This window comes from Demequina salsinemoris, assembly GCF_000974805.1.
Classification (GTDB): Bacteria; Actinomycetota; Actinomycetes; order Actinomycetales; family Demequinaceae; genus Demequina; species Demequina salsinemoris.
The window spans coordinates 1-44,209 of sequence record NZ_BBQZ01000009.1 but is presented as its reverse complement, the minus strand read 5'-3'; the positions used below and the strand labels follow the sequence as shown (position 1 = coordinate 44,209).

44 protein-coding genes and 1 pseudogene are annotated in these 44,209 nt (G+C 70.5%); 32 read left to right on the top strand and 13 right to left on the bottom strand.

Annotated features, from left to right (window positions below; genetic code table 11):
- Positions 1 to 295, top strand: a pseudogene (locus AOP78_RS15330) (hypothetical protein); the annotation flags it as partial.
- On the opposite strand, the gene AOP78_RS14295 reads toward AOP78_RS15330, so the two are convergent.
- Entirely contained in the window at positions 292 to 531 is a 240-nt protein-coding gene (locus tag AOP78_RS14295; RefSeq protein WP_062206261.1) for a hypothetical protein, read from the bottom strand. The pseudogene AOP78_RS15330 and the gene AOP78_RS14295 overlap by 4 nt on opposite strands.
- 17 nt (positions 532 to 548) lie before the next feature.
- Here AOP78_RS14295 and AOP78_RS14290 point away from each other — a divergent pair, with 17 nt between their 5' ends.
- On the top strand, positions 549 to 1,493 hold the full coding sequence (locus AOP78_RS14290; RefSeq protein ID WP_062206258.1) for a protein kinase family protein: 945 nt from the start codon (positions 549 to 551) through the stop codon (positions 1,491 to 1,493).
- Between the two features lie 25 nt (positions 1,494 to 1,518).
- Here the strand turns inward: AOP78_RS14290 and AOP78_RS14285 are convergent, their stop codons facing one another.
- On the bottom strand, positions 1,519 to 1,743 hold the full coding sequence (locus tag AOP78_RS14285; protein WP_062206254.1) for a hypothetical protein: 225 nt from the start codon (positions 1,741 to 1,743) through the stop codon (positions 1,519 to 1,521).
- A gap of 226 nt (positions 1,744 to 1,969) precedes the next feature.
- Here AOP78_RS14285 and AOP78_RS14280 point away from each other — a divergent pair, with 226 nt between their 5' ends.
- The 3 genes from AOP78_RS14280 to AOP78_RS14275 are packed head-to-tail and all read left to right on the top strand — an operon-like array spanning position 1,970 to position 4,348.
- Positions 1,970 to 3,643 carry a sodium-dependent transporter gene (locus tag AOP78_RS14280; RefSeq protein ID WP_083980285.1) on the top strand — a complete coding sequence of 558 codons (1,674 nt, stop codon included), beginning with the start codon at positions 1,970 to 1,972 and terminating at the stop codon, positions 3,641 to 3,643.
- A complete protein-coding gene (locus AOP78_RS14890) occupies positions 3,640 to 3,786 on the top strand; it encodes a methionine/alanine import family NSS transporter small subunit (RefSeq protein ID WP_083980284.1) in 147 nt (48 codons plus the stop codon). The genes AOP78_RS14280 and AOP78_RS14890 overlap by 4 nt, the downstream gene beginning before the upstream one ends.
- A gap of 34 nt (positions 3,787 to 3,820) precedes the next feature.
- Complete coding sequence (locus AOP78_RS14275) at positions 3,821 to 4,348, top strand: O-acetyl-ADP-ribose deacetylase (RefSeq protein WP_062206251.1); 528 nt, start codon at positions 3,821 to 3,823, stop codon at positions 4,346 to 4,348.
- A gap of 103 nt (positions 4,349 to 4,451) precedes the next feature.
- On the opposite strand, the gene AOP78_RS14270 is transcribed toward AOP78_RS14275, so the two are convergent.
- On the bottom strand, positions 4,452 to 5,321 hold the full coding sequence (locus AOP78_RS14270) for an ArgP/LysG family DNA-binding transcriptional regulator (RefSeq protein WP_062206249.1): 870 nt from the start codon (positions 5,319 to 5,321) through the stop codon (positions 4,452 to 4,454).
- A gap of 70 nt (positions 5,322 to 5,391) precedes the next feature.
- On the opposite strand from AOP78_RS14270, the gene AOP78_RS14265 reads away from it, so the two are divergent.
- From AOP78_RS14265 to AOP78_RS14225, 9 genes are all read left to right on the top strand, one after another.
- Positions 5,392 to 6,234, top strand: coding sequence for a LysE/ArgO family amino acid transporter (locus tag AOP78_RS14265; protein WP_083980293.1), 843 nt, complete (start codon positions 5,392 to 5,394; stop codon positions 6,232 to 6,234).
- Positions 6,235 to 6,318: 84 nt separating this feature from the next.
- Positions 6,319 to 6,870, top strand: a complete 552-nt coding sequence (locus tag AOP78_RS14260; RefSeq protein WP_152659584.1) for a GNAT family N-acetyltransferase — start codon at positions 6,319 to 6,321, stop codon at positions 6,868 to 6,870.
- A gap of 195 nt (positions 6,871 to 7,065) precedes the next feature.
- Positions 7,066 to 7,458: a GvpU-like protein gene (locus AOP78_RS15325; protein ID WP_062206239.1), complete on the top strand. Its 393-nt coding sequence runs from the start codon at positions 7,066 to 7,068 to the stop codon at positions 7,456 to 7,458.
- Positions 7,459 to 7,713: 255 nt separating this feature from the next.
- Positions 7,714 to 8,427 (top strand): hypothetical protein, encoded by a 714-nt coding sequence (locus tag AOP78_RS14250; protein WP_152659582.1) that lies wholly within the window; start codon positions 7,714 to 7,716, stop codon positions 8,425 to 8,427.
- Positions 8,428 to 8,465: 38 nt separating this feature from the next.
- On the top strand, positions 8,466 to 8,804 hold the full coding sequence (locus AOP78_RS14245; protein ID WP_062206234.1) for a DUF4288 domain-containing protein: 339 nt from the start codon (positions 8,466 to 8,468) through the stop codon (positions 8,802 to 8,804).
- 51 nt (positions 8,805 to 8,855) lie between these two features.
- Entirely contained in the window at positions 8,856 to 10,103 is a 1,248-nt protein-coding gene (locus AOP78_RS14240; protein ID WP_083980283.1) for an Rv2578c family radical SAM protein, read from the top strand.
- Between the two features lie 95 nt (positions 10,104 to 10,198).
- Positions 10,199 to 10,585, top strand: coding sequence for an ACT domain-containing protein (locus AOP78_RS14235; protein ID WP_062206231.1), 387 nt, complete (start codon positions 10,199 to 10,201; stop codon positions 10,583 to 10,585).
- Between the two features lie 2 nt (positions 10,586 to 10,587).
- Complete coding sequence (locus AOP78_RS14230) at positions 10,588 to 12,228, top strand: cation:proton antiporter (RefSeq protein ID WP_062206229.1); 1,641 nt, start codon at positions 10,588 to 10,590, stop codon at positions 12,226 to 12,228.
- Between the two features lie 76 nt (positions 12,229 to 12,304).
- Positions 12,305 to 12,631 (top strand): hypothetical protein, encoded by a 327-nt coding sequence (locus tag AOP78_RS14225; protein WP_062206227.1) that lies wholly within the window; start codon positions 12,305 to 12,307, stop codon positions 12,629 to 12,631.
- A gap of 61 nt (positions 12,632 to 12,692) precedes the next feature.
- Here AOP78_RS14225 and AOP78_RS14220 read toward each other — a convergent pair whose 3' ends face one another.
- The 5 genes from AOP78_RS14220 to zwf form a co-directional block, all read right to left on the bottom strand.
- Positions 12,693 to 13,304 carry a sugar O-acetyltransferase gene (locus AOP78_RS14220; protein WP_236685397.1) on the bottom strand — a complete coding sequence of 204 codons (612 nt, stop codon included), beginning with the start codon at positions 13,302 to 13,304 and terminating at the stop codon, positions 12,693 to 12,695.
- A 116-nt stretch (positions 13,305 to 13,420) separates the two neighbouring features.
- Positions 13,421 to 16,186 carry a cation-translocating P-type ATPase gene (locus tag AOP78_RS14215; RefSeq protein ID WP_062206224.1) on the bottom strand — a complete coding sequence of 922 codons (2,766 nt, stop codon included), beginning with the start codon at positions 16,184 to 16,186 and terminating at the stop codon, positions 13,421 to 13,423.
- Positions 16,187 to 16,325: 139 nt separating this feature from the next.
- Positions 16,326 to 18,239 carry a DUF4914 family protein gene (locus tag AOP78_RS14210; protein ID WP_236685396.1) on the bottom strand — a complete coding sequence of 638 codons (1,914 nt, stop codon included), beginning with the start codon at positions 18,237 to 18,239 and terminating at the stop codon, positions 16,326 to 16,328.
- 275 nt (positions 18,240 to 18,514) lie between these two features.
- Positions 18,515 to 19,558 carry a phosphogluconate dehydrogenase (NAD(+)-dependent, decarboxylating) gene (gene gnd, locus AOP78_RS14205; RefSeq protein WP_062206220.1) on the bottom strand — a complete coding sequence of 348 codons (1,044 nt, stop codon included), beginning with the start codon at positions 19,556 to 19,558 and terminating at the stop codon, positions 18,515 to 18,517.
- Positions 19,555 to 21,060, bottom strand: a complete 1,506-nt coding sequence (gene zwf / locus AOP78_RS14200; RefSeq protein ID WP_201774797.1) for a glucose-6-phosphate dehydrogenase — start codon at positions 21,058 to 21,060, stop codon at positions 19,555 to 19,557. Before zwf ends, gnd begins: the two co-directional genes overlap by 4 nt.
- Before the next feature lie 133 nt (positions 21,061 to 21,193).
- Between zwf and AOP78_RS14195 the strand changes: the two genes are divergently transcribed.
- Positions 21,194 to 22,180 (top strand): phosphodiester glycosidase family protein, encoded by a 987-nt coding sequence (locus tag AOP78_RS14195; RefSeq protein ID WP_062206216.1) that lies wholly within the window; start codon positions 21,194 to 21,196, stop codon positions 22,178 to 22,180.
- A gap of 133 nt (positions 22,181 to 22,313) precedes the next feature.
- Positions 22,314 to 22,922, top strand: a complete 609-nt coding sequence (locus AOP78_RS14190; protein ID WP_062206213.1) for a hypothetical protein — start codon at positions 22,314 to 22,316, stop codon at positions 22,920 to 22,922.
- A 70-nt stretch (positions 22,923 to 22,992) separates the two neighbouring features.
- Here AOP78_RS14190 and AOP78_RS14185 read toward each other — a convergent pair whose 3' ends face one another.
- Positions 22,993 to 23,493 (bottom strand): GNAT family N-acetyltransferase, encoded by a 501-nt coding sequence (locus AOP78_RS14185; protein WP_062206210.1) that lies wholly within the window; start codon positions 23,491 to 23,493, stop codon positions 22,993 to 22,995.
- 101 nt (positions 23,494 to 23,594) lie between these two features.
- Here AOP78_RS14185 and AOP78_RS14180 point away from each other — a divergent pair, with 101 nt between their 5' ends.
- Complete coding sequence (locus tag AOP78_RS14180) at positions 23,595 to 25,079, top strand: DHA2 family efflux MFS transporter permease subunit (RefSeq protein WP_062206207.1); 1,485 nt, start codon at positions 23,595 to 23,597, stop codon at positions 25,077 to 25,079.
- A gap of 7 nt (positions 25,080 to 25,086) precedes the next feature.
- Here AOP78_RS14180 and AOP78_RS14175 read toward each other — a convergent pair whose 3' ends face one another.
- Positions 25,087 to 26,067, bottom strand: a complete 981-nt coding sequence (locus tag AOP78_RS14175; RefSeq protein WP_062206204.1) for a quinone oxidoreductase family protein — start codon at positions 26,065 to 26,067, stop codon at positions 25,087 to 25,089.
- An 82-nt stretch (positions 26,068 to 26,149) separates the two neighbouring features.
- A complete protein-coding gene (locus AOP78_RS14170; protein WP_062206201.1) occupies positions 26,150 to 26,803 on the bottom strand; it encodes a hypothetical protein in 654 nt (217 codons plus the stop codon).
- A 159-nt stretch (positions 26,804 to 26,962) separates the two neighbouring features.
- On the opposite strand from AOP78_RS14170, the gene argC reads away from it, so the two are divergent.
- From argC to AOP78_RS14120, 10 genes are all read left to right on the top strand, one after another.
- On the top strand, positions 26,963 to 28,012 hold the full coding sequence (gene argC, locus AOP78_RS14165) for an N-acetyl-gamma-glutamyl-phosphate reductase (RefSeq protein WP_062206198.1): 1,050 nt from the start codon (positions 26,963 to 26,965) through the stop codon (positions 28,010 to 28,012).
- Between the two features lie 22 nt (positions 28,013 to 28,034).
- Complete coding sequence (argJ, locus tag AOP78_RS14160; RefSeq protein WP_062206196.1) at positions 28,035 to 29,210, top strand: bifunctional glutamate N-acetyltransferase/amino-acid acetyltransferase ArgJ; 1,176 nt, start codon at positions 28,035 to 28,037, stop codon at positions 29,208 to 29,210.
- A 10-nt stretch (positions 29,211 to 29,220) separates the two neighbouring features.
- A complete protein-coding gene (gene argB / locus AOP78_RS14155; RefSeq protein ID WP_062206193.1) occupies positions 29,221 to 30,138 on the top strand; it encodes an acetylglutamate kinase in 918 nt (305 codons plus the stop codon).
- Positions 30,135 to 31,460 (top strand): acetylornithine transaminase, encoded by a 1,326-nt coding sequence (locus AOP78_RS14150; RefSeq protein WP_083980277.1) that lies wholly within the window; start codon positions 30,135 to 30,137, stop codon positions 31,458 to 31,460. The genes argB and AOP78_RS14150 overlap by 4 nt, the downstream gene beginning before the upstream one ends.
- Positions 31,457 to 32,386, top strand: coding sequence for an ornithine carbamoyltransferase (gene argF, locus AOP78_RS14145; protein WP_083980275.1), 930 nt, complete (start codon positions 31,457 to 31,459; stop codon positions 32,384 to 32,386). The genes AOP78_RS14150 and argF overlap by 4 nt, the downstream gene beginning before the upstream one ends.
- Positions 32,368 to 32,883: an arginine repressor gene (gene argR, locus AOP78_RS14140; RefSeq protein ID WP_066730261.1), complete on the top strand. Its 516-nt coding sequence runs from the start codon at positions 32,368 to 32,370 to the stop codon at positions 32,881 to 32,883. The genes argF and argR overlap by 19 nt, the downstream gene beginning before the upstream one ends.
- 42 nt (positions 32,884 to 32,925) lie before the next feature.
- The gene (locus AOP78_RS14135) at positions 32,926 to 34,128 is read left to right on the top strand and encodes an argininosuccinate synthase (protein WP_062206187.1); all 1,203 of its coding nucleotides are present in this window, start codon (positions 32,926 to 32,928) and stop codon (positions 34,126 to 34,128) included.
- A 211-nt stretch (positions 34,129 to 34,339) separates the two neighbouring features.
- On the top strand, positions 34,340 to 35,770 hold the full coding sequence (gene argH, locus AOP78_RS14130) for an argininosuccinate lyase (protein WP_062206183.1): 1,431 nt from the start codon (positions 34,340 to 34,342) through the stop codon (positions 35,768 to 35,770).
- Between the two features lie 40 nt (positions 35,771 to 35,810).
- A complete protein-coding gene (locus AOP78_RS14125) occupies positions 35,811 to 36,425 on the top strand; it encodes a hypothetical protein (protein WP_062206180.1) in 615 nt (204 codons plus the stop codon).
- Between the two features lie 109 nt (positions 36,426 to 36,534).
- On the top strand, positions 36,535 to 38,166 hold the full coding sequence (locus tag AOP78_RS14120) for an FG-GAP-like repeat-containing protein (RefSeq protein ID WP_062206177.1): 1,632 nt from the start codon (positions 36,535 to 36,537) through the stop codon (positions 38,164 to 38,166).
- 30 nt (positions 38,167 to 38,196) lie between these two features.
- Here the strand turns inward: AOP78_RS14120 and AOP78_RS14115 are convergent, their stop codons facing one another.
- Complete coding sequence (locus AOP78_RS14115) at positions 38,197 to 38,676, bottom strand: YbaK/EbsC family protein (RefSeq protein ID WP_062206174.1); 480 nt, start codon at positions 38,674 to 38,676, stop codon at positions 38,197 to 38,199.
- 23 nt (positions 38,677 to 38,699) lie between these two features.
- On the opposite strand from AOP78_RS14115, the gene AOP78_RS14110 reads away from it, so the two are divergent.
- The 5 genes from AOP78_RS14110 to tyrS all read left to right on the top strand — a co-directional run bounded on the left by AOP78_RS14110 (position 38,700) and on the right by tyrS (position 43,777).
- Positions 38,700 to 39,260 (top strand): AAA family ATPase, encoded by a 561-nt coding sequence (locus tag AOP78_RS14110; RefSeq protein ID WP_160297658.1) that lies wholly within the window; start codon positions 38,700 to 38,702, stop codon positions 39,258 to 39,260.
- A gap of 113 nt (positions 39,261 to 39,373) precedes the next feature.
- Entirely contained in the window at positions 39,374 to 40,540 is a 1,167-nt protein-coding gene (locus tag AOP78_RS14105) for a M20 family metallopeptidase (RefSeq protein ID WP_236685395.1), read from the top strand.
- Positions 40,537 to 41,364: a hypothetical protein gene (locus tag AOP78_RS14100; RefSeq protein ID WP_062206167.1), complete on the top strand. Its 828-nt coding sequence runs from the start codon at positions 40,537 to 40,539 to the stop codon at positions 41,362 to 41,364. The genes AOP78_RS14105 and AOP78_RS14100 overlap by 4 nt, the downstream gene beginning before the upstream one ends.
- Positions 41,361 to 42,485: an o-succinylbenzoate synthase gene (gene menC / locus AOP78_RS14095; RefSeq protein ID WP_062206165.1), complete on the top strand. Its 1,125-nt coding sequence runs from the start codon at positions 41,361 to 41,363 to the stop codon at positions 42,483 to 42,485. The genes AOP78_RS14100 and menC overlap by 4 nt, the downstream gene beginning before the upstream one ends.
- A gap of 29 nt (positions 42,486 to 42,514) precedes the next feature.
- The gene (gene tyrS / locus AOP78_RS14090) at positions 42,515 to 43,777 is read left to right on the top strand and encodes a tyrosine--tRNA ligase (protein WP_062206162.1); all 1,263 of its coding nucleotides are present in this window, start codon (positions 42,515 to 42,517) and stop codon (positions 43,775 to 43,777) included.
- Positions 43,778 to 43,948: 171 nt separating this feature from the next.
- Here tyrS and AOP78_RS15555 read toward each other — a convergent pair.
- The coding region (locus tag AOP78_RS15555; protein ID WP_236685394.1) for a hypothetical protein at positions 43,949 to 44,209 on the bottom strand (261 nt) is incomplete at its 5' end.

Below are 44,209 nucleotides of genomic sequence, written 5' to 3'. Positions count from 1 at the left end.
TGGACGTTCGGATCTCTCGAACGGGGTCATGCTGTGCACGCGCTGCCACCACGACATCCACGCCCAGGGCTGGGACATCCGCGTCGACGGCCCGCGCGTATGGTTCATCCCGCCACCCTCGATCGACCCCGCCCGCACCCCGATCCTCGGCGGCATCGCAGCACTCGAGACCGAAGCAGAGCAGAGGGCCGCGACCGAGGCCGGTCCTGGAGTGGCGGCGAAGGCCCGGTCCGGGTATCGATCCACGCCTCGTGAGGGGTCCTCGCATGGGCACGTGCCCGAGCGGGCGGCCTAGGCAGGGGCTCCGGTCCACGCCGCCCAGCGCGCCCTGGCCTCAGCAGGCGGGTGCCTGTCGGGCGTATCCATCTGCGCGACGGGCACCACGACTGCCTCCGGCCGGACCCAACGCCCGAACGCCACCCCAGGCTCGTTCGCGATCGACACGTTGGTGAGGTCTTGGGCGAGTGTCGCAAGGACCGCATGGCCCTGGGGCAGGGCCGCCAGATTCGCGTGGCCCCCAGGCAGCGTCATCGCGCTAGCGTGGCCCCATGACCGACGGTCCCGACCTGGACGATTCGCTCGCCGCCTGGGTGCGCGCACGGCTGGGGTCGCCGCCGAGCGAGGTGTTCTTCGGGGCGCGCTCCATGTCCGACGTCGTGGGCGTGACGCTTGCCGATGGGCGACGGGTAGCGCTTAAGCGACGGGGCGGGGGAGCGCACGTGCTTGCCGCAGCCCGTGCACAGCGCGCCGCGACCCTTGCCGGCATCGACTGCCCGGCCCTGCTGGCCGGTCCCGAGGAGGTGCCGACGGCACCGGGCGAGGATCTCGGCATCGTCACCGCGGAGGAGTGGCGAGGCGACGGGGGCCTCGAGCCGACCGGGGACGCGTCGCGACTGTATGCGCGTCTGCTCGCACGACTCATCGGAGCGCTGCGCGAGCTCGACCCCGACGGTCTCGAACCACCGCCCTGGCTGCACTACGACCACACGGACGCCACGCGCGTGTGGCCGCCCGCCGCGTCGGACCGCTGGGACCCGCACCGCATCGAGTCCGAGCTCCCGCTCGCCCTCATCGAGATCGCTCGCCGTGCACGGACGCGGCTGCTCGCCTCGAATCTGCCGAGCGTCGTCGGCCACACCGACCTCAACGGGCTTAACGTGCGCTGGGTCGGGGACCGCCCGATCGTCCATGACTGGGACTCCGTAGCGGCGCGGCCCGAGGCGGTCCTCGTCGGCACGCTCGCCGTCGACCACGTCGCGCTCCCTGACCGCGGACGCATCGCCGGGGTCGCCGCGGGGGAACGCGTCATCGCGGCGTACGAGGATGAGAGCGGCAGGGCCTTCACCGTCGACGAGCGCGAGGTCGCATGGGCCGCCAGCGCGTGGCTTGCCTCCTACAACGCCGCGTTCGAGCACCTCCACGGCGGCCCGGGCGAGGTCACCGCGCAGCTGCTCGTCGACGGCGAGCAACGCCTGGCGCGCGCGGGAGCCTGAGCCGATCCACGCGCACTCCGCCGCTTCAGTCTCGCGAGGTGCGGTTCTTCGAGGTGCTGCGGTCCCGCAGGCACTGCCTGATCTCGAGCGCGGCGATCGCGATCGCGAAGGCCGCGGCGAGGTCGATGAGCAGGGTGCTGCCGATGCCTGCGAGCGACGGCACGAATGTCACCGTGAGCATCAGCACGCCGGTCAACGTTGCGACGGCGGCGACGAAGAATCTGAACGCCTCGTGGCGGTAGTACGGCATCGAAGCGCCTTCCCGATCGTCGAGGGGGACTCGCTTGCCACGCTAGAGGCACGGAGTGTCGCCAAGTAGCCCCCATTTGTGGGGGCGGCGAACGGCATCGGCTGCCGCATCGTCCTGGTTCCCGCGTCGCGAGCGGGCGCGAGAATCGATCCCGCCCGCTACCGTTGAAGGCATCGTTGCTGGTCCGAGCGGTCGCAATGCCGGCCGATGGGCAGGGGAGGGCTGAATGTCCGATGCGGGAGCGCGCGGAGCCGTCGAGCCGCCACAGGCGAAGCGTGAGCACTGGAGCGGCCAGACGGCCTTCATCCTCGCCGCGGTCGGCTCCGCCGTGGGTCTGGGCAACATCTGGCGATTCCCCGCCGTGGCCTACGAGAACGGCGGAGGCGCCTTCGTCGTCCCCTACCTGATCGCCCTGCTGACCGCCGGCATCCCGATCCTGTTCCTCGAGAACGCGATCGGTCACCGCTTCCGGGGCTCGGCTCCACTGTCGATGCATCGCGTGCATCGCCACGCCGAAGGAGTCGGCTGGTTCCAGATCGGGATCAACTTCGTGATCGGCCTGTACTACACGGCCGTCATCGCCTGGGCGCTGAGCTACTTCTACTTCAGCTTCACGCTCGCTTACGCGGACGATCCGCAGGGCTTCTTCCTTGAGGACTACCTGCAGCTCGGAACGCCGGGTGAGGTGAGCGTCAGCTTCGTCCCCGGGGTCGTCATCCCCTTGGTGATCGTCTGGGGGATCGCGATCGGGACGCTCGCGCTCGGCCTGCACAAGGGCGTCGAGCGGCTCAACATCATCGGCATGCCGCTCCTGGTGGCGACCTTCCTCATCCTCGTGATCCGCGCGCTCATGCTCCCGGGGGCGGTGGACGGCGTGGAGGCGCTGTTCACACCCGACTTCTCCGCGCTGTCCGATCCGAACGTATGGATCGCCGCCTACGGGCAGATCTTCTTCTCGCTGTCGCTCGCGTACGGCGTGATGATCACCTACGCGTCCTACCGCAAGCGCCGCTCGAACATCACGGGACCAGGGCTGGTCGTCGCCTTCGGCAACAGCTCGTTCGAGCTGCTCGCGGGCATCGCGGTCTTCGCGGCGCTCGGGTTCTTCGCGCACGACCAGGGGACCACCGTCGCCGAGCTCGAGGGCATCGCCGGCCCGATGCTGTCCTTCGTCACCTTCCCCGCGGTGATCGCGCAGATGCCGGGTGGGTGGATCTTCGGCGCGCTGTTCTTCGCGTCGCTCGTGCTCGCCGGCCTCACGTCGCTCATCTCGCTGCTGCAGACGATGTCGGCAGCGCTTCAGGACAAGTTCGGCTGGAACCCGCGCACGAGCGCCGTGTCGCTCGGTGTGGTGTCCGCGGTCCTGTCGGTCGCGGGCTTCGGCACCACGAGCGGGCTGATCCTGCTCGACACCGTCGACCAGTGGTCCAACCAGCTCGGCATCGTCGCGGCGGCTGTCGGCATGATCGCGGCCGCGCTGTGGTTCGGCAAGCGGGCCACCGAGCTCGAACGGCACCTCGCCGCCGTGTCGCCGATGCGCCCCGGGCGCTACTGGCACCTCCTGGTGAGCGCCGTCGCGGTGCTGCTCGTGTACATGTTCGTCACGAAGGCGATCTCGCTCGTCAAGGACGGCTACGAGGGGTATCCGACCTGGTACCTCGTCGTGTTCGGGTGGGGGACCATCGCCTTCCTCGTCGCGATGGGGCTCGTGATGCCGCGCTTCGCGTGGCGTGACGACCTCGAGCATCCCCATATCTGGCCGAGCCGCGAGCAGCTGCGCCTGCCCGCCGAGGTCGGCGCTCCCGTGACCGAGGAGTTCGACCCCGCCATCTACGAGGTCGACCCGGGCGACGGGCACGACGCTGGCCCCGGGGCCCGCACTGAGGAGGACGGGCGATGAGCGGCGAGTCTCTCCTGCTGATGCTGCTGTCGATGGTCGTCATCTGGGGCGGTCTCGCCGCCGCGATCACGATGCTCGTCCGCCGGCCGCACCATGAGCACATGCCGCCGGGCGGCGAGGACGACCCGCCCGCCGACGACTGATGGTCGAGGCGCCACGGTGACGCGAGCATCGTCCATGGACGATGCGGCGGGCGCGATCCGCGTCGTGCGCGCCGACATCACGACGCTCGCCGTCGACGCGATCGTCAACGCCGCCAACGAGTCGCTCCTCGGCGGAGGGGGAGTCGACGGTGCGATCCATCGCGCCGCCGGGCCCGAGCTGCTCGCCGAGTGTCGGGCCCTCGGCGGGTGCCCGACGGGCGAGGCGCGGATCACGGGCGCCTACCGGCTTCCGGCGAAGCATGTGATCCACACAGTCGGCCCCGTCTGGCGCGGCGGCGATCGGGGTGAGCTTGACCTGCTCGCGTCGTGCTACCGCGAGTCGCTCGCGCTCGCGGCCGCGCATGGCCTCGAGACCGTGGCGTTCCCGGCGATCAGCACCGGCGTCTACGGCTTCCCCGTGACGCTCGCGGCACCGATCGCCGTGCGCGAGGTGCAAGCCTGTCTGTCAGGGGAGACGCCGGTGAGAGAGGTGATCCTCACGGTGTTCTCGGCGTCCGATGAAGGGGTGTTCCGCGACGCGCTCGCTGCCGCGCAGGGTTGAGGGCCGCGGGAGGTTGAACATTACGGGGGCATGGCTGGGAGACTGAGCAGGCGAGACTCTGCGCCGGCGTGCCGCTGAGCTGGTGGGGCTGGGTCCTGCGGGTCTAGAGCTGGCGCGCGGCCTCGGCCGCGATCTCCGCGGCGACCTCGTCGAGCAGCGTCGAGTGCACGCGCCACTGCTGCCAGTACAGGTCGACGGTGACGTCGGGTCCGCCAAGGTCCACGATGCCCGTCGAGGCGTCCCGCTGGACCTGCGGCATGAGCCCCCACGCCATGCCCATCTCGATCGCGCGCCCGAAGTCGGGGGTGGTCGGGATGCGATGGCGCGGCGGGAGCGCCGCGTCCACACCCATGACCTCGAGGTAGCGGGTCTGCAGGCGGTCCTCCCGATCCACGTCCACGAGCGGCGCGACCGCGAGAGCCTCCCGAGTGACCCCGGCGGGGAACCAGCGGCGCGCGAAGCCCTCCGACGCGACCGCGCGGTAGGCGATCGTGCCAAGTCGTGTCGACGTGCAACCGGGTACAGGGTCGCGCTGGGTCGTCACCGCCGCGGCGACGGTGCCGTTCGCGAGCAGATCGGCCGTGCGCCCTTCGTCGTCCCGATGCAGATCGAACACCACCCCGAGCCGATCCGTCAGCCGAGCCAGGGGAGGGAGGAACCACGTGGCGAGCGAGTCGGCGTTGACGCCGATCGACAGCGATGGGGTTCCGGCCGTGGAGAGGCCCAGCAGGTCGGAGGTCTCTGCATCGAGTCGTGCGACCTGCTTCGCGTAGCGCAGCACGATCTCGCCGGCAGGCGTCGCGCGGACGGGGCGCGAGCGCACGAGCAGGACCTGGCCGGTGAGGCGCTCGAGCGTGCGCAGCCGCTGGCTGACGGCCGGTTGGGTGAGGTGCAGTGCGCGCGCCGCGCCCTCGAGCGAACCCTCCTCGACGGCGGTTGCGAGGGTCTGGGCGAGGTCGGCCGGGATCTGCATATAAGTCAGGCTAATGGAAGGCAAGGAATCTTTAGTGGTGCTTCTTTGGTTCGGTGGTTACGGTCGCCTCATGACCTACCTCGCTGGCCTCGGCTTCTCCCTTTCGCTGATCATCGCGATCGGCGCGCAGAACGTGTTCGTCCTGCGCCAGGGGCTGCGGCGCGAGCACGTGCTCATGGTCGTCGCCGTCTGCGCCGTGTCCGACGCGCTCCTCATCGCGGTCGGCGTCTCGGGCGTCGGCGCAGCGGTCGTGGGTGTTCCGTGGCTCGTCGCCGTCGCGCGGTGGGGCGGCGCGACCTTCCTGCTGGGCTACGCCCTCGTCGCCGCGCGACGCGCCTGGCGGCCCGGCGCGGGTCTCGACGTCGGGTCGGGCGGCGCTGAGTCTCAGGAGTTCGAGCAGGACGGTGCGGACGGCGCGAGCGGGCCCGGTGGGCTGGGCCTCGGCGAGATGGGCCTCGGTGGGCGGGGCCAGGACGATGCGATGGCCGCCTCGATCGCGGCGGCGCCGGTGGTCACGGCGCCTGTGGCGTCAGCTCCAGTGGTTCCGGGGTTTCCAGTGGTTCCGGGGTCTCCGATCGCACCGGGTGCGACGCCGAGGGTCGCCGAGGTTCGTCGGAGCGGCACGACGGCCAGGGCCACGCTTCTCGCGGTCCTCGCCGTGACGTGGCTCAACCCGCACGTGTACCTCGACACCGTGCTGTTCATGGGCACGGTCGCCTCGACGTATGGCGACCTCCGCTGGATCTTCGCGGCGGGTGCGGCCACGGGCTCCGTGGTGTGGTTCCTGACGCTCGGATACGGGGCTCGGCTGCTCTCGGGTCCGCTGTCCCGTCCGGGCGCGTGGCGCGTGCTCGACGGCATCATCGCAGCCGTGATGGCCTGCCTTGCGGTGATGCTCGCCGCCGGAGCCTGACATTTCGGCCCGAAGGGGTTCTCTGCCAGCGGTTTTCCTCCGGTGGCGCAAAGTCCTAAGCGCCCGGGGTTATCGTGGCACCTCGTGAGTGCAAGCAAGAACGGCGGCGCCGTGATCGACACCCCTCAGATCGACACCCTTCAGATCGACGCCCCTCAGATCGAAGTCGAGCTCAGTATCGCGCCCGAGAGCGCAGTCGAGGCGATCGACGTCATGCATCGTGCCTTCCATGAGTACGCCGCCAAGGGTCAGACCTCGGGAGCGATGCTCGAGAACGCTCGCACGCTCACCAAGGAGATCAGCTCCGGAGTCCAGGTGGCCGTGGCGAGGATCGACGGCGCCGCGGTCGCGAGCGTCAAGCACCACGATGCGGGCGACGGCACGCGCTACTTCGGGCGCTTGGGCGTGGTGCCCGAGGCCCGTGGACGGGGCGTCGCATCGTTCCTGGTCGGGGCGCTGCGCGAGACGGCGCGCGCGGGGGGCCTCGATGGCCTGTCCTGCACCGTGCGCGCGGAGGAGGAGCGGAACATCGCACTCTACGAGCGCCTTGGCATGGACGTGGTCGCGCGCGGCGAGCGCGTCAGCCGCACGGGTGCGGTGCTCAAGGTCGTCGAGATGCGGGACATCAAGGTCTGACGCGTTCGGTCGACAAGGTCCGACGCGTTCGGTCGACAAGGTCTGGCGCGCCCGGCCGACAAGGGTCGACACGTGCGGCCGATCCATCGGCAGTGAAGCACGCGATGTGAGCGTCTGTCGGGTGTTCCACGCGACCGTGCCACGGCATCGTCCCTGGTGTTAGCCTCCGAGCAACTGCTCTCAGGAGGTACCGCCATGCCCACCGAACTCTCGCCCCTCTCGCTCGAGGGACTCGCGAAGGCGACCAACGTCTCCACGGTGTCCGGCGTCGGACTGACGCTCAGCACCGGCGGCCTCGTCATCACCGGTGAGCTCGTGTCCGCTCGTGACTACTGGGGCCGCTACAACGACGGCGGCCACGCCGGGGACGTCGGCGTCGAGACGCTCGCCGCGCTCGCGGGAGACCTCGCGCATGACCCCACCGAGGGCATGATCGAGTTCGAAGAGCGCGCCGACACGGTGCCTACCTCGCTGTACCTGCGCGACGTCCAGATCGCCGCAGGCGACCACAGCTTCGCGATCGACTGGTATCGCGTCTTCATCGCCCACGTCACTGGCTTCGCGCTCGGGCGTGTCATCCTCGCCTGACGCCTGACGCCTGACGCCTGACGCCTGACGCCTGACGCCTGATGCCTGATGCCTGATGCCTGACGCCTGACGCCTGACGCCTGATGCCTGACGCCTGATGCCTGACGCCTCACGGCGTGAAATCCGGCGGCGTGCATTGAGCGCCACCTGCCTAGGGGTCACCAAGTGTCGCGATAGGATCCCGGTGGACCCGCCGGGGGGGCGGGGTGTGATGGGGGCAAGGTGTCGACGAGTGTGAAGGTCGTAGGGGCGTCCGTGGGTGCGCTGCTGGTCCTGGGCGGAGCGTGGTTCTACGCGCGTGCCGAGGCGGCCGCGATCCCGCCGGCCGAGGAGGCGCCCGCCGATGCGGAGGCGGCCGCCGTCGTCTCCGACGGGGGTGAGGAGGTGGCGTGGTCATGCGGGAGCGGCTCGTGGAGCGAGTCGCCGAGCTCGTCCCCGCTGCTCCTGCTGACGACCGGGCGATCCGGTTGGGTGGATGTGTGCATGCGGGCGTACCTGGTCGAAAGCTCCGACGAGGGCGACCTTTACCGCCTCGCCGTCACGGCCTACTGGACCACCGAGGACGGATACGCCGTCGGTCCGTGGGATCGGGTCGACGCTGAGGCGTCGGGTCCCGTGACGATCGAGGTGTCGTCGTCCGTGGACTTCGGGGATTCGGACGTGGTCACCTCCCTCGGCTTCAGCGCCGAGCAGTGCGAGACCGGCGTCGAGGGGTCTGGCATGTGGGACGAGGGATGGGTCGTCGAGCTGGCGGACGGCCGCCCTGGCACCTTGCCCGACGTCATGTCCGAGGAAGGTACGAGCAGCACGGGCGCGTGGTGGACCATCGATCTGCCGTCGCAGGCCGATGTCACGGGGCACACGCTCGAGATGACCCTTCCGCCCGGATCGGAGCCCGAGTTCGAGCTGGTGGTCTCGTCGTCTGACGGGAGCGTGACGGCGACCTCGCCGGCAGTCTCTGGCGGGTGATCGGCGGTCGTGCGTCCGCACGGCCATATGCTCGGCGCATGGAATGGTTCGGCGTGCGGTGCATCTTCCGCTTCCCGTGGGAGGGGCGGACGCCCACATATGAGGAGCGCGTCACACTATGGCGCGCTGAATCCGCCGAGGCTGCGATCGAGTTGGCCAACGAGGAGGCTCGCGAGTATGTCGACGACCTCGACACCGACGAGTGCCATGTTGAGTACCTTGGCCTCGCGCAGTCGTATCGACTCGCGGAGATGCCGGGTCACGGCGCCGAGGTCTTCTCGATGATGCGGGACAGCGAACTGGAGCCTGACGACTACCTGGCCTGGTTCTTCACGACTGGGTCGGAGCGGCTCATCGAGGTCGAAGGCGACGAATGACTCTCCACGAGGGTGATTGACAGGACTTCGAACGTTTGTTCGAATGGCGGAATGAGGTGGAACGGACAGACGCTCGAGGCTGAGGCTCCTGACGCGCTGCCGGGCCTCGCGCGGATGAGCAATCTCATCCGGTCGGTACGGACTCCCGAGTTCGACGGGATCGTCTTCCACGAGATCGCCGCCAAGAGCGCACTGAACAAGGTGGGTGCGAACTCCGTGGTGCCGTTCACCTGGACCATCAACCCGTACCGCGGCTGCTCGCACGCGTGCGTGTACTGCTTCGCGCGGCCCAGCCACGAGTACCTCGAGCTCGACGCGGGCCGCGACTTCGACTCGCAGCTCATCGTCAAGGCGAACATCGTCGACGTCCTGAGGCGCGAGCTGTCGCGGGCGAGCTGGACCCGCGAGCATGTCGCGCTGGGCACGAACACCGATCCGTATCAGCGCGCCGAGGGCCGCTACCGGCTCATGCCAGGCATCATCGCCGCGCTCGCGGACTCTGGCACGCCGTTCTCGATCCTCACGAAGGGGTCGTTGCTGCGCCGGGATCTGCCGCTGCTCGCCGATGCGGCGACGCGCGTCCCCGTGGACCTCGCGATGTCGATCGCGATCTTCGACGACGACCTTCAGCAGACCATCGAACCCGGGACGCCGACCACGGCCGCGAGGCTCGCGACGGTGTCCGCCGCCGCGGAGGCGGGCTTCGACGTCACGGTGTTCATGATGCCGATCCTGCCGTTCCTCACCGACAGCGAGGCGCACCTGGACTCCGCGCTCGGTCGCATCAAGGCTGCGGGCGCGACTGCGGTGACCTACAGCGCGCTGCACCTTCGCCCGGGGGTCAAGGAGTGGTACGCCCGCTGGCTCAACACCTACCGGCCGGACCTCACCCCCCGCTACCGGGCGCTCTACGGCGACGGTGCCTACGCCCCGAAGCACTACCGCAGGACGCTCGCCGCGCGCATCAAGCCGCTCATCCGCGCCCACGGCCTCGACCGCGCACCGCTGGATGAGAACACGGGAGGCGTCGCATCGTCCACTTCCTCGTGCGTGGCTGCGTCCGCTTCTTCTCCTGCGTCAGCGTCGTCGTGCGGGTCCGGGCCATCCGAGGCGCGCGATCGCGACGGGGAGTGGAGGCGAGTGCGCGCTGTCGGCGCGGCGGAACCAGTCGTGCGCGGCGCCGACGCGGACGGCACGATGGGTCGCGCCGGCGGGGCAGGAGCGGCGGGGTCGCGAGCGAACCTCGTCGAGCTCGAGCTCGCGCGCGCAGGGATCTCAGCCCCGGCAACCCTGTTCTGACCAGGCTCGTCTGCGCTGGCCGCGACCGCATCGTCCCTGGCGAAACCCGTGGCACCTCCTGCCAAATCGGCGGCTCGATTCCCTAGGCTGGGGGCATGTCAGGCATCGACGACCTCGAGCTCCTGCTCGTCGGCATGAATCCTCGCCTCAACGAGGGCTGCTACGTGTGGGCGACCGTCCCCTTGATCCCGATGGGGGTGACCCCGGTCGCGACCATCGTCGAGGACGAGGGGCTCTCGATCGTGATCGATCTCGCGACCGCCACCAATCTTCGGCTGGACCACGAGTTCCCGTCGGCGTGGATCACCCTCGAGGTCCACTCCTCGCTTGACGCCGTCGGGTTGACGGCCGCGTTCTCGACCGCGCTCGCCGACGCGGGCATCGCGTGCAACGTGGTCGCGGGCGCCAAGCATGACCACCTGTTCGTCCCCTACGACATGCGACACCGCGCCCTCGAGGTGCTCGCAGAGAGCATGGCCTGACCATGGAGCAGGTTCTCGTCCTCGTCGTCCTGTCCCTCCTCGGCATCGCCGCGTCCCACGCGCTCAGCCCACGCCTCGGCATCGCCGCGCCGCTGCTGCTGGTCGCGCTCGGCGTCCTCGCGAGCATCGTCCCTGGCATGCCCACGATCGAGGTGGAACCGGAGATCATCCTCTCCGGCGTCCTGCCTCCGCTGCTCTACGCGGCCGCCGTGCAGATCCCGGCGACGGACTTCCGGCGCGAGCTGCGCACCATCTCGGGGCTGTCCGTCATCCTCGTCCTGATCTCGACCGCGCTGCTGGGCGTGTTCTTCCACTGGATCCTCGACCTCAGCTGGGCGTGGTCGCTCGCGCTCGGAGCCCTCGTCAGCCCCACGGACCCCGTAGCGACCGCCATCATCAAGCGTCTCGGGGTGAACCCGCGCGTCACCACGGTGCTCGAGGGCGAGTCGATGCTCAACGACGCCGTCGCGCTCGTGCTGCTGCGCGCCGCCGTCGCCGCCACCGCGGCCGCCGTGACCTTCTGGTCCGTGAGCTGGGTGTTCGTCAGCGCGCTCACCGTCGCCGTCATCATCGGGTGGCTCGTCGGACTGCTGAACCTCTGGGTGCGGTCGTATGTGCGCGACACGACGGTCAACACCGTCATCACCTTCACGGTGCCGTTCATCGCGGCGATCCCCGCCGAGATGATGGGGGCGTCAGGCCTCGTGGCGGCCGTCGTCGCCGGCCTCGTGACCGGCAACGGCGCCGCCCACGTCCTCGGTCCGCAGCATCGTGTCGCCGACCGGCAGACCTGGCACGCCCTCGAGCTCGTGCTCGAGGGTGCCGTCTACCTGATCCTGGGACTCGAGCTCCTCGGAGTGATCGAGGACGTCGAGGCCAGGCATCAGGGCGTCGGCCGTGCGGTGTGGATCGCGCTCGCCGCGCTCGCGCTGAGCCTCATCATCCGCACGGCCTTCATCATCCCGCTCATGGGAGTCCTGCGCCGCAACGCGGTCACTGCCGACGAGAAGCGTGAGCGGATCGCCGCCGACCAGGCCCAGCTCGCCGACCTGAGCACGCCGCCGCCCCTGACGATCCTGGATCGCGTCAGCATCCGGCTGCGCCCCGGGCGGCCCGAGGAGGAGCTGCATCGCAGGATCAGGGTCCGGCTGCTGCGCGCCGAGGCCGACGCGACCTACCAGGTCTCGACCAGGCTCGGCTGGCGCGACGGCGCGCTCCTCGTGTGGTCGGGCATGCGCGGCGTCGTGACCATCGCGGGCGCCCAGACGCTCCCCTCCGACGCCCCCGAGCGGTCGCTGCTGATCCTCGTCGCGTTCGTCGTCGCCGTGGTGTCGCTGGGAGTGCAGGGCGGGACCGCCGAGTCCCTCGTGAAGATCCTCAAGCCCGATCCCGGCCAGACGCCGCAGCAGCGCGCCGAGGAGCGGGCCAAGCTGCAGGAGATGCTCGGCGCGGCTGCTGACGATGCGATCGACCAGGTGCAGGCCGAGGGCCTCGAGCTCGACGAGCGCGGGGAGCGGCTCGCCGTCATCCACGCCCAGCGTGAGGTGCTGCTCGACGCCCGCTCGGTCGGGGTCTTCACAAGCTCCACGCTCGAGGCCTCGATGCGCGAGCTCGACGCCGAGCAGATCCGGCTCGAGCTGTGACGACGTTCCGAGGACGAGCGTTCGGATCCTCTGGCGCCGGTGGCTCGTGCCGCATGGGGCGTGAGAGAATCCCCGCATGATTCTCGCCGAAGCTTCCGGGCAGGGTACCGAGATCGCCGCGCAGGCCTTCTTCTACATCGCCATCGCCATCGCCGTGGGCTACTTCGGCTGGCAGTTCTACAAGGGCGCCAAGGAGGACGGTCCGCTGAACACGGGCTGGCTGTCGGGCCCCAAGAAGAAGGACGAGGCCGCAGACGACTCCGCGAAGGCCGAGTCGCAGACGATCGAGTCGACGGCCACCGATACGACCGAGGCCGGCGCCGAGGCTGAGCACGAGGCCGAGGCTGAAGACAAGGCGGAGACGCCGGAGGCCACGACCGGCGAGGACGACGCTCAGCGCTGAGCTGCTGAGCGCGCGCTGGCCGTCGTGAGCGCGCCGAGTCGGCCCGCTCCCGGTGCCCGCGTCACAGGTGCTTGAGCACCCTCGCCGGGTTCCCGCCCACGACCGTCATCGGCGGCACGTCCTTGGTGACGACCGATCCGGCCGCCACGACCGACCCGCGCCCGATCGTCACGCCAGGGCAGATCACGACGGACCCGCCGAGCCACACATCGTCCTCGAGCACGATGGGGAACGCTCGCTCCCAGCCCTCGCGCCGCGTCTCGACGTCGAAGGCGTGGTTGACCGTGTAGAAGCGCGCCTCGGGGCCGATCAGCGCGTTGTCGCCGATGGTCACCTCGCCGCTGCCGAGGATCATCAGGTTCGAGTTGATGAAGACGTTCGAGCCGAACCGCACCCGCTCGCGGTACTCCAGGTAGATCGGCGGACGGAAGTCCAGGCCCGGGCCGCACTCCTCGACAAGGTCGGTGAGCACCTGGGTGGCGGCCGCGGGGTCCTCGAAGTAGCTCGCGCTGATCTCGCGCAGGGTGCCGATCGTCGCGCGCTGCATGTCGGCCAGCTCGGGTCCCGAGCGGTACTTGAACCACTCGTCGTTCATGAGCTTCTCGTACTCGCTGCGGGTCGTGTCCTCGACCGGTACCTCGTTCATGCGAGCCCGCTGCTCAGCCGCGTCCATGGATCCTCCTGCGTGTTCGTTGCCGCAATCAACCTACTATCGCGCGAGGGGCCCGGACGATGCGGAGGTCCCGAGTGCAGGACCCCGGCCCGGACGATGCGGGTGGCGCGGTCGCTTCAGGCGCTCGCCAGGTGCCGGTCGCGAGCCCGCAGGACCGCCTTGAGCGCCTCGGTCGCGAGTGGCACCGCCATCGTCGCGGCGACGCAGGCCGCCCACTGAGCCGCCGAGAGCGGCGCGGTCGAGAACGCGACGTTGAGCATCGGCACATGCACGACCGCGACCTGCAGCAGCACCGACAGCGTGACCGCGCCCCACAGCCATCCGTTGCTCGCGAGGCCGCGCACGACGGACACGGTCTCCGACCGCGCCGAGAACGCGACGGTGAGATTCGCGAGCACCAGCACCGTGAAGGCCGCGGTGCGCGCGGTGTCCAGGTCCGCCGAGCCCTCGATCGCGCCGCCCGGCAGGAAGCCATCCAGCGTGAGAAGGGTCGCGGCCGCCATCCACGCGGCCGTCCAGCCCATGAACAGCCACGTGCGGCGCGTGAGGATCGGGTCCTGCGGGCGGCGCGGCGTCCGCTCCATGAGGTCGTCCGCATACCTCTCGGCGGAGACGGCGAGTGCCGGCCCGAGATCGGTGAGCAGGTTGATCCAGAGGATCTGGGTGGCGAGCAGGGGAGCGACCAGCATGCCGTCGTCCCCGGTGAGCCCCAGATACCCGGCCGCGACCACCCCGAGGAACACGGACAGCACCTCGCCCAGATTCGAGGCGATGAGGAAGCGCAGGAAGCGCGTGACGTTGTCGAGGATCCCGCGGCCCTCCCGCACCGCCGTGACGATGGTCGCGAAGTCGTCGTCCGCGAGGATCATGGCGGACGCCTCGCGGGCCACCTCGGTGCCGCCGCGCCCCATCGCGACGCCGATGTCCGCGGCCCGCAGCGCGGGAGCGTCGTTGACTCCGTCGCCCGTCATCGCGACGACCTCGCCGTCCGCCTGGAGCGCGTCCACCAGGCGCAGCTTGTCCTCGGGGGCGACCCGCGCGAAGACGGACACGTGAGGCGCCGCGGCTGCGAGCTCCTCGGGTGACATGCGCGAGAGCTCGGCCCCAGCGAGCACAGGATCCGCGGCCGACGCGATGCCCACCTCCGCGGCGATCGCGCGGGCGGTCTCCGGGTGGTCTCCCGTGACCATGAGCACGCGGATGCCTGCGGCGCGCGCGTCGGCCACCGAGCGGCGCGCCTGAGGACGCGGGGGATCGACGATCCCCGCGACCCCAGCGAGTACCAGGTCGTGCTCGAGATCGGGCGACGGGTCGGCCTCGTCAGGAAGCCTGCGGTACGCGACCGCCAGCGTTCGCATCCCGCGTGAGGCCAGGTCCTCCACGCCGCGCGCGATCCGCCGATGCGCGGCCTCGTCCCAGGCGGACTCGCCAGCGGCATCGAGTACGGAGGCGCACCGGGGCAGGACCACGTCGGGCGCTCCCTTGACCGCCACGACCGAGCCGCCGTCCGCATCGTCCGCGACGACGCTCATGCGCTGCCGCTCAGCACTGAACGGCACCGTGCCGACCCTGGTGAGGCTCGCGCGAAGCCGCTCGAGTCCCAGCCGATGCTCGACCGCGAGGAACGCGGTCTCCGTGGGATCGCCCTCGAAGGCGACCCTCCCGTCATGCTCGGTGACGAGCGCGTCGCCCGCGAGCGTCCCGTACGAGACGACCGCGGCCGCCGCCGCATCGTCCCCGAGACCGGCGTCGACCGCTGTCTCGCCGGCTCCCGTGACGATGGTCGTGAGCGTCATCCGGTTCTCGGTGAGCGTGCCCGTCTTGTCGGTGCAGATCACGGACGCCGAGCCGAGAGCCTCGACCGACGACAGCTCCTTGACGATGGCCTGACGCCTCGCCATGCGCTGCACGCCCAGAGCGAGAACCACGGACATCACGGCGGGCAGGCCCTCCGGCACCGCCGCCACCGCGAGCGCGACGCCGAGCAGGAGCACCGACACGAGGTCGGAGACCGTCGCGATGTCCCGGGTGAGGAGCACGGCCGCCACGACGACCACCGCGATCCCGACCACGGTGAGCCCGAGCACCCTGCTCAGCCTCGCGATCTGCCGTTCGAGCGGGGTCGGGTCGGGTTCCGCGCCTTCGAGCAGCCCCGCGATCCGTCCCGTCTCGGTGTCCATGCCGGTCGCGGTCACGACCGCGCGGGCGGCGCCGCGCGTGACCCCCGTACCCGCGAACACCATGGACGTACGGTCGCCGATCGCCGCCGCGGCCGCAAGTGCGGAGCGGTCCTTCGCGACCGGCGCGCTCTCCCCGGTGAGCGACGCCTCGGCGACCCAGATCTCGCCAGCGACGATGCGCGCATCGGCGGGGACGGCGTCGCCCTCGGACAGGAGGAGCAGGTCTCCGAGCACCACCTCGTCGGCAGCGAGCCTGACGGGGGCGCCGCTGCGGAGCGCCATCGCGCCGGCGGCGGACATCTGCTGGAGCGCCGCGACCGCGTCCTCCGAGCGTCGCTCCTGGACGTAGCCGAGCAGCGCGTTCGCGATCACGACGATCGCGATCACCAGCGCATCCCACGGCATCCCCTCGGCGCCCTCGGCCCACCAGGCGAGGACGGCGACGACGATCGCGCCGAGGAGCAGGTACACGAGCGGATCCGCGAGCTGCGCGAGCAGCCGCCGCCACGTGGGGACCCGAGGTGCCTCGGCGAGGCGGTTGGGTCCATCGCGGAGCAGCCTGGCGGCGGCCTCGGCTGCGCTGAGGCCCGATGCGGTGTCCGTCCCGAGCTCCCGCGCGACCTCGGCCGCGTCGCGGATCGAGGGGTCGCGGCCGGACTGGTCGCGGCCGGACCGGTCGCCGCCAGACGTGAGCGCCGCCATCGGACACCTCCTCGGCGGTAGGGACACGAGCGCCCTGCCGCGGGATCACGCGTGTCCTTCCAGCGTAATCCCGCGACAGGGCGTCGTCAGGGCCTGTGTCCGTCGGGTACCAGGCAGGCGTCGGCCGGGTACCCGGGGGTCACAGGAACATCGGGGTGAGCTTCTCGTAGTCCTCGACCGTGCCGTCGCTGAGGCAGGTCTCGATGATCTGGCGCGCGAGCGGGTGCAGGTCGTCGGTGAGGTACTGCTCGAGCTCGGACTTGAAGAACCCGGTGAGGATCCTGCATCCGGCGTCGTACGCCTCCACGCCGACCGCCGACTGCATCTCGGGACGCAGCAGGGTCTGGCGGATCGGCTGGCCGTCGAGCGTGATCTCCTTCGGGGCGTAGCCGAACAGCGCGCAGCGTGCGGGCTCGAGCTGGTCGGCGCGCATGCGGCCGCCGCCCTTGCGGGCGAGCCACTCGCGGGTGAGCCACTCGGCGGAGAAGCCGACCTTGTACGCGCCGATGTGCTGGTTGGGCACGAGCACGTAGCGGGTGCGGTCGTAGGTGACGATCTGCTCCATGAGCAGGTTCGCGGCCGCGACCTTGGTGCCGGTCGAGAACGGCCAGTACGAGCCGACGCCCTCCGACACCATGCCGCCGTGCTCGAGCTTCTTCACGGCGTCGGCGTGCTCGCCGATCGAGGGGTTCTTGTCGCCGCGCGGCGCGATGATGCGCCACATCCATGCGATGGCCGGCGGCACGAAGTGCGTGAGGCCCATGATCCCGTAGGTGGGGTTGTCCTCGGTGCACGCGGGCATGCGCACGCCGAACGTGCGGACGTCGACGGGCTCGGGCTCGTTGACGATGTGGCGGATGTTCTTGCGGGAGATCACGACGCGCGGGTTCGAGCACGGCTTGCCGTTCGAGTCGGGCGTGTGCTCCCACGGCAGGGCGGTCGCGTCGGGCACGCCGTCGATGCTGAAGAAGACCAGCGGCTCCTCGGGGTGGATGACCGCCTGCTCGAAGTGGGGCTCGTTGCCGTACTCGGTGAGGCCGTCGACGCGCACGAACCAGCCGTCCTCGGCGTCGGCGACGACCATGCGTCCCGAGCCGTCCTGGATCGACGGATAGCACAGCGTCATGTCGTCCGTGACGGGGGACAGCTCCGAGGTCTCGGACAGGGTGATGAAGTAGTCCTCCTCGGTGACGACGTTGCGGCCGACGAGGATGCGGCCGTCGTCCTCGCGTCGGAGGTCCTGGCACATCTCCGACTTTCCACCGCCGGAGGCGCCCTCGTGCATGATCACGGTGTCGTTGTCGTACGGCGTGGTGACGCGTACGGACGAGGCGTGTGCGGTGATCCAGCGCTCCTCCTCGCCGATGTCGAGCAGCACGGAGAAGACGCCCTTCTTGGCGCTGGGCCCCGGGTAGAGGTTGTAGGCGAAGATCTCGTGCAGCGTCTCGGTGCGGTCGTGGACGACGACCTGCTTGCCGTCGAAGTGGGTGTGACGGAACGGCGGCGCGACGTACAGGATCGAGCGCGGCGTGAAGGCCCCGAGCTCCTCGAACGTCGTCCAGCCCTGGAGGTCGACGAGCGCGAGAGCGAAGAACGCCGAGCTCGCGGGGACGATCGCGATCGAGGGCGAGCCGTAGGTGAGGCCACCCGCCTTGAACGGGACGACGACGAGCTCCTGCGTGCCGAGCCAGGCGATGGTCTCGGAGCGGACCCGGTCGAAGGACTCGCCGAAGCGGTCCGCGTAGCGGTCCTTGTCCGTGGGGCGGTCGTCAGCGATGAGCATGCACTTGGGGTCGCGGCGGCGCATGTAGTCCTCGGGGAAGTTCACCGCGATGCCGTTGCGGCAGCGCGTCACGGTGGCCTCCGTCACGGGCGTGCCGTTCGCGTCGTAGTCGACCGAGAAGACGGGACCGCCCTCCGGGCCGAGAGCGAGCGTGTAGAGCTCCTCGCGCGTGGCGGGGATCGTCACGCGGGGGCTCGCCTCGAGCGCCGCACGGACCTCGGGGTCGAGGTCGATGTCGGCAAGCAGCTGAGTCGGGGCAGTGGTGCTCACGTGGACTCCTTCGTCGTCGGGTGTACGGCGGTGCCTGTGGCGGCGGTGCCGGTGTGGCCGCTCGAGCGGCGAGGACGGGCAGACTCCCGGGGACCCGTCCTTTACCTGAAGTTTGCCTTTGGCTGGGCTGCTCCGCGCGGGACGAGGGTCCCAGGACTTGCAAGGCAAAGGTCTGCACCAGGCTAAGTCGCGGCGCGCCGCGACGCGAGGCAGGGGTCCGCGGTCGGCACGCGCACGAGCTCCCGCGCGCATCGTCCCCGCGCCTCGGGCGGCGGCTACTCGCCGGTCGGCTTCTCGACGTGCCCGCCGAAGCCCTTGCGCATCGCGCTGAGGACCTTCTCGGCGTAGGCGTCGAGGTCGCGCGAGGCGAACCGCGAGTACAGGGCGGTCGTGAGCACGGGGGTGGGCACGCCCTCATCGATCGCCGCGATCGAGGTCCACCGGCCCTCGCCCGAGTCGGCGACCTCGCCCGAGAACTCCGTGAGCTCGGGGGAGGCGTGCAGCGCGTCCGCGGTGAGGTCGAGCAGCCACGATCCGACCACCGAGCCGCGCCGCCACACCTCCGCGACCTCGTCGACGTTGAAGTCGTACCGGTAGTACTCGGGGTTCGCCATGGGCGCCGTCTGAGCGTCGTGCGCCGGAGCCCCGGGCGTGCCCGCGTTGGCGGCCTTGAGGATGTTGAAGCCCTCGGCGTAGGCGGCCATGAGGCCGTACTCGATGCCGTTGTGGACCATCTTGACGAAGTGGCCAGCGCCGACGGGGCCCGCGTGGAGCCAGCCCTCCTCGCCGGGCAGGGGCTCGCCCGACTTGCCCCGCGTGCGCCCGGCGGCCTCGATGCCGGGCGCGAGCGACCGGAAGATGGGCGTGAGGCGGCCCACCGTCGCATCGTCCCCGCCGATCATGAGCGAGAAGCCGCGCTCGGCGCCCCAGACGCCGCCCGAGGTGCCGACGTCGACGAACGAGATCTCCCGCGTGGCGAGCTCCGCCGCGTGGCGCAGGTCGTCGCGGTAGTACGAGTTGCCGCCGTCGATGATCGTGTCGCCGGGCTCGAGCACGGCGGCGAGCCGCGAGATCACGTCCTCGGTGATCGCGCCGGCCGGCACCATCACCCAGATGGCGCGGGGCGCGTCGAGGGCGGCCACGAGATCCTCGAGCGTGTGCGCGGCCACGGCGCCCTCGGCGGCGAGCGCGTCCACGGCGTCGGCGGAGACGTCGTTGACCACCACGGTGTGACCGTCCGCCATGAGGCGGCGGCTGAGCCCCGCGCCCATGCGGCCCAGGCCGATCATGCCGAGCTGGAGCGGTGTAGCGGTGGTCATGAGCGGTCTCCTTGGTGCGCGGTCTCTCGCGCGGTCGTGGCGGGCGTGGTCGTGTCGGGCGCGGCGGCGGGATGCGCCGCATCGTGCGCGGGGTCGGGGTTCATCCAGGTGGTGTGGGGCGCGATCAGGTCGTCCGCCTCGGCGGGACCCCAGGAGCCTCGGGCGTACGGGATCGCGGGCGCGTGATCGTCGAGAACGTCGTCCACGACGCGCCACGCGGCCTCGACGGACTCCTCCTGGGTGAACAGCGAGGGATCGCCCCGGAGCGCGTCGGACAGGAGCCGCGCGTACGCGGGGCGTTCGAGCGCCGCGTTGGACTGGACGCTGAGCTCCCGCTGCTCGCCGCGGAACTCCTCGCCGGGGGTCTTCACGCGCGCGGCGAGCGCGATCTGCGGCACGGGGGAGAGGCGGAAGCGCAGGTAGTTGGGACGCTCGGAGTCGTCGAGGGCATCGTCGAACAGCTGCTGCGGGGGGCGCTTGAACTCGACGACCACCTCGGCGGCCTTCGTGGGAAGGTGCTTGCCCGTGCGCAGGTACCAGGGCACGCCGGCCCACCGCCACGAGTCGATCCACAGCCTGATCGCGGCGAACGTCTCGACGTCGGAGTCGGCGGCGACCCCCTGCTCGTCGCGGTAACCCTCGAACTGGCCCCTCACGACGTCGTCCCTCGTGAGCGGCCGCATCGCCTTGAAGACCGCGACCTTCGCATCGTGCACGGCCTTGTAGCCCTGGTAAGCGGGCGCCTCCATCGCGAGCAGCGCGACGACCTGGAACATGTGGTTCTCGACCACGTCCCGCAGCGCGCCCGCGGACTCGTAGAACGCGCCGCGCCCCTGCACGCCGAAGTCCTCCGCGACGGTGATCTGCACGCTTGCGATCCGGTCGCGGTTCCACACGGGCTCCACGAGCGCGTTCGCGAACCTGAAGTAGAGGAGGTTCATGATCTCCTCCTTGCCGAGGAAGTGGTCGATCCTGAACACGGATTCGGGAGGGAAGGCCGAGGAGATGATCGCGTCGAGCTCGACGGCCGACTCGAGGTCGCGCCCGAACGGCTTCTCGACGACGACGCGCGCGTCCTCGTTGAGCCCCTCCGCGGCGAGCCCCTCGATCACCGTGCCGAACAGGGCCGGAGGGATCGCGAGGTAGTGGGTCGGCCGCTTCGCGCCGCCGAGCGCGCTCCTCAGCGCGGCGAACGTGGCGGCGTCGCGGTAGTCGCCGTCGACGTAGCGCAGCAGGTCGAGCAGCCGCGCGAACGCCTCGGGGTGGCGGTCGGCGGCGGCGCCGACCGACTCGCGCACCCTCGCCTTGAGGTCGTCCAGCGTCCAGCCGGACGATGCGACTCCCACCACGGGGACGTCGAGGGCGCCATCGCGCACCATCGCCAGCAACGACGGGAAGATCTGCTTGCGTGCGAGATCTCCGGTCGCGCCGAAGAACACGAAGGCGTCCGAGCGCGTGAACGCGGAGCGGTGGGGGTCGTAGCGGTGCGGCGAGTCGCTCACGGTCTCACTCCTCAGCGGCGCCCGATCTCGCGGCACCTCACCGCGACGACGGCGTCCATGCGGTGAACCCGCCGTGCGCCCGATCTGTTCCCGGGATCGTCGCGGCGCGGCGCGACAGCCTAGGCTGGCGCGCATGTCCGTGCCTCGTCCGATCCCCGCGCTCGGCGGCCGCCCGCGATCGGCCTCGGCCGCAGGCGCGTCGCCCCGAGGCACGTCGCCCCGAGGCACGTCACGCCGAGGCACGTCACGCCGAGGCGCATCGCGCCGCCGCGCGGCCGCCGTCATCGCGTGCGCGGCCCTGCTCGCCGGATGCTCCGGCACCGACGGCACTGACGGCACCGACGGCACTGACGGCACTGACGGCACGAGCGTCGACCCGACCATCGGCGCCACCGCATCGTCCTCGCCCTCGACCGCCGCGTCACAGACCGCGAGCGCGAGCGCGACGGCCGACGACGGCATCGATCCGGACAGCCCCGTTCAGCCCTACGAGTTCGAGGGCATCGAGTTCTCCGTCGCCGCGCTGGACCTGTCCGAGTGGGCCGTGCGCGTCGTCTGGGAGCAGGCGGACGGTGGCACGTATCTGGCGGAGGTCGACGGCGACGTGCTCACCAACGCGGGCATCTTCACGGAGGACTTCAGGCCTGGCGGGCTGCTCGTGTCCGACGGAGAGCAGCTCGTGGGTCTCAACCTCAACGACGGCTACGGCAACTTCCACCTCAAGCCCAACGGGGTCTTCGCGATCCTCAAGGACGGCACCGCGGAGGTGGTCGACTCGACCGAGTACGACCCCGCCGGCGTCGTCCAGGCGACGCAGTCCGGGCCCGCGCTTGTGCTCGACGGCGAGATCCACCCCGAGTTCACCCCGGGCTCGTCGAACGTCGCCTACCGCAGCGGCGTCGGGGTCTCCGAGGACGGGGGCACGGTCTATCTTGCGATCTCGGACGACGTGGTCAACTTCGACACGTTCGCCCGCATGTTCAGGGACGGTCTCGGCACGCCGAACGCGCTCTATCTCGACGGCCAGATCTCGGGCCTCTGGGCGGAGGGCGCAGGCCGGGACCTCGACCTGATCCTCCAGCCCTACGCGGGCGTCATCTCGGCGACGAGGACCGGCTGAGAGCGCCCGGAACGCGTCTTCGCGTGACGCGACTCGCCGGTGTGACCAATGTCATCGACACGCGCCCGCCGCGCGCGGTACAACTGACCTAGACGGGGCGCACGGGCGCTCCGTGAGCGACGGGAGAGGGCCCATGCGCGAGGTGACGGCCACGCTTGCAGCGGCCGCGCTCGCCATCGCGCTCGCCGGCTGCGCGAGCGCGCCTCCCAGCGATGTCGCCATCTCCGACGCCGAGCTCCCGACGACCGCTGCTGAGATCGACGGCGCGACCTCCTCGGAGACCGCCGTCGCCGTCCCTTCCGCAGAGGCGAGCGTCGAGCCAGGGGCCGCCTCGCCCATGGCGTCGATCCGCCGCGGCCCCGTGCGGGCGGTCATCGAGGCGGTGCGGCAGTCGGACGGCGCTTCTCTCGGCGTCCGGGTCGACGCTCCTCGCGCCGTCGACGGTGACCCCCTCGTGACCGCCGACTGCGGCGAGATCGGCACGGGCGACGGCCTCACCATCGTCGTCCAGGACCTGGCCGTCCACGAGGGAGTCGCGACCGCGACGCTCGGGGTGGCGCAGGAGGTCCACGACGGGGGCTCGTACGACGGGGTGGTCACGTTCCTCGATGCGAGCGGCGAGGCGATCCAGGGCGCGGGCACGGTCGTCGTCGGCGACGACCTCGACTCCGGGACCTTCGACGTGGCGGACCCCGAGTCCGGGGATCACCTCATCGGCGTCTGGGAGTGCCGCGCACTGTAGATCTGGGAGCGCCGCGCTCGGAAGGCGTGCGAGTCGGCAGCCGGTCAGCGCTCAGTACCCGGATCAGCGCTCAGTACACGGAACGGGCGAGCAGCGCGACCTTCACGGTGTCGCCCTTGGTCCACTGCTCCTCGAGGAGCCGGAAGCCCAGACGCTCATGGAAGGCGAGCGAGCCGGGATTCGGGGGATCGGTGTTGACCTCGCAGCTCACCTCGTTCGCGCCGCGCTCGCGGGCGCGCTCGAACACGGACTCGTACAGCGCGCGCCCGATGCCGGTGCCCTTGGCCGAGGGGGAGACGACGATGCGGTCGATGTACTGGTGCCGGATGCCCCGGTTCTCGAACCACTGGTAGTTCTCGGACTCGTAGGGCTGCCCGGGAGCGAGCGACAGCAGGAACGCGTTGACCTCGCGCTCGCGGTTGGTCGCGACGAGGGCGATGTCGCACAGCCCGAACAGCGTCGACATCTCCTCCTCCGTGAGGATGTTGACCGCCGGGGACGCGCCCGCGTTCAGGGTCGTGACGGAGGGGACGTCCTCCTCACGCATCATGCGCATCCGCAGGTTCTGCATGCGCCCATTGTGCCTGGTCGCGGTCCCGAATGCGGCATGTGGTGCGGCAGATCCTGGTCTAGAGTCGAAGCCGGGGATCGGGCGAGTCGGAAGGCGGGGGAGTGGAGCAGGTTCAGAATCCGTGGCGCGCGCTGTGGGCGCTGATCCTCGGCTTCTTCATGATCCTGATCGACACGACGATCGTGACGGTCGCCAACCCGTCGATCCAGGCCTCGCTCGAGGTCGACACCAACGCCGTCATCTGGGTGACGAGCGCCTACCTGCTCACCTACGCGGTCCCGCTGCTCATCACAGGCAGGCTCGGTGACCGCTTCGGCCCGCGCCGGATCTATCTGATCGGGCTCGCGGTCTTCACCGCATCGTCCCTCCTGTGCGGCCTCGCGGACGCGTTGCCAGGGTCCGCGATCGGCAATCTCATCGCGGCCCGCGCCTTCCAGGGGCTCGGCGCGAGCCTCATGACGCCGCAGACCATGGCGATCATCACGCGCACCTTCCCCGCGGCCAGGCGGGGCAGCGCGATGGCGCTGTGGGGAGCGACCGCGGGCATCGCGGGGCTGCTCGGTCCGCTCGCGGGCGGGGTGCTCGTGGATGGCCCTGGCTGGGAGTGGATCTTCATCGTCAACGTGCCGATCGGTGCCGTCGCGTTCGTGGCCGCCTGGTTCCTCGTGCCGACGCTCGAGACCCACTCGCACTCGTTCGACTGGGTGGGGGTCGCGCTGTCGGGGCTGGGCATGTTCGGGCTCGTCTTCGGACTGCAGGAGGGGCAGGCGAAGGACTGGGCGCCGTGGGTGTGGCTGTGCATCGTCGCGGGCGTCGCGTGCCTGGGCGTCTTCGTGTGGTGGCAGGGGCGGACCCGGAAGGAGCCGCTGCTGCCGCTGTCGCTGTTCCATGACCGCAACTTCTCGATCGCGAACGGTGCCGTCATGGCGGTGGGGTTCACCGTCACGAGCATGATGATCCCGGTCATGTACTTCTTCCAGATCGTGATGGGGATGAGCCCGACGCAGTCGGCGCTCATGACGGCGCCCTCCGCGGTCATGTCGCTGCTGCTCGCGAGGTTGTCCGGGCGTCTCGTGGACAGGGTCCACCCCCGCGTGCTCGCCGTTCCCGGCACCGTGCTGATGTCGGCGGGCCTGTGGGCCTACGCCGGCCTCATGAGGCCGGACGCGTCGATCGTCGCGCTCCTCGGGGCGTCGCTGCTGATCGGCGTGGGCTCGGCCTTCACGTGGGGTCCGCTCGCGACGACCGCCAACCGCACGCTGCCGCCGCAGTCCTCAGGAGCGGGCTCGGGCGTCTACAACGCGACGCGGCAGGTCGGCTCCGTCATCGGCTCGGCGGCGGTAGCGACGCTCATCGTGGGTCGGCTCTCGGCCCACCTCGACGGCGGATCAGCCGGATTCTCGACCGAGGTCTCGGGGTCCTTCACGCTGCCAGAGGAGCTCGCCGCGCCGTTCTCCACCGCGATGTCCGAGACGATCATGCTCCCCGCCGCCGCGATCCTGATCGCGAGCGTCCTCACCGCGTTCTTCGTCACGCCGCATCACCTTCGCGTGCCCGCGGACGATGCGGCGGCCTCCTCGGCGTGACGGTCGCCTAGGGGAGCAGGAGCACCTTCCCCGTGGTCGCGCGGCCCTCGAGCGCGGTGTGCGCGGCGGCCGCCTCCTCGAGCGGGTAGGTCGCTCCGACGCGAACATTCAGCGAGCCGTCCCGGATCGCGCCGAAGAGCTCGGACCCCCGCCAGGCGCGCTCCTCTGCGGTCGCGAGGAAGTGTCCGAGCGAGGGGCGCGTGATGAAGAGCGATCCGCCGGCGTTCAGCCGCTGGAGGTCGAACGGCGGCACGGGGCCGGACGCCGCGCCGAACAGGGCCATCATGCCGCGCGGCCGCAGCGACGCGAGCGAGCCGTCGAACGTCGTGGCGCCGACCCCGTCGTAGACCGCGTGAACGCCCTCGCCGTCGGTGAGGGCGCGGACCGCGGTGGGCAGCTCGGTGGCGAGGTCCACCATCGCGTCGTAGCGGATGACCTCGGCTCCGGCCTCGCGTGCGAGCTCTGCCTTCGCGTCGGTGCTGACGGTGCCGAGCACGCGCGCGCCGCGCGCCCGCGTCATCTGGGTGAGCAGGAGCCCGACGCCGCCGGCTGCGGCATGCACGAGCACCGTCTCGCCCGCCTTCACGGGATGGACAGAGGTCACGAGGTAGTGGGCCGTGAGTCCCTGGAGCATGGCCGCGGCGGCGGTCTCGAGCGGCACCCCGTCGGGCACGCGGTGGATCTCGTGGGGCGCGAGCGAGACGACCTCGGCGTAGGACCCGGGGCTGAACGGCCACGCGACGCGATCGCCGACCTCGACCCCGTCGACGTCCTCGCCCACGTGGGTGACGACGCCCGCGCCCTCGCGTCCGGGCACGTACGGCAGCGGCACGGGATAGGCGCCGCTGCGGTGGTACGTGTCGATGAAGTTCACGCCGATCGCGGCGGACCTCACGAGCACGCGGCCGGGCTCGGGGGTGGGCTCAGGCATGTCGACGACGGTCAGGGCCTCGGGGCCCCCGGTGGCGCTGATCTGGATCGCTCTCATGATGCTGTCAGCGTAGGCCCGCGCCGTGGGATTCCCGCCGGCGGGACGAGCGCGAGCGGGCGCGCTCGCGCTCGACGGGGCGTCAGCCGACGTAGCCGAGCAGCTCCCCTGCCGGGACCGACAGCGGCATGCTGCACGCGGTGAGGGAGGCCTCGGAGGCGTTGAGGGCCTCGTTGCCCTCCACCTCGATCTCGTCCGACCGGTCCGCGAGCATCGTGTTCACCTCGTCGATCCAGTCGGCGATGTTGTCCGTCGTCTCCGCGGCGTCGGCGTAGACCTCGTACTGGAGATCCGTGGCCGCGACGATCACCGCGATCCACTCCTGCATCTGCTCGGACTCCGAGTCCTCGGCGGCCTGAAGATAGAGCGCCCTCCACGACTGCCAGCCGTCGATGTCGATCGCCTCGAGGTAGGACGCGAACACGTCGGGGTCGGCGAGCTCGTCATCGGTCATCGCGCTCGGATCGACCGCGTCCATCGCGTCGGACATCGTGAGGTCGCGCTGGTAGAGCTGGTCGGCATCGTCGCAGAACGTGTCCGGCAGCGCGATCGTCGAGGCCGACGCGTCGACGGAGATCGCGGGCGCCGCTGAGGCGGACGCCGAGGCGGAGGCTGTCACGGTCGGTTCGGCGCTCGCGCTCGCGGACATGCTCGCCGTGGCCGAGTCGTCGTCGTCCCCCGAGCAGCCTGAGAGGGCGAGGGCGGCGACGAAGGCGAGGGCGAGCGTGCGTTTCATGCGTCCATTGTGCCGGGGCGTCGTGGCGCCGAGTGCCGCGTCTGCGGGCGCGGGGTGGGGTCTCGCCCGAATCGGAGGGCGTTGCTGTGCGGTCGCTGCGCGATGGTGGACACGCGGTGCCGCAATGGAAGCAGGCGGTATTCAGTTGAGTGTATAGTTATGCACATGACGATCTCGGTCGCAGTCTCAGGCGCCTCCGGCTATGTGGGGGGCGAGGTCCTGCGCGTGTTCAGCGCGCATCCGGACGTCGAGTTCGGCGCGCTCACCGCGCACTCCTCGGCAGGGGACCGTCTCGGTGCTCACCAGCCGCACCTGCCGCACCTTGCTGACCGCGTCATCGTCGACACGACCCCCGAGAACCTCGCGGGCCACGATGTCGTCGTCCTCGCGCTTCCGCACGGCACCTCCGGCGAGATCGCCGCGCAGCTGCCGCCCGAGACGCTCGTGATCGACTGCGGCGCCGACCACCGTCTCGCGAGCGCCGAGGCCTGGGCCGAGTACTACGGCGGCGACCACTCCGGCACGTGGCCCTACGGCATGCCCGAGCTCATCACCTCCGCCGGGCATCAGCGCGACAGCCTCCCCGGCACGAAGCGCATCGCCGTGCCCGGCTGCAACGTCACGGCCGTCACCCTGGGCCTCCAGCCCGGCGTCGCCGCGGGCCTCGTCGACCCGACCGACATCGTCGCGGTCCTCGCCAACGGCTACTCGGGCGCGGGCAAGAAGCTCGCCGTGCCCTACCTCGCGTCCGAGGCGATGGGCGCCGCCGTGCCCTACGCCGTGGGCGGCACCCACCGGCACATCCCCGAGATCGTCCAGAACCTCGAGATCGCGGGTGCCCACGACGTGCGGATCAGCTTCACTCCCACGCTCGTGCCCATGGCGCGCGGCATCCTCGCGACCATCACGGCGCCGCTCGCCGCGGGCGCCGACCCGGCGGCCGTGCGCGACGCCTGGGTCGAGGCGTACCGGGACGAGCCGTTCATGATCGTCCTTCCCGAGGGCCAGTGGCCGACCACCGCCTCGACCCTGGGCGCCAACGTGGCCCAGATGCAGGTGGCCGTCGACGCCAAGGCCGGCCGCGTCGTCGTCGTGTGCGCGATCGACAACCTCGTCAAGGGCACCGCGGGCGCCGCGCTGCAGAGCATGAACGTCGCGCTCGGCCTGCCCGAGACGACCGGCCTCAACACGATCGGCGTCGCGCCGTAGGGCGCGCGAGGAAGGGATCGCCGTGAGCATCACGCACCCCCAGGGCTTCGTCGCGGCCGGCGTGGCGGCCGGGCTGAAGTCGACCGGCAAGAAGGACGTCGCGCTCGTCGTCAATGAGGGCCCCGAGCACGTCGGCGTCGGCGTCTTCACGTCGAACCGCGTGTTCGCCGCACCGGTGGCCTGGAGCCGCCAGGTGGTCGCCGACGGCCGCGTCGACGCGGTCGTCCTCAACTCGGGCGGCGCGAATGCGTCGACCGGCGCCGAGGGCTTCGCCGACACGCACCGCACCGCCGAGCACGTCGCCGAGGTCCTTCAGGCCGCGGGCAAGGACGTGTCCGCTGGCGATGTCGCCGTGTGCTCGACCGGCCTGATCGGCGTCCGCCTCCCCATGGACAGGCTCCTCGCGGGAGTGGACGATGCGGTCGCCGGCTTGGCCTCGGACGGCGGGGACGATGCGGCCCACGCGATCCTCACGACCGATACGGTCACCAAGCAGTCCGTCGCCTCAGGCGACGGCTGGTCGGTGGGCGGTATGGCCAAGGGCGCGGGCATGCTCGCACCGGGCCTCGCGACGATGCTGTGCGTGATCACCACCGACGCGGTCGTCACAGCGGACGCGGCGGGCACGGCTCTCGCCGAGGCCGTGCGCACGACCTTCAACCGCGTCGACTCCGACGGCTGCATGTCGACCAACGACACCGTGCTGCTGCTGGCCTCCGGCGCCTCGGGCGTCGCGCCCTCGGACGAGAACTTCGCGGCGGCCCTCACCCAGGTGTGCGCGGAGCTGTCGCGCGGCCTCATCGGAGACGCCGAGGGGGCGTCCCACGACATCGCCGTCACGGTCGTGAACGCCACCACCGAGGACGCGGCCGAGGCCGTCGCGCGCACGATCACCCGCTCCAACCTGTTCAAGGCCGCCATCTTCGGCCAGGACCCCAACTGGGGCCGCGTCATCGCGGCCGCCGGCACGGTGCCCGAGGACGTCGCCCCGTTCGACGCGAACCTCCTCGACGTGACGATGAACGGTGTCCAGGTGTGCCGCGGCGCGGGCGTCGGCGACGACCGCGACCTCGTCGACCTCACCGGCCGCGAGGTGCTGATCGAGGTGGACCTCCACGCAGGCGACGCGAGCGCGACCGTGTGGACCAACGACCTCACCCACGACTACGTCCATGAGAACTCGGCCTACTCCTCCTGAGGGGACCACCATGACCACCGAGAATCGCTCCGTCGACGGCCTCAGCGCCTCCCAGAAGATCTCCGTCCTCATCGATGCCATGCCGTGGATCGAGGAGTTCCGCGGAGCCACCGTCGTCGTCAAGTACGGCGGCAACGCCATGGTCGACGAGAGCCTCAAGCGCGCCTTCGCGCAGGACGTCGTCCACCTGCGGCTGCTCGGCCTGAGCCCCGTCGTCGTGCACGGCGGAGGCCCGCAGATCTCCGAGATGCTCGGCAAGCTCGGCATCGAGTCGGAGTTCCGCGGTGGGCTGCGCGTCACGACGCCCGAGGCGATGGACGTCGTCCGCATGGTGCTGTCCGGGCAGGTCACGCGCGAGCTCGTGGGACTGATCAACGAGCACGGGCCCCGCGCCGTCGGGCTCTCGGGCGAGGACGCGGGGCTGTTCCAGGCCCGCCGCCGTCACGCCACGGTCGAGGGCCAGCCCGTCGACGTCGGGCTCGTCGGCGATGTCGTCAAGGTCAACCCCGCCGCCGTCCAGGACATCATCGAGGCCGGACGCATCCCCGTCGTCTCGACCGTCGCTCCCGACGTCGACGACCCGACCACGGTCCTCAACGTCAACGCGGACACCGCCGCCTCCGCGCTCGCGGTGGCGCTGCGCGCCCGCAAGTTCATCGCGCTCACGGACGTCGAAGGCCTGTACCGCAACTGGCCCGACCGTTCGTCGCTCATCCAGCGCCTGCACGCGGGCGAGCTCGACACGATCCTTCCCCGCCTCGAGTCCGGCATGGTTCCCAAGATGGAGGCCTGCCTGCGCGCCGTCCGCGGCGGCGTCAAGCAGGCGCACGTCATCGACGGCCGCGTGCCGCACTCGATCCTCACGGAGATCTTCACCTCGGAAGGCATCGGCACGATGATCCTTCCCGACAAGGAGCTGTGGACATGACCCAGGACGCGACCATCCACGACGGCGTCGACCCTCACAACGGCGCCGAGCTGTCCGCGCACGGCGAGTCCGGCGCGACCGCCGGCGCGGTGGGTCTCAAGCGCTACGAGCACGCCGTGATGGGCACCTACGGCACGCCGATGCGCGTGCTGAGCCACGGCCAGGGCAGCCACGTGTGGGACACCGACGGCAACCGCTACCTGGACCTGCTCAGCGGCATCGCCGTGAACGTGCTCGGCCACGCCGACCCGGAGTGGGTGGGCGCGATCGCGACCCAGGCCGCCACGCTCGGCCACGTCTCCAACTTCTTCGCCACGGAGCCGCAGATCCGGCTCGCTGAGCGCCTGCTCGAGATCTCGGGCGCCCCCGCGGGCTCCCGGGTGTTCTTCGCGAACTCCGGCACGGAGGCGAACGAGGCCGCGTTCAAGATGTCGCGCCGCACGGGCCGGACCCGGATCCTGGCGCTCGAGAAGGCCTTCCACGGTCGCTCCACGGGTGCCCTCGCGCTGACCTGGAACGCCGCCTACCGCGAGCCGTTCGAGCCGCTCGCTCCCGGCGTCGAGTGGATCCCCGCGAACGACGTCGCGGCGCTCGAGGACGCGATGGGCGACGACGTCGCCGCGATCTTCCTCGAGCCGATCCAGGGCGAGGCCGGCGTCATCCCGCTGACGCACGAGTACCTGTCCGCGGTGCGCGAGCTCACGCTGCGTCACGGCGCGCTCATGATCGCCGACGAGGTGCAGACCGGCATCGCGCGCACCGGCACGTGGCTCGCGATGCAGGCGCACGGCATCCAGCCCGACGTCGTCACCCTCGCGAAGGGCCTTGCCGGCGGCTTCCCGATCGGCGCGGTCATCGGCTTCGGACCCGAGGCGGGCTCGCTGCTGGGCAAGAGCCAGCACGGCACCACGTTCGGCGGCAACCCGCTCGCGGCGACCGCGGCCCTGGCCACGCTCGACGCGATCGACCAGCGCGACCTCCTGTCGCACGTGAAGTCGCTCAGCGCGCACCTCAAGGAGACCATCGGGGCGATCCCCGGGGTCGCCGAGGTGCGAGGCGAGGGGCTCCTCCTCGGCATCAAGCTCGAGGCCGAGATCAGCGCCGCCGTCGCGGCCGCCGCGGTCGAGGACGGGTTCATCATCAACCCTCCCAGCCCCGACACGATCCGCCTCGCACCCGCGCTCGTGCTGACCCAGCCCGAGGCCGACACGTTCGTCGAGTGGCTGCGCGCCCACCTGGGCGAGCACCTCGCGGCCGCCGCCGCATCGTCCACGTCCCCCGCATCGTCCGCCGCCCCGACCACCGAGGAGGCACACCCGTGACCCGCCACTTCCTTCGCGACGACGACCTCACCGCCGCCGAGCAGCGCGAGGTCCTCGAGCTCGCCCTTGCCTTCCGCAAGGATCGCCACCTGCACCAGCCCTTCGCCGGGCCGCGCGCGGTCGCGGTGCTGTTCGACAAGCCCTCGACCCGCACCCGCGTGTCCTTCTCGGCGGGCGTCGCCGAGCTCGGCGGCTACCCGCTCGTGCTCGACTCCGGCACGTCCCAGATGGGTCGCGGCGAGTCCGTCTCCGACACGGCCAAGGTGCTCGGCCGCCAGGTCAGCGCGATCGTGTGGCGCACGTTCGGCCAGGAGCGCGTCGAGGAGATGGCCGCGCACGCGGGCGTCCCCGTCGTGAACGCGCTCACCGACGAGTTCCACCCGTGCCAGATCCTCGCGGACCTCGCCGCCATCGCCGACGCGCGCGGGGGAGTGGACGCCCTGAAGGGACTCACGCTCACCTATGTGGGCGACGGCGCCAACAACATGGCGCACTCGTACCTGCTGGGCTGCGCGCTCGCCGGGATGCACGTGCGTGTGGGCGCCCCCGCCGACTACATGCCCGACGAGCGCATCGTCCTCGATGCCAAGAAGATCGCCGCCGAGCAGGGCGGGTCCATCACCGTCACGACCGACCACGACGACGCGGTGCGAGGCGCCGACATCATCGCCACCGACACGTGGATCTCCATGGGTGACGAGGAGGAGTCGTCCGCGCGGCACGGGCAGTTCGACCAGTACCAGGTGAACGCCCGCACGCTCGAGCTCGCCGCCGAGGGCGCCCAGGTGCTGCACTGCCTGCCCGCCTACCGCGGCAAGGAGATCACCGCCGAGGTCATCGACGGCCCGCAGTCCATCGTGTGGCTCGAGGCCGAGTACCGCCTTCACGCGCAGAAGGCGCTGCTCACGTGGCTGGTGTCGCAGTGAGAGCCGCCGTCCCCGCCACCAAGGCCGCGCGTCAGGCGCTGATCCGCCGTCTCATCGAGACCGAGCGGATCGGCTCGCAGGGCGAGATCGCGCTGCGGCTCGAGGCGGAGGGGATCTCGGTCACGCAGGCCACCCTGTCCCGCGACCTGGGCGACATCGGCGCCGTGAAGGTGCGCGCATCGTCCGGCGGGCATGTGTATGCCGTCGGCAACGAGGGCGACCCCGAGGAGACCACGGGGGAGCGCCTCACCCGGCTGTGCGGCGAGCTGCTGTTCAGCGCGGACGGGTCGGCCAACATCACCGTCCTGCGCACTCCCTCGGGCGGCGCGCAGTACTTCGCCTCGGCGATCGACAGCCACGACGACCCCGACATCGTCGGCACCGTCGCGGGCGACGACACCGTGCTCGTGATCTCGCGAGCGCATGACGGCGGGCTCAGGCTCGCGCAGAAGTTCCTGGACCGCGCCGCCGGCGTCGTCCCCCAGACAGACAACTGACACCCCAGAACCCCAAGCACCACTCGTAGAAGGAAGAAGCTCATGACGGATCGGATCGTGCTGGCCTACTCAGGAGGCCTGGACACCTCGGTGGCCATCGGCTGGATCGCCGACGCCACCGGCGCCGAGGTCATCGCCGTGGCCGTGGACGTCGGCCAGGGCGGTGAGGACCTCGAGGTCATCCGCCAGCGCGCCCTGGACTGCGGCGCCGTCGAGGCCTACGTGGCCGACGCGCGTGACGAGTTCGCGAACGAGTACTGCATGCCCGCGCTCAAGGCGAACGCGCTGTACCACGACAAGTACCCCCTGGTCTCGGCGCTGTCCCGCCCCGTGATCGTCAAGCACATCGCCGCCGCGGCGAAGCAGTTCGGCGCCGACACGATGGCCCACGGCTGCACCGGCAAGGGCAACGACCAGGTGCGCTTCGAGGTCGGCATCACCTCGATCGCCCCCGAGCTCAAGTGCATCGCGCCCGTGCGTGACCTCGCGCTGACCCGCGACAAGGCGATCGACTACGCCGAGAAGCACAACCTGCCGATCGCGACCACCAAGAAGAACCCGTTCTCGATCGACCAGAACGTCTGGGGCCGCGCCGTCGAGACCGGCTTCCTCGAGGACATCTGGAACGCGCCCACCAAGGACGTCTACGACTACACCGACGACCCGGCCTTCCCGCCGGTGCCCGACGAGGTGCTCATCACGTTCGAGAAGGGCATCCCGGTCGCGATCGACGGCGAGAAGGTCACGCCGCTCCAGGCGATCGAGATCATGAACCGCCGCGCCGGCGCGCACGGCATCGGCCGCATCGACATCGTCGAGGACCGCCTGGTCGGCATCAAGAGCCGCGAGATCTACGAGGCCCCGGGTGCGATCGCCCTGATCGAGGCGCACAAGGAGCTCGAGAACGTCACTCTCGAGCGCGAGCAGGCCCGCTTCAAGCGCCGCATGTCCGACGAGTGGACCGAGCTGGTCTACGACGGCATGTGGTCCTCGCCCCTCAAGCAGTCACTCGACGCCTTCATCGAGGACACCCAGAAGTACGTCTCCGGTGAGATCCGCATGCAGCTGCACGGCGGCAAGGCGATCGTCGACGGCCGCAAGTCGGACACCGGCCTGTACGACTTCAACCTGGCAACCTACGACGAGGGCGACACGTTCGACCAGTCGGCCGCGCGCGGCTACATCGAGATCTACGGTCTCGCCGCGAAGCAGGCGGCGGCGCGTCAGGCGCGCCTGGGCTACTAGCAGTCCCTGCCGAGCGGGTCACTCCTCGTCGCTCTCGCGCTGATCCTCGCCCTTCGGGGTCGGTCAGCGTCGGCGCGGCGGCTCGAGTGACCCGCTCGGCCGCACCCGCTCCGGGTGCGTCAGTGTCGTTCCCCGCGCGTCCGCGACGGCCGCGGGTGAGAGAGTGTCGGTAGGGTCGTACCCCGATCGCCGGCGAAGTCAAGGAGTGAAGATGAGCAAGGCAGAGGGCACCAACGAGGGCGCGCTGTGGGGCGGACGCTTCGAGGGCGGCCCCGACGCGGCGCTCGCCGCGCTGAGCAAGTCCACGCACTTCGACTGGCGCTACGCGGACGACGATCTGCGCGGCTCGATCGCCCACGCCCATGCACTCCACAAGGCGGGCCTGCTTGACGACGATGAGGTGGCCGGCATGGTCGACGGCCTCCAGCAGTTGCGGGCGGACGTCGCCTCAGGGAAGGCCGTGGCGGCCGACTCCGACGAGGACGTCCACGGCGCGCTCGAGCGACTGCTGATCGAGCGCATCGGGCCGGAGCTCGGTGGCAAGATCCGCGCCGGCCGCTCGCGCAACGACCAGATCGCCACCCTTCCCCGCGTGTACCTGCGCCGTCACGCCCGCTACATCGCGTCGATGCTGCTCGACACCGTCGACGCGCTGCTCGAGCAGGCCGACCGGCACCTCGCGGACCCGATGCCTGGCCGCACCCACTTCCAGCACGCCCAGCCCGTGACGCTGGGCCACTCGCTCATGGCGCACGCATGGCCGCTGCTGCGCGATGTCGAGCGCCTCACCGACTGGGACGCGCGCGCCGCCTGGTCGCCGTACGGCGCAGGCGCCCTCGCGGGATCGACCCTCGGCCTCGACCCCGCTGCGGTGGCCGAGGAGCTCGGCTTCATGGGCCCGTGCGAGAACTCGATCGACGCGACCGCCTCGCGTGACGTCGTCGCCGAGTTCGCGTGGGTGGCCGCGATGATCGGCACCGACCTGTCGCGCATCTCCGAGGAGATCATCGCTTGGGCGACCGTGGAGTTCGGCTTCGTCCGCCTCGACGACTCGTACTCGACCGGGTCGAGCATCATGCCGCAGAAGAAGAACCCTGACATCGCGGAGCTCGCGCGAGGCAAGGCCGGCCGGCTCATCGGCCACCTCACGGGACTGCTTGCGACCCTCAAGGGGCTGCCGCTCGCGTACAACCGCGACATCCAGGAGGTTCACGAGCCGGTGTTCGACGCGGTCGACACGCTCGAGGTGGTCCTCCCCGCGTTCGCCGGCATGGTCCGCACCCTGCGCTTCCAGACCGAGCGACTCGCCGAGCTCGCGCCCGCCGGGTTCTCGCTCGCGACCGACATCGCCGAATGGATGGTCAAGCAGGGCGTCCCGTTCCGCGAGGCCCACGAGGTCGCCGGCGCGTGCGTGCGACTGTGCGAGAAGCGCGGCAAGGAGCTCCACGAGATGGTGCCCGAGGAGATGGCGGCGATCCACGAGGGGCTCACCCCCGAGGTGCTGTCGGTGCTCACCGTCGAGGGGTCGCTCGCCGCTCGCGACAACGTCGGCGGCACCGCGCCCGAGCGCGTGGTCGAGCAGGGCAAGGCGGCTCGCGCGCGGGTCAAGCACTTCCGTCCCTGGGCGTCGAGCGCGTCGTAGTCTGGCCCCGGCGGGAGAGAGCCCCGTCGCAGGACCGGGGGTGACGATGGACCAGGCCATCGCGGTGATCGCGTTCGGGCTGCTCGGCGCGGGGCTGCTCGCGGCCGCGCTCCTCGAGCTGTCGGTCGGGGGAGTTCCCGCCGCCGATCAGATCGACGGGTGGGTGGCCTCGCGCCGCACGCGGATCGCGTGGATCGACGAGCTCCTGGTGATCCTGAGCGCCGTCGCGGTCGTCGGCGTGGTCGCCGCGTGGCGGCTGCTGTCCCCGGTGGGGCTGGGCACCTCGATCGCCGCGGTGGTCACGGTCGTCGCAGCCGCCGTGGCGATCGCGGCATCCGCGCTCCACGGACGGCTGGTGTATGCGATCGGGTCGCTGGATGGTGCGGGGGACCTCGCGCGGACCACGCTGATCGTGAGCGCGTTCTACTCGACGCTGCACGTGGTCGCGCTCCTCGAGTCCGTCGCTCTGGTGTGCCTCGGGCTCGATGTCTGGGGTGCCGTGAACCCGTTCTTCGCGGTCGCCACGGTCGTCACCGCGGCTGTGTGCGTGGCTCTGTCATACGCGTATGCGATGCCGACGCGAGCGGGGCTCGCGCTGATGTCGGCCGTCGCCGCCTGGTGCGGCTGGTTCGCGGTCGTGCTCGCGCAAGCCTGATCGCGGTGGGCTTCGTCACATTGACGGTGCATTCGGGCACTTCGCTGTCTACCCTCGTCGGACGCGCTCCTGAGGGGGCGTGTACCCAGACGACAGGAAGCGGGGGACCATGGCACACACGCGCGCGCTGTCCAAGCACGGCGGCGACGCGAGGCTGTGGAGCGCCAGGCTCGCCTTCGCCCTGGTCCTCGCGCTCGCGTGGGGTCTCGTCGCGACTGCTGTCGCTTCGCGCGCCGAGGCTGTGACCATCACCGCGGGCGAGGCGGCGGCCTACTACGCCCGCACGTCGTTGATCGGCAAGGAGTACGTCCTCGCCGCCCGCGAGCAGAGCCGTTTCGACTGCTCGGGCTCGGTGTACCTCGCTTGGCGCCACGTGAACCCCGGCGTCGTGGATCCTGTGGCGTCGCGTGACCAGTACCTTGGCGCCGGCAAGAAGATCAAGGTGGGCCGCGGGACGACGCTCGCGAGCGACTCCCTGCTCCCTGGAGACCTCCTGTTCTGGTCCGACACCGGCGAGGTCGAGGACATCGACCACGTCGCGATCTACCTCGGCCACGGCCGGATCCTGCAGACCGCGCAGGGCCGGACCTCGTGGATCGGGTCGATCAACGACGGCAAGGACACCCGTATGACGTACGCCCTGCGCCCCAAGGGCGCGGGCAAGAAGGTCTCGAAGATCGACTTCGACGTGTTCGACGCGGGATTCGACGACGAGTTCACCTACGGCGACTTCAACGGCGACGGGTACGAGGACGTCCTGTGGATGACCGGGACCACACGCAAGAGCGTCACGCGCAACGGCTGGCAGGTCGCCTACGGCAGCGCCACGGGCATGACGCCGTTCGTCAAGGTGAAGAACCTCGCCGCCTCGCCGCTGTTCCATGAGATCGCCATCGGTGACTTCAACGGCGACGGCTACGACGACGTGCTGTGGTTCACGGGCAAGGGCAAGAAGGATCGAGGCAAGCGCAAGGGCTGGCAGATCGCCTACGGCAAGGCGAAGAGCTTCACCGGCTTCACGCAGGTGAGCGCAAGCGCGCTGACGCCCGCGACGAGCAGCCTCACGACCGGTGACTTCAACGGCGACGGCACGGACGACGTGCTGTGGTTCACGGGCACGATGCGCAGCGGCGCGAAGAAGCGCGGCTGGCAGCTCTCGAGGGGCCGGGCCACGGGATTCGCGGCGTTCAGGATGGTGAAGGGCTCGTCCGTGGCGCCCAAGAACGACAACTTCGCGTACGGCGACTTCAACGGTGACGGCGCGGATGACGTGCTGTGGTTCACGGGCACGACGAGCTCGGCCTCGCGGAAGTCCGGCTGGCAGATGTCGTACGGCTCGCGAGGCGGATTCGGCAACTACGTGCAGGTGAAGAGGACCTCCTACGCGCCCGGCAACAAGCGCTTCGCGTATGGCGACTTCGATGGTGACGGCGCGGATGACGTGCTGTGGTTCACGGGTACCTCGAGCACGTCCACTCGCAACGGCTGGCAGCTCGCGTCCGGCACCGAGTCAGGCTTCTCCGCCTGGGACCGCACGAAGTGGAGCACCGTCTCTCCCGCGCTCAACGACCTGGCCTACGGCGACTTCGACGGCGACGGCGTGGACGACGTGATGTGGTTCACCGGGACTCGCGATACTTCCGACTACTACTGGGGTTGGCAGCAGGCGTCGGGAGGAGCTGACGGTTTCGGGTACTTCGCGAGGGTGAGCGGCAGCGGGTTCACGTCCTACGAGCAGTAGGCGGCAGCGCGGCGTACCCGGCTTCGGCGGTCAGTCGACCTCGACCTCGGTCGCCCCGGTGACGTGCAGCAGCTCGGCGTAGGTGATCGGGAACAGCGATGCCGGGATTCCCGCGGCGGCCCAGAGCTCGTCGTACTCGAGCAGCGCCACGTCGAGGTAGGTCCGCACGGGCGCAGGGTGACCGACCGGCGCGACCCCGCCGATGACCTGCCCCGTGGCGGCGGTCACCTGGTCTGCCGAGGCGCGTCGCACCTTCGCGGCGCCGATGCGCTCTGCCAGGTGCGCCGTGTCCACGCGGTGCGCTCCGGAGGTGAGCACGAGGATCGGCTCGTCGTCCGCCATGAACACGAGCGAGTTCGCGATCGCGCCGACGTCGCAACCCAGGTACTCGGCGGCGGCCGCGGCGGTCGGGGTGGACTCGTCGATCTGCCGCACCGTGACGTCGACTCCACCCGCATGGAGCGCGGCCTGCACCTGCTGAACCCTGGGATGAAGCTCCTCGTTCGCCATGCTCACACCCTATGCTGAGGGGCATGGGGCGGCTCTCCGTGATGGACCTCGCGGCCCGGGTTCGCAAGGCCCCGGCGCGGTGCGGGACCACGCGTGTCGTCCTGATCGACGGCCCCGCCGGTTCCGGCAAGTCCACCCTCGGCGCACGGCTCGGTCAGGAGCTCGGCGCCCAGGTGGTCCACGGCGACGACATCTATGAGGGCTGGGAGGGGCTGTCCACGATGTGGCCGATCCTCGGCCACGGCATCCTCGAGCCGCTCTCGCGTCACGAGCACGGTGCCTTCGGCCGCTGGGACTGGCACGCGGGACGACGCGCCGAGACCATCTGCGTGCCGGTGGCGGACACCCTCGTGATCGAGGGCGTCGGTGTGGGGCAGCGGTCGGCGCGGGAGTTCGCCTCGGTCGTCGCCTATGTCGAGGCCCCGCCCGAGGTCAGGCTGCGTCGCGGCGTCGAGCGTGACGGCGAGTCGATGCGCACGCAGTGGGAGCGCTGGCATTCGCGCGAGCAGGTCTTCCTCGCCGATGAGGGCGTGCGTGGCGCAGCGGACGTGATCGTCGACGGCACCCTCCCCTACTTCGACTGACTCACGCGCACCCGGACGATGCGTGGGCGGGGCCCGCGGCAGGGCCGCGGTGGGCGGGCGGTTGCCAGCGCGGGAAACCGCGCCGTAACGCGTCACCGTGCCACGATGACGGGGTGACCGTGCTCGATGACGCCCTCGACCGACTCGACCGGATGATCGCCGACGCGGGAGATCTGATCGCCTGCGAGTCGCCCTCCGAGGACGCGGCCGCGATCGCTCGCAGCGCCGAGGTCACGTCGGCCGTGATCGGTGCTCGCCTCGCGGAGGCGGGACTCGCCTCCGAGCCTGAGCGCGTCGTCGTCGACGGCGTCCCGCACCTGCGGTGGGCGCTCGGATCAGGCCCTCGGCGAGTGCTGCTGATCTGCCACCACGACACTGTCTGGCCGGTGGGGACGCTCGAGAGGATCCCGTTCTCGATCACCGACGGGGTGATGCGCGGCCCGGGATGCTTCGACATGATCGTCGGCACGGTCCAGGCGGTGCACGCGCTCGCCCTCCTCGCGGACGCGCACGGCCCCGAGGCCGTCGACGGCGTGACGCTGCTCGTGACCGCGGACGAGGAGATCGGGTCGCTGTCCTCGCGCGCGCTCATCGAGGAGGAGGCCGCGAAGCACATGGCCGCGCTCGTGTTCGAGGCGTCCGCGGGGCCCGAGGGTGCGCTCAAGACCGCGCGCAAGGGAGTCTCCTGGTACGAGGTCGAGGCCGTGGGGCGAGCTGCGCACTCGGGGCTCGAGCCCGAGAAGGGGATCAATGCCGGAGTCGAGCTCGCGCATCAGATCCTCGCGCTCGAGTCCCTCGCCGATCCGTCCGAGGGGACGACGGTCACGCCCACCCGCGCGTCGATCGGCACCACGGGCAACACGGTGCCGGCGAGCGCGCGCGTGAACGTCGACGTGCGCTGCCGCACCATCGCCGAGCAGGACCGCGTCGACGGCGCGTTGCGGAGGCTCGCTCCCGTGCTCGATGGGGCGGAGATCGTGCTTCACGGGGAGATCAACCGTCGACCGCTCGAGCGCGAGTCCGCGCTGCCGCTGTTCGAGCGCGCCGCACGACTGGCGCCGCAGGCGGGGATCGCATCGCTCGCGGAGGTCGCCGTGGGCGGCGCCTCGGATGGGAACTTCGCCGCGGGCGTCGGATGCGCGACGCTCGACGGGCTGGGTGCTGTCGGCGGCGGTGCCCACGCTGAGGACGAGCACGTGCTCGTCGACCACATCCCGCTCAGGACCGCGCTTGCCGCGCTGCTGATCGAGGATCTGCTCACGGAGGAGGCGAGCCGATGAACGCCGTCGATGCACGGATCGTGGCCGAGGCCTGGAGCGAGGCGGAGGAGTCCGCAGCGCGGGCAGGCGTCGTCGTGCGGACTCTGCACGCGGCGCAGTGCTCGCTCGCCGAGAAGGTGCTGGACGAGATCTGGGGCGGCACCGTGCTGACCGCGCCGGCGCTTGTCGCGCTCGAGCACGCGGGCAGCTACGTCGCCGCGGCCTTCGAAGGCGAGCGGATGGTCGGGGTATGCGTCGGCTTCCTCGCCCAGCCGATCGGCGAGGCGCTGCACTCGCACGTCGCCGGCGTCGTCGACGGCACAGCGGGCCGCGGCATCGGCACCGCGATGAAGCTGCACCAGCGCGCGTGGTGCCTCGATCGGGGACTCACCCGGATCACCTGGACCTACGATCCGCTCGTCGCGCGCAACGCGGCATTCAACATGCGCCGCCTCGGCGCCGGCCTCGCGGACTACCTCGTCGACTTCTACGGTGACATGGTGGACGACGTCAACGCGGGACAGGGGAGCGACCGGATCCTGGTGAGCTGGCGCCTCGACGCACCGCTGCCGTCCGCGACGGAGCAGCCACTCAACGCCGAGGGCGTGCCCGAGGTCCTGTCCGTCGGCCCCGACGACCAGCCTGTCGTGCGGCCAAGGCCGAGGGACGCATCGTCCGTGTCAGCAGCCCTGCCCGCCGACATCGAGGGCCTCCGCCGCCGCGACCCCGCGGCGGCCGCGCGATGGCGCGTGGCGCTCCGCGACACCCTCGTCCCCCTGCTCGATGGCGGATGGCGGCTCGCCGCCGCCACCCGCGACGGCCACTACCTGCTGGAGAAGCCATGAGGATCACCCACGTCGCCCTGCGCACTCTCGAGCTGCCGCTCGTCGCGCCCTTCACCACGTCGTTCTCGACGCAGACGCACCGACGTGTGCTGGTGCTCGAGCTCCATGCGCACATCGACGGCGTCGAGGTCGTCGGTTGGGGCGAGTGCGGAGCCCTGAGCGAGCCTGTCTACTCGGAGGAGTACACGGCGGGCGTCATCGACGTGATGACGACGTACCTGTTCCCGATGCTCTTCGAGGCGCAGAGGACGACGCCCCTCACCGCCGAGACCGTCGCCCACCACCTCGAGCGCATCGTCGGCCACCGGATGGCGAAGGCGGCCGTCGAGATGGCCGTGCTCGACGCGCAGCTTCGCGCCGCGGGCACGTCGTTCGCCGACTACCTCGGCGTGACCAGGGAGTCCGTGCCCTCGGGAGTCTCGATCGGGATCCAGGGCTCGATCCCGCAGCTCCTCGACGTGGTCCAGGGCTACCTCGATGCCGGGTATGTGCGCCTCAAGCTCAAGATCAAGCCGGGCTGGGACCTCGACCCTGTGCGGGCGGTGCGCGAGGCGCATCCCGACACCCCGCTCCAGGTCGACGCGAACGCCGCCTACACGCTGGTCGACGCGAACCATCTTGCGAAGCTCGACGAGTTCAACCTGCTGCTCATCGAGCAACCGCTGGGCGAGGACGACATGCGTCAGCACGCCGAGCTTGCGACGCGCATGCGCACTCCGATGTGCCTCGACGAGTCCGTGGTGTCCGCGACCAAGGCCGCGGACGCGATCGCGATGGGCGCGGCGCAGATCATCAACATCAAGCCGTCACGCGTCGGCGGATACCTCGAGGCGCGAAGGATCCACGATCTGGCCCGCTCCCACGGCATCGCGGTGTGGTGCGGCGGCATGCTCGAGACGGGCATCGGACGCGCGGCGAACGCAGCTCTGGCCGGCATGCCGGGCTTCACGCTCCCCGGGGACATCTCCGCGTCGGACCGCTTCTATGCGGAGGACATCACGGAGCCGTTCGTCATCGAGGACGGCTTCCTCGCGATCCCGCGCGAGCCGGGGCTGGCTCGCGTTCCCGATGCGGGGCGCCTCGAGGCGGCGACCGTCGAGACCCTTCGCGTGGACGCGTAGGTGTCACGCGCTGGCACAATGGCCCCATCATGACTGAGCACATCCTTGACGAGCTCGCCTGGCGTGGGCTGATCGCACTGACCACCGGTGAAGACGAGCTGCGGGCTCACCTGGACGAGGGGCCGGTCACGCTCTACTGCGGCTTCGACCCCACCGCTCCGAGCCTGCACATCGGCAACCTGGTGCAGATCCTCACGGTGCGTCGCTTCCAGATGGCCGGACACAAGCCGCTCGCTCTCGTCGGCGGAGCGACCGGTCTGATCGGCGACCCGAAGATGGCGGGGGAGCGCACCCTCAACCCGGTCGACGTCGTGCACCAGTGGGTCGAGCGCATCCGTGGGCAGATCGAGCCGTTCCTCAGCTTCGAGGGCGACAACGCCGCGCGCATGGTGAACAACTACGACTGGACCAAGGACATGTCGGCGATCGAGCTGTTGCGCGACGTCGGCAAGTACTTCCGCCTGGGAACGATGATCGCCAAGGACACGGTCGCGCGCCGCCTGAACTCCGACGAGGGCATCTCGTACACCGAGTTCAGCTACCAGCTGCTGCAGGGCATGGACTTCCTTGAGCAGTACCGGCGGTACGACTGCACGCTGCAGACCGGCGGCTCGGACCAGTGGGGCAATCTCACCTCGGGCACGGAACTGATCCGCAAGGCAGAGGGGGTCTCCGCGCACGCGCTTGCGACGCCGCTCATCACCAAGGCGGACGGCACCAAGTTCGGCAAGACAGAGTCGGGCACCGTGTGGCTCGACCCGGAGATGACGAGCCCGTACGCCTTCTACCAGTTCTGGCTGAACCAGGCCGACGCCGACGTCATCGGCTACCTCAAGGTCTTCACCTTCCTCTCTCGGGAGGAGATCGACGGCCTCGAGGTCAAGGTCGCTGAGGAGCCCTTCAAGCGGGAGGCGCAGCGCACCCTCGCGTGGACGGTCACCTCTCTCGTGCACGGTGAGCCGGCGGCTCAGGGCGCCGTCGACGCGTCGCAGGCGCTGTTCGGGCGTGGCGACCTCGGCTCGCTCGATGAGCAGACGCTGTCGGGCTGCGCGAAGGAGCTCGGGGGAGTCGATGCGCCGGGAGGCGTCTCGGTCGCGGACGCTCTCGTCGAGACGGGGATCGTGCCGTCGAAGTCCGCCGCTCGTCGCGCGATCCAGGAGGGTGGCGCGTACGTCAACAACGTGAAGGTCGAGGACGTCGACGCGGTACTCGGTTCCGAGGACGTGCTGGCCGGCGGATGGTCGGTGCTGCGTCGCGGGAAGAAGACGGTGGGACTTCTTCGCCAGGTCTGACCCGTGACGTCGGCCCTCTCGCGCTGTTCAGGCATCTACCAGGAGCGATGCGCGCGACACGCCCGGGCGACCGGGGATTTGACCTGGCGTTCACAAGCCCGTAATGTTTTCCCCGTTGCCGACGACGGGAACGAGCTCCGGAGGACTGAAGAAGGCCACGGGCTCCAACGCTCACCGCAGGACTGAACAAGGCCGCGGGAGACGTCGAAGCAGCTCCTCGAATGTATCGATGGCCAAGTGCGTGCGCTCGGCCAGGGTGCGATTGAGGACCCCAGCTCCTGACTGGAAGATCGCGAGAATAGCGATTTGACAGGCTCCGGGAAATGGGTAAGATTGAGAGGTTGCTTCAGCCGGATCGGAAATGATTCGAAGAATGCAGCCACATTCAATCTGGAAAATGACCGGAATGCCGGTTTGACTTTCCAGAGAGAA

What these genes read in the sequence shown, in the direction of transcription:
- AOP78_RS14220 (WP_236685397.1), bottom strand. Translation starts at nt 13,304, where the DNA reads ATGGACGCGGCTGAGCAGCGGGCTCGCATGAACGAGGTACCGGTCGAG.
- AOP78_RS14110 (WP_160297658.1), top strand. Translation starts at nt 38,700, where the DNA reads ATGGGGCGGCTCTCCGTGATGGACCTCGCGGCCCGGGTTCGCAAGGCC.
- AOP78_RS14890 (WP_083980284.1), top strand. Translation starts at nt 3,640, where the DNA reads ATGAGCGGCGAGTCTCTCCTGCTGATGCTGCTGTCGATGGTCGTCATC.
- argB (WP_062206193.1), top strand. Translation starts at nt 29,221, where the DNA reads ATGACCACCGAGAATCGCTCCGTCGACGGCCTCAGCGCCTCCCAGAAG.
- AOP78_RS14270 (WP_062206249.1), bottom strand. Translation starts at nt 5,321, where the DNA reads ATGCAGATCCCGGCCGACCTCGCCCAGACCCTCGCAACCGCCGTCGAG.
- AOP78_RS14290 (WP_062206258.1), top strand. Translation starts at nt 549, where the DNA reads ATGACCGACGGTCCCGACCTGGACGATTCGCTCGCCGCCTGGGTGCGC.
- AOP78_RS14245 (WP_062206234.1), top strand. Translation starts at nt 8,466, where the DNA reads ATGGAATGGTTCGGCGTGCGGTGCATCTTCCGCTTCCCGTGGGAGGGG.
- AOP78_RS14215 (WP_062206224.1), bottom strand. Translation starts at nt 16,186, where the DNA reads ATGGCGGCGCTCACGTCTGGCGGCGACCGGTCCGGCCGCGACCAGTCC.
- AOP78_RS14235 (WP_062206231.1), top strand. Translation starts at nt 10,199, where the DNA reads ATGTCAGGCATCGACGACCTCGAGCTCCTGCTCGTCGGCATGAATCCT.
- tyrS (WP_062206162.1), top strand. Translation starts at nt 42,515, where the DNA reads ATGACTGAGCACATCCTTGACGAGCTCGCCTGGCGTGGGCTGATCGCA.
- AOP78_RS14175 (WP_062206204.1), bottom strand. Translation starts at nt 26,067, where the DNA reads ATGAGAGCGATCCAGATCAGCGCCACCGGGGGCCCCGAGGCCCTGACC.
- AOP78_RS14265 (WP_083980293.1), top strand. Translation starts at nt 5,392, where the DNA reads ATGACCTACCTCGCTGGCCTCGGCTTCTCCCTTTCGCTGATCATCGCG.
- AOP78_RS14225 (WP_062206227.1), top strand. Translation starts at nt 12,305, where the DNA reads ATGATTCTCGCCGAAGCTTCCGGGCAGGGTACCGAGATCGCCGCGCAG.
- gnd (WP_062206220.1), bottom strand. Translation starts at nt 19,558, where the DNA reads ATGACCACCGCTACACCGCTCCAGCTCGGCATGATCGGCCTGGGCCGC.
- argH (WP_062206183.1), top strand. Translation starts at nt 34,340, where the DNA reads ATGAGCAAGGCAGAGGGCACCAACGAGGGCGCGCTGTGGGGCGGACGC.
- AOP78_RS14195 (WP_062206216.1), top strand. Translation starts at nt 21,194, where the DNA reads ATGTCCGTGCCTCGTCCGATCCCCGCGCTCGGCGGCCGCCCGCGATCG.
- AOP78_RS14100 (WP_062206167.1), top strand. Translation starts at nt 40,537, where the DNA reads ATGAACGCCGTCGATGCACGGATCGTGGCCGAGGCCTGGAGCGAGGCG.
- AOP78_RS14285 (WP_062206254.1), bottom strand. Translation starts at nt 1,743, where the DNA reads ATGCCGTACTACCGCCACGAGGCGTTCAGATTCTTCGTCGCCGCCGTC.
- AOP78_RS14135 (WP_062206187.1), top strand. Translation starts at nt 32,926, where the DNA reads ATGACGGATCGGATCGTGCTGGCCTACTCAGGAGGCCTGGACACCTCG.
- AOP78_RS14115 (WP_062206174.1), bottom strand. Translation starts at nt 38,676, where the DNA reads ATGGCGAACGAGGAGCTTCATCCCAGGGTTCAGCAGGTGCAGGCCGCG.
- AOP78_RS14190 (WP_062206213.1), top strand. Translation starts at nt 22,314, where the DNA reads ATGCGCGAGGTGACGGCCACGCTTGCAGCGGCCGCGCTCGCCATCGCG.
- AOP78_RS14170 (WP_062206201.1), bottom strand. Translation starts at nt 26,803, where the DNA reads ATGAAACGCACGCTCGCCCTCGCCTTCGTCGCCGCCCTCGCCCTCTCA.
- AOP78_RS14150 (WP_083980277.1), top strand. Translation starts at nt 30,135, where the DNA reads ATGACCCAGGACGCGACCATCCACGACGGCGTCGACCCTCACAACGGC.
- AOP78_RS14230 (WP_062206229.1), top strand. Translation starts at nt 10,588, where the DNA reads ATGGAGCAGGTTCTCGTCCTCGTCGTCCTGTCCCTCCTCGGCATCGCC.
- AOP78_RS14295 (WP_062206261.1), bottom strand. Translation starts at nt 531, where the DNA reads ATGACGCTGCCTGGGGGCCACGCGAATCTGGCGGCCCTGCCCCAGGGC.
- menC (WP_062206165.1), top strand. Translation starts at nt 41,361, where the DNA reads ATGAGGATCACCCACGTCGCCCTGCGCACTCTCGAGCTGCCGCTCGTC.
- AOP78_RS14280 (WP_083980285.1), top strand. Translation starts at nt 1,970, where the DNA reads ATGTCCGATGCGGGAGCGCGCGGAGCCGTCGAGCCGCCACAGGCGAAG.
- AOP78_RS15325 (WP_062206239.1), top strand. Translation starts at nt 7,066, where the DNA reads ATGCCCACCGAACTCTCGCCCCTCTCGCTCGAGGGACTCGCGAAGGCG.
- argC (WP_062206198.1), top strand. Translation starts at nt 26,963, where the DNA reads ATGCACATGACGATCTCGGTCGCAGTCTCAGGCGCCTCCGGCTATGTG.
- AOP78_RS14240 (WP_083980283.1), top strand. Translation starts at nt 8,856, where the DNA reads ATGAGGTGGAACGGACAGACGCTCGAGGCTGAGGCTCCTGACGCGCTG.
- AOP78_RS14185 (WP_062206210.1), bottom strand. Translation starts at nt 23,493, where the DNA reads ATGCAGAACCTGCGGATGCGCATGATGCGTGAGGAGGACGTCCCCTCC.
- AOP78_RS14120 (WP_062206177.1), top strand. Translation starts at nt 36,535, where the DNA reads ATGGCACACACGCGCGCGCTGTCCAAGCACGGCGGCGACGCGAGGCTG.
- AOP78_RS14275 (WP_062206251.1), top strand. Translation starts at nt 3,821, where the DNA reads ATGGACGATGCGGCGGGCGCGATCCGCGTCGTGCGCGCCGACATCACG.